The organism is Deltaproteobacteria bacterium (assembly GCA_016874735.1).
Classification (GTDB): domain Bacteria; phylum Bdellovibrionota_B; class Oligoflexia; order Oligoflexales; family CAIYRB01; genus CAIYRB01.
In genome coordinates, this window is the sequence record VGTI01000024.1 from 1 (window position 1) to 53460 (window position 53460).

The 53460-nt window shown below is 54.7% G+C and carries 37 protein-coding genes; 16 read left to right on the forward strand and 21 right to left on the reverse strand.

All coding sequences use genetic code 11. The features are described 5' to 3' along the window. Positions 1-166 precede the first annotated feature (166 nt). On the reverse strand, positions 167-1303 hold the full coding sequence (locus FJ146_10950; protein ID MBM4252479.1) for a S1 family peptidase: 1137 nt from the start codon (positions 1301-1303) through the stop codon (positions 167-169). A gap of 5 nt (positions 1304-1308) precedes the next feature. Then, complete coding sequence (locus FJ146_10955; protein ID MBM4252480.1) at positions 1309-2166, reverse strand: class I SAM-dependent methyltransferase; 858 nt, start codon at positions 2164-2166, stop codon at positions 1309-1311. Positions 2167-2322: 156 nt separating this feature from the next. On the opposite strand from FJ146_10955, the gene FJ146_10960 reads away from it, so the two are divergent. Then, positions 2323-5307 (forward strand): hypothetical protein, encoded by a 2985-nt coding sequence (locus FJ146_10960; GenBank protein MBM4252481.1) that lies wholly within the window; start codon positions 2323-2325, stop codon positions 5305-5307. A 6-nt stretch (positions 5308-5313) separates the two neighbouring features. Next, entirely contained in the window at positions 5314-8802 is a 3489-nt protein-coding gene (locus FJ146_10965; GenBank protein MBM4252482.1) for a hypothetical protein, read from the forward strand. A 17-nt stretch (positions 8803-8819) separates the two neighbouring features. Here FJ146_10965 and FJ146_10970 read toward each other — a convergent pair whose 3' ends face one another. The 3 genes from FJ146_10970 to FJ146_10980 all read right to left on the reverse strand — a co-directional run bounded on the left by FJ146_10970 (position 8820) and on the right by FJ146_10980 (position 12383). Next, positions 8820-9953, reverse strand: coding sequence for a hypothetical protein (locus FJ146_10970; protein MBM4252483.1), 1134 nt, complete (start codon positions 9951-9953; stop codon positions 8820-8822). Positions 9954-10137: 184 nt separating this feature from the next. After that, complete coding sequence (dusB, locus tag FJ146_10975) at positions 10138-11286, reverse strand: tRNA dihydrouridine synthase DusB (protein ID MBM4252484.1); 1149 nt, start codon at positions 11284-11286, stop codon at positions 10138-10140. Between the two features lie 62 nt (positions 11287-11348). After that, positions 11349-12383 (reverse strand): CPBP family intramembrane metalloprotease, encoded by a 1035-nt coding sequence (locus FJ146_10980; GenBank protein ID MBM4252485.1) that lies wholly within the window; start codon positions 12381-12383, stop codon positions 11349-11351. 137 nt (positions 12384-12520) lie between these two features. On the opposite strand from FJ146_10980, the gene serS reads away from it, so the two are divergent. Both serS and FJ146_10990 read left to right on the forward strand, forming a co-directional pair. After that, a complete protein-coding gene (serS, locus tag FJ146_10985) occupies positions 12521-13792 on the forward strand; it encodes a serine--tRNA ligase (GenBank protein MBM4252486.1) in 1272 nt (423 codons plus the stop codon). A gap of 141 nt (positions 13793-13933) precedes the next feature. After that, entirely contained in the window at positions 13934-14155 is a 222-nt protein-coding gene (locus FJ146_10990) for a hypothetical protein (GenBank protein MBM4252487.1), read from the forward strand. A gap of 8 nt (positions 14156-14163) precedes the next feature. Here the strand turns inward: FJ146_10990 and FJ146_10995 are convergent, their stop codons facing one another. After that, entirely contained in the window at positions 14164-14424 is a 261-nt protein-coding gene (locus FJ146_10995) for a hypothetical protein (protein ID MBM4252488.1), read from the reverse strand. 293 nt (positions 14425-14717) lie between these two features. On the opposite strand from FJ146_10995, the gene FJ146_11000 reads away from it, so the two are divergent. Continuing rightward, a complete protein-coding gene (locus FJ146_11000) occupies positions 14718-15446 on the forward strand; it encodes a hypothetical protein (GenBank protein MBM4252489.1) in 729 nt (242 codons plus the stop codon). A 37-nt stretch (positions 15447-15483) separates the two neighbouring features. Here the strand turns inward: FJ146_11000 and nspC are convergent, their stop codons facing one another. Then, positions 15484-16641 (reverse strand): carboxynorspermidine decarboxylase, encoded by a 1158-nt coding sequence (gene nspC, locus FJ146_11005; protein MBM4252490.1) that lies wholly within the window; start codon positions 16639-16641, stop codon positions 15484-15486. Positions 16642-16681: 40 nt separating this feature from the next. Continuing rightward, the gene (locus FJ146_11010; GenBank protein ID MBM4252491.1) at positions 16682-17869 is read right to left on the reverse strand and encodes a saccharopine dehydrogenase family protein; all 1188 of its coding nucleotides are present in this window, start codon (positions 17867-17869) and stop codon (positions 16682-16684) included. A 169-nt stretch (positions 17870-18038) separates the two neighbouring features. Here FJ146_11010 and FJ146_11015 point away from each other — a divergent pair, with 169 nt between their 5' ends. Further along, the gene (locus FJ146_11015; GenBank protein MBM4252492.1) at positions 18039-18707 is read left to right on the forward strand and encodes a hypothetical protein; all 669 of its coding nucleotides are present in this window, start codon (positions 18039-18041) and stop codon (positions 18705-18707) included. Positions 18708-18773: 66 nt separating this feature from the next. Then, positions 18774-19085, forward strand: a complete 312-nt coding sequence (locus tag FJ146_11020) for a hypothetical protein (protein MBM4252493.1) — start codon at positions 18774-18776, stop codon at positions 19083-19085. A 33-nt stretch (positions 19086-19118) separates the two neighbouring features. Here the strand turns inward: FJ146_11020 and FJ146_11025 are convergent, their stop codons facing one another. The 5 genes from FJ146_11025 to FJ146_11045 all read right to left on the reverse strand — a co-directional run bounded on the left by FJ146_11025 (position 19119) and on the right by FJ146_11045 (position 24600). Beyond that, positions 19119-19703 carry a hypothetical protein gene (locus FJ146_11025; protein MBM4252494.1) on the reverse strand — a complete coding sequence of 195 codons (585 nt, stop codon included), beginning with the start codon at positions 19701-19703 and terminating at the stop codon, positions 19119-19121. Between the two features lie 175 nt (positions 19704-19878). Then, a complete protein-coding gene (locus FJ146_11030) occupies positions 19879-21240 on the reverse strand; it encodes an adenosylhomocysteinase (protein ID MBM4252495.1) in 1362 nt (453 codons plus the stop codon). Next, positions 21227-22267 carry a metalloregulator ArsR/SmtB family transcription factor gene (locus tag FJ146_11035; GenBank protein ID MBM4252496.1) on the reverse strand — a complete coding sequence of 347 codons (1041 nt, stop codon included), beginning with the start codon at positions 22265-22267 and terminating at the stop codon, positions 21227-21229. Before FJ146_11035 ends, FJ146_11030 begins: the two co-directional genes overlap by 14 nt. A 167-nt stretch (positions 22268-22434) precedes the next feature. After that, a complete protein-coding gene (locus FJ146_11040) occupies positions 22435-23490 on the reverse strand; it encodes a hypothetical protein (GenBank protein MBM4252497.1) in 1056 nt (351 codons plus the stop codon). Between the two features lie 33 nt (positions 23491-23523). Then, positions 23524-24600, reverse strand: a complete 1077-nt coding sequence (locus tag FJ146_11045) for a diiron oxygenase (GenBank protein ID MBM4252498.1) — start codon at positions 24598-24600, stop codon at positions 23524-23526. A gap of 119 nt (positions 24601-24719) precedes the next feature. Here FJ146_11045 and FJ146_11050 point away from each other — a divergent pair, with 119 nt between their 5' ends. Then, a complete protein-coding gene (locus FJ146_11050; GenBank protein ID MBM4252499.1) occupies positions 24720-26138 on the forward strand; it encodes a hypothetical protein in 1419 nt (472 codons plus the stop codon). A 76-nt stretch (positions 26139-26214) separates the two neighbouring features. Further along, entirely contained in the window at positions 26215-28374 is a 2160-nt protein-coding gene (locus FJ146_11055; protein ID MBM4252500.1) for a hypothetical protein, read from the forward strand. On the opposite strand, the gene FJ146_11060 is transcribed toward FJ146_11055, so the two are convergent. Both FJ146_11060 and FJ146_11065 read right to left on the reverse strand, forming a co-directional pair. Beyond that, complete coding sequence (locus FJ146_11060; protein ID MBM4252501.1) at positions 28346-31135, reverse strand: hypothetical protein; 2790 nt, start codon at positions 31133-31135, stop codon at positions 28346-28348. The genes FJ146_11055 and FJ146_11060 overlap by 29 nt on opposite strands. Positions 31136-31179: 44 nt before the next feature. After that, a complete protein-coding gene (locus FJ146_11065) occupies positions 31180-33441 on the reverse strand; it encodes an AMP-binding protein (protein ID MBM4252502.1) in 2262 nt (753 codons plus the stop codon). Positions 33442-33531: 90 nt separating this feature from the next. Here FJ146_11065 and FJ146_11070 point away from each other — a divergent pair, with 90 nt between their 5' ends. Together FJ146_11070 and FJ146_11075 are read left to right on the forward strand one after the other, a co-directional pair. Next, positions 33532-34680 carry a GNAT family N-acetyltransferase gene (locus tag FJ146_11070; protein MBM4252503.1) on the forward strand — a complete coding sequence of 383 codons (1149 nt, stop codon included), beginning with the start codon at positions 33532-33534 and terminating at the stop codon, positions 34678-34680. 33 nt (positions 34681-34713) lie between these two features. Then, a complete protein-coding gene (locus tag FJ146_11075) occupies positions 34714-37551 on the forward strand; it encodes a 3-hydroxyacyl-ACP dehydratase (GenBank protein MBM4252504.1) in 2838 nt (945 codons plus the stop codon). 176 nt (positions 37552-37727) lie between these two features. Here FJ146_11075 and FJ146_11080 read toward each other — a convergent pair whose 3' ends face one another. Next, positions 37728-39929: a hypothetical protein gene (locus tag FJ146_11080; protein ID MBM4252505.1), complete on the reverse strand. Its 2202-nt coding sequence runs from the start codon at positions 39927-39929 to the stop codon at positions 37728-37730. A 345-nt stretch (positions 39930-40274) separates the two neighbouring features. Here FJ146_11080 and FJ146_11085 point away from each other — a divergent pair, with 345 nt between their 5' ends. Together FJ146_11085 and FJ146_11090 are read left to right on the forward strand one after the other, a co-directional pair. Then, positions 40275-43172, forward strand: a complete 2898-nt coding sequence (locus FJ146_11085; protein MBM4252506.1) for a hypothetical protein — start codon at positions 40275-40277, stop codon at positions 43170-43172. A gap of 170 nt (positions 43173-43342) precedes the next feature. Further along, the gene (locus tag FJ146_11090) at positions 43343-47152 is read left to right on the forward strand and encodes a tail fiber domain-containing protein (protein MBM4252507.1); all 3810 of its coding nucleotides are present in this window, start codon (positions 43343-43345) and stop codon (positions 47150-47152) included. A 5-nt stretch (positions 47153-47157) separates the two neighbouring features. Here the strand turns inward: FJ146_11090 and FJ146_11095 are convergent, their stop codons facing one another. Then, positions 47158-48582 (reverse strand): hypothetical protein, encoded by a 1425-nt coding sequence (locus FJ146_11095; protein MBM4252508.1) that lies wholly within the window; start codon positions 48580-48582, stop codon positions 47158-47160. A gap of 207 nt (positions 48583-48789) precedes the next feature. Here FJ146_11095 and FJ146_11100 point away from each other — a divergent pair, with 207 nt between their 5' ends. Then, positions 48790-49560 (forward strand): hypothetical protein, encoded by a 771-nt coding sequence (locus FJ146_11100; protein ID MBM4252509.1) that lies wholly within the window; start codon positions 48790-48792, stop codon positions 49558-49560. Here FJ146_11100 and FJ146_11105 read toward each other — a convergent pair. After that, the gene (locus FJ146_11105; protein MBM4252510.1) at positions 49541-50653 is read right to left on the reverse strand and encodes a hypothetical protein; all 1113 of its coding nucleotides are present in this window, start codon (positions 50651-50653) and stop codon (positions 49541-49543) included. The genes FJ146_11100 and FJ146_11105 overlap by 20 nt on opposite strands. A 190-nt stretch (positions 50654-50843) precedes the next feature. Between FJ146_11105 and FJ146_11110 the strand changes: the two genes are divergently transcribed. Then, positions 50844-51074, forward strand: a complete 231-nt coding sequence (locus FJ146_11110; protein MBM4252511.1) for a hypothetical protein — start codon at positions 50844-50846, stop codon at positions 51072-51074. 234 nt (positions 51075-51308) lie between these two features. Continuing rightward, positions 51309-52682, forward strand: coding sequence for a serine/threonine-protein phosphatase (locus FJ146_11115; protein ID MBM4252512.1), 1374 nt, complete (start codon positions 51309-51311; stop codon positions 52680-52682). A 20-nt stretch (positions 52683-52702) separates the two neighbouring features. Here the strand turns inward: FJ146_11115 and FJ146_11120 are convergent, their stop codons facing one another. From FJ146_11120 to FJ146_11130, 3 genes are all read right to left on the reverse strand, one after another. Beyond that, entirely contained in the window at positions 52703-53089 is a 387-nt protein-coding gene (locus FJ146_11120) for a nucleotidyltransferase (GenBank protein ID MBM4252513.1), read from the reverse strand. Then, positions 53079-53327 (reverse strand): nucleotidyltransferase domain-containing protein, encoded by a 249-nt coding sequence (locus tag FJ146_11125; GenBank protein MBM4252514.1) that lies wholly within the window; start codon positions 53325-53327, stop codon positions 53079-53081. The genes FJ146_11120 and FJ146_11125 overlap by 11 nt, the downstream gene beginning before the upstream one ends. A gap of 45 nt (positions 53328-53372) precedes the next feature. Beyond that, positions 53373-53460 (reverse strand): IS3 family transposase (locus tag FJ146_11130; GenBank protein MBM4252515.1); only part of this gene is annotated, 88 nt, incomplete at its 5' end.

Sequence of the window (53460 nt, forward strand, 5' to 3'; positions counted from 1 at the left end):
GTCTAGCGCGCAGAACCTGGTGCACCACGAAGAAGATCGACCGGCTCAACTGCCTTCTCAACATTTATGCGTGGTGGCACAACCAGTTAGTAACAAGAACGAAAAGACCGTTTCGCATGGGCTAGAGCTGCCTGATTTTCACCAACAATTAAGTGGACCAGTTTAATCAGGTTACAAAGTCGAGCAACACACACTCCCGCTTTTCCTCGCGGTCGCTCTTGGCACACCGTTGACCGCTACAGGTGAAAATGGGGCCGAAGCCACGGCCCACATTTTTGCTGCAGAAGTCGCGACCCTCGAGTGTGGGCCAGACAAGGCACGATTCTTTTAGATCGGCCGCCTTTTTTGCACACTTGCGCGTACCGCAGGCCACCATGGGGCCGTAGCCGAAGCCGCTATTGTCGATGCAGCGGCCAACCGCACCACTTGAGTCCACGAGAGCCGCTTGCGACTTTGCCTGCCTAATGTCCAGGACTTGATTTTGACCTGCAAATTCAGCCTTCACATAGCGCGCAATACTTGGCACCTGAAGGTCAATGAAACGCGTATCCCAGTGGCCTTTATCCTCAAGGAAGCGGCCGCTCTGGCCAGTGCCCACCAGTTCGCCCCGGTTGTTGTAAAGCGGCCCGCCCGAATCGCCTTCGTTGATGGCAGCATTGTCACTCGGGTTGACTGGCTGTTCCGTCGTCACCTTGATCATCCGGTAAGGGCCACCGTACCAAAATCCAGCGACCTGATTTTTACCAATACGTCTGACACCGAGTAGATCCCACTTCCAGCTCGGCTCAGATCCACCGTATCCAACCATCGTCACGGGCAGGTCCGACCAGTCTTCCTCAACAGCTATGTTCGCTATCATGTCCGCTGTTGCGGTGCCACGCGGGAGATGGAGAAATGCCACATCGGTCGGACGCGGCGAGGGTTCTTCGATAGAAAAATCAGGATGCACCGTATAGAGGCTAGTCGATGGCCGCTGTCCCTGCCCCTGCCAATGCGGCGCTTTGCCGAATAGTACAAACTTCGCGGTCCCCGGTGCCGCCGTGCAATGCGCTGCCGTTACGAGCAGGTCGTCTCTGACAAAGGTACCTGTGCAGTATATCAATAGATCATCGTTAGCATTGACCGCGGCCAGGGCGACGGTAGCGGGAAAACTGCTCTCATCCTTAGTGCCACCAACCACTTTCAAGCCATTGCGGCTGCCCGTAGATTTGCACCCCGCTGTCGCGATGAAAAAACTCAAAGAGACAACACTAGCCAACAACATTTTTTGTTTGGTTATCATTTCAGGGGCGGGGCTCCACATGATGTTTAGGAGACAGTGAATAAAAAACAGTCCGAATAGAAATAAATTTCGCGCTTGCTCGTTGCACCGAGCGGCACGCCCATGTAGTGCCACCAAGCGAGGCGCATAATGAGCCGCGACATACTGCCTATGGGATAAGCGTTAAACCCCTCGTGATGCGCTTTGAGACTAAGGCCTAAGGTTTTTGCCTGAGCAGTGAGCCCAGCATAGGCTGGCCCCATGATCTCCTTGTTAACCATGAGCACAATGGTGGACTCGGGGCGCGCCAGTTTAACGGCAAGCCGCAGGAAACTGTTGGCTCCGTCCAAGGTGTAAGGAGGATCAAGCACCACCAAATCAGCCTTGATCCCAAGATCTGGGAGTTCGCGAAAGTCGGCAGCGATGATCCGCGGCGGCGCCGGTGCTTTGGCCGTCTCACGCCGGATCGTTGCCAACAAATCTTGATCACAGTCCGCCACGGTCACGTGCTGATAGCCAAGGCGGCAGAGTTCGACACTGAGAAGGTCGTCATCACCGAGTAGCAGTACGGATGCCGTTTGTGGGTCTAACCCAGAGAGGAGTGCTGCCCGCTTGACGCGCGTGCTCACGGTGCAGGGAAGCTGATTGAAGCGGCGAAAGAGACCTGCCAGTTGCCGGGGCTCGTAGACAGAATCTGACCCAGCGACGTTAGCAGGCGCGCTGTTACCGCCCTGGTTGTGCTTCCACAAAGCCTCCAGATATCCAGTCTGCTCGGCCCGACTAAGGCTTAGGACCTGCCTCGTAGTGGCATTGAGCGGGAGCGCGCGCAGCAGCGGTCCGATGACCGCGTCCTGGCTAGCATAAAGTCCCAAAAGATGGCGAATCACGCCCTGACCATTCAGCATTGATACTCCACAGCGGACTTCACTGAGTAGGCGTCGCTAGCCGTTCGATTTTGCAATGATGGCTTTCTTATTTTGTACCTCAGTTGTAGGGTCGAAGGCTAGTTGTGGACCATCGCGGAACAACTGGAGAACGACAGGACGACAGGACGATCATTCATGACTACCAGTCCGGACCAAACTGCCGCCGGCCTCACGCTATGGCCGGCCGCGACATGCCTGATCACGGAACTTGCCAACGAGCTGGCCAGACTGCCGGGTAACGATCTTGGCTCGCTTCACGTCGTCCTACCGACCAAACGCCTGGTGCCGTGGCTACACGCGATGCTGGCACGGACGCGACCGGCTTTCATTCCGCCGCGCACTTACACTCTAGACGACTTTGTCCGCTCCCATGCCGCGGCCATGCAGATTGGACCGACGGTTCCCGCCGTCGGTGATTTGGGCCAAGAGCTGCTGCTAGCTGCTCTCCTCAAGGAGGCTAGCTACAAGCACCTGCTTCCCGGCCATGAGCACGAGATCAAGCAGTTCCTGGCCGAGCTCACCGACTGGCAATTGCCACTGGAGCAGATTGACTACCTGGCTGGCGAAGTGAAGCGGAGCAGCTTTCTCTCTGAAGGTGGCATCGACACTTTGGGCGAACGCTTTGCTGAGCTTAGGGCCTTGGCCGATAAGTTTTATAACGCCACTGCCACTTGGCTAGGTGCCATGCCGGAGGAGCGTCATCTGGCTGCCCAGAGTCAGGCCTTAGCCGCCACATGGTCAGAACACGCCCCACCGTGGCAACGCCTCTACATCGTCGGAGTCACCAGTGCCCAGAGTATGCACGCGCCGCTTCTCAGCACGCTGGCGAGACGCGCGGATGTGCACTTCTGGATGAGTGCGCCGCCACAACTTAGCGGCACTCATAATCCGATTGAGCTGCTCATCAAGATGCTCGAGGCGGACGACCCAGCCTCGCTTCCACGTTCCAGCGTGGTCCCGGCGACAGACCAGGCAACCACCGCCAGATGGCTACAGGTCGTAAAGTGCGACTCGCTCATGAGCGAGGTGGCCGAGGCCCTGCAGCTGGCAGAAGCGGCCACTGGCCAGGGTCTCGCGCCCTCTTCGATTGCGCTTCTCGTTACCAACGATGCTATCTACGGCAAGCCGCTCCGGGCGCTACTCAAAGACTCCAAGCTCAAACCTAACCTGGCTCTGGGCACGCCGCTCGCGCAGACGGAGATTGGTACCTGGCTGATTGCGCTCTTTGACGTGCTGGATGGCCGCCCAAACTCAGCGCAACTCTTGGCGCTGCTGGCGCATCCTTTGACCCTGGCCTGGGCTGCGGCGGGTGACGGCAGTTTGGCCTTAGAGCTCACAACGGCGCTGACCTCGGTGGAAAAGCCTCCGACGCTCGCGGACCTGCGTGAGCTCCTGCCGCCCGCTTCGCGTGCCGTGGCTCTTGAACTTACCCAACGTCTTGGCCCCCTACTTGGTGGCTCTACCGCACCGAATCAAGTCATCAGCCAGTGGACCGAGCAGCTTAGCTGGGTGCTACGCGACGTCATGGCCGCAAGTGATCACAGCACTTTAGCTGCCGACGGAGATGTGAGCCTAACGATCTCGGCAGTGACGGCGATTGAAGATTTTCTCTCCCAGATGGCCACGGCTGCCGCAGGTTTGCCGACCAGGTTTAGCCAACGCGAGTTCTTGGGCCTCATACGTGATCGCCTCTTGGCCCTCGATGTGCGTAGCGTTGGCGATCCGCTTTCTGGTCTCCAGGTCCTGAGTGTAGCTGAGGCGCGCTACGTTCCCTTTGATTTGGTGATCGTACTGGGCTGCAGCGAAGGTGACTTCCCGCGGGCACTGCCGCGCGATCACCTCGTTGACCACTACCTAAAAACAAAAATAGGTTTGCCTGGGTGGCACCTCCTCGAGGCGATAGAAGACACCACCTTTCACCTGTTACGTTCCAGGCTTCCTGCCATGGTCCTGATGTATCCTGAAAGTCGCGGGAGCGACACGGTAGTACGGTCACGGTTTATCGAGACGGCAGTGGCTCTAGGCGAGGCGACTGAAATAGAAGGACACGCCGACCTCGGCCGCATCGCCCCAGCAACCTCAGACACCCTCGCTCAGCGTGACACTCATCACACGGCGCGGACAGGCCTGCGTGGTGCGACGTCCAAGGCCCTGGCAGCGCAGCTAATCACGAAGCAATCGGCGACATCGCTAGAATATCTGCTAGCCTGTCCGTATCGGTTCTTAGCCTATAAACTCGGCATACGCCGGGCAGAGCTGCCTGAGCGACGTGAGCATAGGCACGAGGGCGACTGGCTACATAAAGTGCTTGAGGGTTTCTTCAGTGGCCGCTGCGCCGATGAGACTGTCTTGCCGCCGCTGCGCGAGATCTTGAAGACGGCATCTGTCGCCAGCGATGAAACCTTGCAGATGTTCTTGGGGCGTCTGTCCTTCCTCACAACCAAGCTCATGCCTGCCGAACAGCACGAGAGTCCTCTTGCCCTTCATCTCTCGCGTCATGCCTGGCCCGCATTCGCGTGTCATGTGCAGCGACTCTTCGTAGATATCCCGCTTCAAAGCCTAGAGGAATCGAGCCTCCAAGATGCCGATGGCTCTCCCATCACCGTCGAGGTTGGCGGTATAGCCGTCGAGCTTAGAGGCGTGATCGATAGTGTGATCCGGTGGGGAGACTGGCATCTTATCACTGACTATAAACGTAGGGGGGCGCCGGACCGCGGTGCCATGACGCGCGCTGAGTCCCCACAGCTCTTGCTCTATGCCTGGGCCTTAGCCACGGCACACGGCGAGCTCCCGCTGACGCAAGCAGTGACCGGGTATTGGAGTATCCTCAATGGTGCTTGGACTGAAGGGCTCGCTGGACATCGCGCAATCCCCGCAGCAAAAGCCTCTGGCTTAATCACCAGCCGCACGCCCGAGGATCTGGGTGCAGCAGTGCAGAATCTCGAGGAGCAGTGGACGCTGCGCCATCAAGAGGTTCTGGCCAACGGAAACTTTAGCCCGGATGCTAGGCGCTGCGGCTACTGTGAGCTTAGCGGCGTCTGCCGCCGTGACGACCCGGCCCTGACGTTGACGCGTGGCGATTTAATTAATCCACAACCAGATGCCACTGAGGGCGACTGAGACACCATGCACATGACTGCCGCAAATCCTCAGAACCCGTACGCTAGTTTTCTCGTTGCCGCGTCCGCTGGCAGCGGCAAGACTTTTCAGCTAAGTCAGCGATTCCTGCACTTGGTCAGTGCTGGTGCCAGTCCAGCCTCCGTGCTGACGGTGACCTTTACCAAAAAAGCGGCGGGCGAGATGCGTGCTCGCATATTGGCTGAAGCGGCAGACCTACTGGCTAAACCAGAAAAGCAGCGCTCGTTTGACGAAAGGATGCGGCAGTTTTACGACGCCAGCAGTGGGGGGAAGCGGCGACCGCCGCCCATCCCGGCAGCGGAGCTCGCTCCGCGCCTTTTGGCGTCGTCGCAGTTGCTACGGATTTCTACGATCGACAGTCTCTTTCTCGAGTGGGTGAGTAAGTTCCCCTTTGAGGCGCGTCCTGATGCTAGCCCTGATGAGCGCAGCGGCGGGCCCACCACGCTACTTGATCCGGACAGCTCGCAGAAACTAGACGCCCAGGCCTGGCGCGCCACCGGCGAGCTGCTCATGCGCGCTCTGACCAAAGGCGAGCCATGGGCTGACGACTTACTCAGCTCAGTGCCTGACGGCGGGGTTTTGGCCCTTCAGCGTTATCTCGGAGCGCTGGACCGCCAAGATACCTACGTATGGTACAGCGAGCGCCTTGCGGCGGCGCGGGGCGGCGCTTTCATACCCTGGATTGACACGGTTGCTGATCCTTCCGAGGCTCAGCTGATGGCTACCATTACCGATGCTATGCGGGCTGTTGCCTTGAGCATAAGCAACGAGGTACGGCGCCAGGCGGTGCTGGAGGCTCTGGCTGCAGCTGATTTTGGTGCCTTGCTGGCAACCGAGTTACTGACCAAGGCGGATCTTAAAATCAGTGCGCGCTACATTAAGGGCGCGAAACGTGACGCCCTGCTGCAGCCCATCAGCGTGGTGGAAACTGCGGTAAGGCAGCACGTCGACGAGCGCCAACTCATCCACCTGACGCGGATAGGTACCAGTCACTATCAGCTTTACCGCATCTATAGGGCGCTGCGTGAAAACTTGAAGCACCAGTCGGGGGCCTTGGAGTTTCGCGATTTAGTCAAAGGTGGCTTTGAGCTTTTGCATGGGGCTGCCAGCGCCGGTGCACGCTTTCTTCTGGCGCACACCATTCAGCACGTGCTGCTCGACGAATTTCAGGATACCAGCCGCCTGCAGTGGGCTGTATTTGACGAGCTCATCACCCCTATGCTCGCCGGCGAGGGAATCGACAGCACGAACGGTCTCGCGCCCTCGGTCTTCATCGTTGGCGACAGTAAGCAGTCGATTTATGGATTCCGCGAGGCCGATCCAGCTGTGATGGACGATGCGCGGACCAAGCTTTCTGCGAGCCTGAGGGACGCCCCGCTGACGGCTAGCTTCCGCACGGCCCAGGTGGTGCTCGACTATGTCAATGCTGTATTTCGGCAGGATGAAAGCTTTCCACCGCATCACACTGCCGCGGTCGATGACAAGCTCTGGGTGCCGGACGACGGATGCGTCTTAGTGCTACCACTCGTAACGGTCGCCAAGGATAGTGACTTGGAACCTGCCATGGTCGAGGCGGACATGCTGGCGGCGACATTGGCAGAAATTTTGGCCACTGGCCACGAGTATCCCGTATTTGACAAAGCCAGTGGTGGCTACCGCCCGCTAGTAGCCAGTGACTGCTGCATCCTCTATCGCTCGTCAACTCATGCTGCCATTGTCGAGGCGGCGCTGCGGCGCCGCTCGGTGGCGTGCCAGAGGGAGGAAGAACGTGGGTTTTTCGCGCGTACCGAGGTCCGTGACCTTGCGGCGTTACTGAGATTCCTGGCGCTCCCTACAGATCTCGTTGCCCTAGCTACCGTGCTACGAAGTCCCATCGGCGGTGTAAGTGACGCAGCGATGCTACCACTGATTGCTCAGTTTAAAGGCCAAGAGCTTGCCGGTGACCGCATCACCGCACAGCTCGAGGCCCAGGGATTTGCCGTCGCTACGACGCTGAAAAAACTCCGGCGTCTCGCGGGTCGCATGTTACCACATGAGCTACTCTTGGAGGCGCTACGTCAGCTAGGTGCCTTTGCCGCTTACAGTCACCCGTCCCTGTACCAAGATGAAGATGCTGATCTGGCGCGGCGCAATCTCGTGCGGCTCGTCGAGCTCGTCATGATGCTCGAAGACCAAGATTTGGTAAACCTAGTACCTTTAGTCGAGAGGCTAGAGGACATGGCTCAAAGCGACGACTTTGGCAACGCAGCGGGACGTCGCTGCGGCGTGACGCTCATGACGATTCACAAGGCCAAGGGACTTGAGTTCCCGCTGGTCGCCGTCATGGACACTGGGCGTCCATGGGGGCAACGCGATAGCTACTGGGCTCAAGGAGTCGATGATGAGCAGAGTCCAGGTCTCTATTATGTCGGGACGAGCACCGAACAGCCACAGGCTGATGCCCAGTTTAGGCAAGTGCTCGAGGCAACAGAGACGAGCGTCGGTGCTGAGTGCGAGCGTTTACTCTACGTAGCGTTGACGCGCGCCAGGCAGTATCTTCTGATCAGTGGTCACGCACCCGCACGCATCAAGGGACTAGCAAGCACCGTGGTCTATCCACGCTTGGCTGAGGCGATCCATCACGGGCCCGACAGTAGGACAACCAGGCCCTACCGTTGGCGGCAGGCAAATCAGACGAGCGCAGCATCAGGCGCTGCTGCCGCTGCTGCTGCTGAATTACTCAGCTATCAGGAAACCTCACACTGGAGCAGTGTCGCCGCTGCCTTGACTCTTGCTGGCCCAGACGTGAGGCGCAGCAACTCCGACAGACTGACGTCCACCTTGGATCAGCTAGTCGCGCGTACCGATGTACCGCGCGAAGTGACGATCGTCGCCCCGTCACGCCACGAGGCGGATCGCGGTGCATCTGCCACCACGCGCCTACCGCTGCGTCTTGAGGCCCAGATGGAGCCTAAGATGGCGGCCCTCGTCGGGACGCTTACGCACCGCGCACTCGAGGCTTACATGAACGGAAGTCAGTTCGACAGCATGGCAGCCTGGCAAACGCTACTCGGCCATGTAAAAACTTGGGCCAAATGGCGTGATGCGATTCTGAGCGAGGTCGCAGCCATTACAGAAGACCCTTGGATTACGGCATTGCGGTCAAGTACCGTGAGGTTAGCGACTGAGCTCCCAGTCGTCTACAAGCGTGGCGCAGAACTAGTCACAGGATCGCTCGACCTTTTAGCTGAGACCACACCTGGTAGGTTCCTGGTTGTCGACTACAAAACAACTAGGTTTGCGACCCCTGGCGACAGCGCTAGCCTCACCGATACAGTTCTCGAAGCATTTTGCTCCGAGCGCGGCTACCTGGAGCAGGTGCGGACATACGGCACGGCGGTCCGTGCGCTCTATCCTGAGGCTGCTGAAATAAGGGCCTGCATCTACTTTACGCAGATTCGCAGGCCCCTAGCCGTAAATTTAGAATTTAGAATTTAGAATTTAGAATTTAGAATTTAGAATAAGGTAACCATCAGGCTCAGCCTATTCTCCCACGACACCTTACCGACCTGATCGGCCTCGTCGGGATGATTCGTGTTGATACCGTACTGGTAGAACCCACCGACGTAATGACGCGTTTGGTTCACAATACTCACGCGGTCGTTGACCCTGTAGCTAAGCTGCAGGCGGTTAAAGGTCAGTGCCTTATTAGAGTAGTGGTCGAGCTCAGTGGTAAGCGAGCCGTCCATGTCCCGCACCGAGTACTGCGGTTTCCAAATTTGCACCACGTCCCAGCCGCCCTGAACCGTCAGACCTTTAACGAGACTGGGCATGTAACTCAAGGCCAGACCGTAGTAGGCAATAACCACGGGATGCGTCGGTTGCACGGTGACATTGCCAGCGGCATCTGTGGTCAAATCAGCGAGGGCCAGCTCGCTCTTAGTGCGGGTGCCAATGTCGGCCTCTACCAGAGACGCTTTTTGACGATTTTGTTTTGAATACTCTTGGCTGTAAAATTCACCCACCGGGTTGCCGTAGACTCTGACCGCACCGTCACCACCAGGAATTGCCGTCTGGTAGTTGGCCTCGCCGTAAAAGCCGAGGTCCGTGTAGGAGAAGTTGGCACCACTGACGCTCCCGGTCATGAAACTCGTGAACGCCGATGGCCCAAAAGTCCATGGACTCTTGTCGTTAAATTTACCGCTAAGAGCACTCCACTGAGTGTTGTTAAAGATGTCAGTTTTGAGGATGCGGTTGTCACCGATACTGTTTTGAAACTGATAAGTAAACGAAGTGTCTAGACTCTTGTCAAAGAGCTGCACACCCACCGTCGGCCTGACGAGCATAGCTGGCTTGTCATTTACAACTTGATCGCTGTCGAGAATACGCCGGCCGAACTTGAGGCGACCAGGGCCGTGGTCCTGCAGGAGTTCACGCTGCGCCCGATGACGCAACTCCAAGTTGCCGTAGAACGAGGCCGCAGCCGGCGCCAATGGTGCGGCGGGCTTTTCCAGCTTAAGCTCTTCCCTGTGCTCCTCTTCAGGACTTAGCGCCTCTTCCACAGCGTAGGCATTACCCGCACTCAGCAGCAAAGCCAAACTCTGGACCACCGGCAAAAGCCCCGAGTTGTAAGCCGTACGAACACTCATCTGCATACCCTCTTGATATCATGAGTTAACTGGGGGGGAAACGACTCGCTAACAATGTCGAAGATTTTGGTAAAAACCGATGCTTTATTATAAAATACTGAGAGTACAGTCAATGAAATTATCTTCATTTCATTGAAGTACGTCTTTATGACATAGCAACAAACCTAATTTGTTTATCTTAACGTCAAACTGGCGTTAATTGATCATCGCCGACACCGCGATCGAGCTGTCGGTCCATGTCGTATTTGGGGTCCCAAAGGAAGCGCTGCGCGCTGTCGCTCTCTTGGGTGAGCGGCAACCGTTCACTGTAGCCTTCCCCGGCCAGTGATGCGGCAAAAAGCCCAATCAGTCGGCCAGCTTCAGCTAAAGTATCGACGTGCGACAACTCTTCACGCAGGCGCTTGGCTCCAGGCCAACCCTTGACGTACCAGAGTAGGTGCTTGCGCATACACACAGCGGCAAAGCCTTTTTCGCCGTACGCGGCGAGCTGCCAGCTCAGGTGTGCCTGCACGGCATCCTGCCACTCAGCCAGAGTCACCGGTCTCTCGCCCTCCGTTAAGTCACGGAATAACCAGGGGTTACCTAGTGCCCCGCGACTGACCATGACGGCATCGACGCCGGTGTGCTCCTGCATCCAGATGGCGTCGGCTCGCGAAAAGATATTGCCGTTGCCCACTACTGGGATCGAGAGCTGCTTTTTGATCTCCGCTATGCGCTCGAGATCAACCGGCACGGCATAGTCGTCGCAGCGCAGCCGCCCGTGCACTGTAAGCCAAGCGGCACCGCCTCGTGCGGCAGCATCGGCCACTTCACGGTAGGTGTAACTGCTGCGGTCCCAGCCGAGCCGAATCTTAACGGAAAGAGGTTTGCCCGTTGCTTGAACCGCTAACCGCACGGTCTCATAAACACGCTCAGGGTCTCTGAGAATGGCGCTTCCACAGCCACTCTTGACCACCTTGCTAACGGGGCACCCCATATTGATGTCGATGGTCTCAAAAGGATGCTTGTCCAGCACCTCTACTGCACGCGCCACTTCATCGGCCGTCTTGCCGGTGATTTGGACGCCAAGGCGCCGCTCCTCGGGATGACGTCGCATCATCTCCAGCGTGCGGCGGCTCTCGTAAAGGAGCGCTGTCGCCGACAGCATCTCCACATAAGTCAGCGTCGCCCCCTGCGCACTCGCGATGCGGCGAAAGGGCGCATCCGACACGCCGGCAAGGGGCGCTAGGAACACAGGCCTAGCCCCGAGTCCAAGCTGCTCCCATACGGCAGGCGCCCTCAGGGAGGCCTCGTCGCTAAACTTATTGTTGTTGGTTGGTTGCGTCGTATTCACGGTAGCAGCTGCGCTAAAGTTACCTTAGATTTCTCGAGATATCTCGCGCAGGTAGCCAGAGGCTAGAAGACCCACTCGAGCGGCGGCAACCATAGCACTGCCGGTGCCGCACTCGCAACAGGGCTTTTTGCATATTTGGAGTTGTATTGAAACTGCGTCCAGAAGGCGATGATGTCCCACCATGTGTGGATGAAGACCGCCTCGCCCATTTCCCAACCATTGCGCTGTGTCACGTTGCCGAGGTGGAGTCCCAGGAGGAACTGCGGCAACGGCACTGATACGGTCGAAAGGTGGGCCAGAGCAAAAATCACGCCTTGACCAACATTGGACCAGCCGTCGCTACCAGTGTACTCGCGCAGAACCGGCATCACCCACCCGCGGAACATCGCCTCCTCGTGAGTACCGGCGTTACCTGAAAAGCTCGTCGTGAAAAAGGCATCTGCCGTGGTGAATGGCGAGCGCTCGCTCGTGTCACCCGGCGGTAGCGACAGTTTGAGACCGGCCAAGGCGCCGCCGATGGCGAGCGGTATCCAAGTACTGCTTCGTTTTAGGTACTTAAAATCCACCGTGGATTTTAGGATATCCATCGGCGTCTCGTCCCGCCCGAGGAACTGATACTGGCCCGTAGCCTGACGCGTCGTGGCCGAGAGGCGGAACGCCTGGTAAGCACTGAAGCCACCTGAACCCTGATAGACTAGCCCCGCCAGCATGACTTTGCGCGCGGCGACGTCCTTTTGGTCTCGGACTTCTTCAAGCTTGAGGCCATAAGTTTCCGCCCGGCGCTCCGCAAAGAGTTTAGCCCGCGCGAGATCATTGGCCCGAGCTGTGGCATTCGAGTACACCACAGAACCCAGGGCGAGCCCCGCGTAGACACTACCGCTCAGGTATTCACCGTTGATAAACTGGCCAAATCCCGGCAGGATAAAGCTCACAGCGGGGACGAGTAGATCACTGCGGGGATAGTCGGGATCGATGGGCGGTGTAAACCAGCTGTCATTGGTCTGTAGTTTTGATGCAGATCCTGAGCCTACGGCTAGTAGAGGGGACGAGACCATTGCTGCTGCGAGAAGCGCACTGATGTTTTTAATCGTCAACATTATCCGCCGGACCTCACCACGTGATCAGTTGCTACTTTGAGTTTGCTGGTCTTTGCTAGAGTATCAGATTCGCGTTACGCTGACCCATAGGGAATTGCAGTAGCCACCACCAAAGCTAGATAGGGATCCTGGGCACCATGCTGGACATCAAGTACATTCGTGAGCAGACTGAAGCAGTGCGTCGCGGCGCCATTGATAAGCGCATCAAATTCGATCTCGATCGCTTACTAGAACTCGATAGCGCTATCCGGCCGCTGCAGGTGCAGTGGGAGACCCTGCAGGCAGAGCGCAACACGCTTTCAAAAACCATCGGCCAGAGCCAGCCGTCCGAGCGCGAGGCGCTAAAGCTCAGAGTGGGTGCGATCAAGACGCAGTGCGAGGCCCTAGACACCGAGCTCAAAACCAAGCGCGCAGAATTTGATCAGCTGATGCTACTCGTGCCGCAGCCGGCGCGTGCGGATGTACCTGTTGGTCGGGACGATACAGAAAATGTCGAAGTCAAACGCTGGGGCACGCCGCCACAGTTTGATTTCAAGCCCAAGGGTCACATGGAGCTCGGCGAAAGCCTCGGTATTATCGACGTCGCGCGCGGTGTCAAGCTAGCGGGCAGTCGTTCTTACGTCTTAAGCGGCGACGGTGCACGCTTAGAACAAGCCGTACTGCGGTTTACTTTTGACTTGCTGATCAAGCGCGGGTTTACCCCGCTGTCGATCCCCGTGCTTGTGAGTGAAGAGGCGATGACTGGTACCGGCTACTTCCCAACCGGGCGCGAGCAGGCCTATCTGTGTGAGCGCGACAACATGGCGCTCGTGGGAACGGCCGAGGTTTCGCTTACCAGTTATCATGCCAACGAGATCCTGCCGGAAGCGTCATTGCCCGTTAAAGTCATGGCCTGGAGCAACTGTTTCAGGCGTGAGGCTGGCACCTACGGTAAAGATACCCACGGACTCTACCGTGTGCACCAGTTTCAAAAGATCGAGCAAGTGATCATTGGTCCAGCTGACGAGGCCACATCAGCCAAATTTCATGACGAGCTTCTCGGCAACGCTGAGGCGGTATTACAGGCACTTGAGCTGCCGTACCGCGTCGTTTATGTATGCACCGGAGATTTGGGCCAAGGTCAGGTCCGTAAACACGATATCGAGACCTGGATGCCATCGCGTACGGCCTATAGCGAAACCCACAGCTGCTCGACCTTCCATGAATTCCAAGCGCGACGGCTTCAGCTGCGCTACAAAGACAAGAGTGGGCAAAATCGCATCTGCCATACGCTAAACAATACGGCGATTGCTTCGCCGCGCGTGTTGATCCCACTCCTCGAGAACCACCAACGCGCCGACGGCAGTGTTTATATCCCGCAAGCTCTCAGACCGTACCTCGATGGCCGGGACCGGATTGTCGCCAAGTAAATATTATTTTGTAACTATTTTGCGTAGTTTGCTGATTTCCCTAAAGTTCGTGACCAGCTAGCCGAAACCCCCCATGGGCCGTCAGTGCGGCCCGGGAACGGCCCACATCCCTGATTGCTGGCCATAGAGGGAGAAGAGACTATGTTCACGCACGGAATCCGGCGCAAAGCCCTAGGTATCGCTGCAATCCTTTTACTCGTAGCCTGCGCAACCCCTCAGCGTAGCACTCATGCTAAACGCTCTAGGGCACGCTCCAGCCAACAGAGCAATAATTTCAGCCTGTATAGTAATAAATCACTGGATAAAAAGATTCTCAACCGTGGGAAAAAGAACCTCGGTTCTGTCGCGATGGAAACTTACTGAGCACTTTTTTAACTGGCGCGGAACCGTGTAATCGCAGCCACGTCGCCATCTTGAACGGCGCTGAGAGTTAGCTCTTGGGCCTTCTCGGTGACCGACGTCCCGTAAACGCGCGCCATTTCGCTCTCATCTTTCTTGATCACTGGTCTCGGTGGGTACCAGCTGCTCTTACTGTCGATGGTATTGAGCGGCTCACCGTTGCGCATCCGCCGAATTAAGTCGGAGTTGTGCTGTTTGCGGAGGTTGAAGTGTTTGTTTTTATTGCCGCTCATGAACATGGCCCCCAAGGCGAGAATTTAGACCACCTTCTATCGGCATCTCGAAGTAAAACTTTAAGAGAAAATTTCGGGGTGTTTAACCAGTTAAAAACACCTATAATTCCATCGTTTTGTAGGGTTATCTAAAGTTACTTGGCGGTTTTGCCGATAAGGACGCGAGTTCTATGTAAACATGTTCTTTTTAGAGGTGGCCGGGTGTCAGCCCGGGGAGATGAACAATGTGTCCATCATACCATAGAGGAAGCACGCCCAAGTGGAGGCTCCACGCCACCGTTGTAGTTTGTCTAGTGACCATTGGCCTCACGGCCTGTGGCTCAGGTAGCGGCTCCGGAAGCAGCAGCTTTAGCGGTGATGGCGCCCCTGATCCCGTCGCCGATAAGATTGTCGATCAAAACTTCGAAGCCGAAGGCCCCACCAAAGGTCTACCAAAGCTACAAGCAAAAGAAATGATCAGCGAGTTCGTCGATATGAAACTCGACCAGCTGTACGAATTTCTACGCAAAGTCTCCGGCAATGAAACCGTCAATGCAGGTGGCACTAAAATCACCCGTATCAACGATACCCTCAAAAAATACCGCGGTCATTTTTTCAAGATCAGAAAAGACTTCCACCGCGTCGAAGACTTCTGGGATTTCATGAAGGTCAATCCGAAAACCGTCACTCCAAACGAGTTTAAAGGCAGTCTCCGCGAGATGGGCATATTTGTGACCCGCGTCGCTCTACCAGCATTGATCAAGAAACCAAGCGACGACAAGAGCCCTCTTAATGACACCAAAATCCGCAACAAAGGCCGCGCCTGTGTCATTGGAACGCCGCTGCTACTCAATAGCTGCGTCAACATGCGTAACCGCGAAGCCTGCAATCTACTGACAGGATCCATGATTTGCGTCGTCCACTATATGTTCAAGGCCAAAGAAAAATCGCCGGAGGCGAAAAAAGAAGGCTTCGACAACGAGGCTGCCGAAGGACCTGATGGCGCCGAGGGAGGCGAAGGCGGCGGCGAAGGCGGCGAGTGAAAAGCCGCCACCGCACGCGACCCCCTTAAAAAGACTTTTAGCTAAGGCGATCGCGATAACTTTCGTAGCCAAACTTCTTGACCAGCTCGTAGCTACCGTCTTTGTGACGAAGAACAATGGACGGTAGACGCACACCGTTAAAGTTACTGGTTTTGACCATCGTGTAGTGCGACATATCGAGCAGCACTATCCGCTGGCCAATCTCCAGCGGCTTATCAAAAGAATAGGCGCCGATCATATCACCAGCTAGACAAGTAAGTCCGCCAAGACGGTAATCAAAGGCCTTCTCCCCGGGCTTGCCGGCACCAACTACCTCGGGACGATAGGGCATCTCGAGGACATCAGGCATATGGGCCGTGGCACTCGTGTCGAGAATGGCAATCGGGCCACCGTTATCAACGATATCGAGCACGGTAGCAACGAGGACGCCGGTGCGAATTGCCACCGCCTCACCAGGTTCCAAGTAAACATCAAGATTGTAGCGCTCGCGCACATCACGGACCAATCGCACCAAACGGTCGATATCATAGCCCGGACGCGTGATATGATGGCCGCCACCAAAATTTAGCCACTTGAGTTTCGGTAAAAACGCGCCAAACTTCTCCTCGACGACTTTGAGCGTGCGCTCAAGTGCGTCCGAGTCTAGTTCGCAGAGGGTGTGAAAGTGCAGACCCTCGAGGCCATCAAGTAGTTCAGGATTCAAGGCCTCACGGGTGACGCCAAGCCGGGACCCTGGAGCACACGGATCGTATAGAGCCACAGCCACTTCCCGGTGCTCAGGATTGATCCTGAGGCCACACGAGATGCGACGCGTCGGGTTAGCAACGTTGTGCGCCTCGATCCGTGGTTTAAAGCGCTGCCACTGGGCGAGCGAGTTAAACACTAGGTGGTCACAAATGGGTAGCAACTCTTCGATATCGCTATCGCTATACGCTGGGGCGTAGGCATGCACCTCACCACCGAGCTTTTCATGTGCTAGCCTGGCCTCATGCGGCGCACTGGCCGTCGCACCGCTCAAGTAACGACGCACCAGTGGGAATGTGCTCCACGTCGCAAAGCCTTTAAGCGCAATCAAGATCTTGCAGCCAGCACGCTCCTGGACGCTCGCCAGAGTGCGGAGATTATCCTCGAGCGCCGCCAGGTCGATCACCCAACTTGGGCTATCCGGCACCTTAGCCGCGTCGACTGCGTACATCCCCGTCTTGACTCCAGAGGTCGTGCTGACGTCGCTCATCTCAAAGATCCTTTACATGCCATGGCAGGCCGTGCTGACCCAGTTTTTCTAGGAACGGATCAGGATTCATTTGTTCCATATGCATGACGCCAGCCTTCTTCCAGGCGCCAGTCATCATCATCATCGCACCGATCATCGCCGGGACACCGGTAGTGTAGCTGACGGCCTGAGCGTGCACTTCTTTGTAGCACTCTGCATGGTCACAGATGTTGTAGAGGAAAACCTTGCGCGGTTTACCGTCCTTGATGCCCTCGATGATACAGCCGATCGAAGTCTTGCCCGTGTATCCCTCGGCCAAGCTAGCTGGATCTGGCAGGAGGCACTTGAGGAATTCCATCGGCACGACTGGGGTGCCTTTGTACATGACGGGATCGATACGAGTCATGCCGACGTTTTGCAGCACGCGCATATGCGTCAGGTACTCGTCGCCAAAGGTCATCCAGAAGCGAATCTTTTTGAGTCCCTTAATGTGCAAGACGAGCGACTCGAGCTCTTCGTGGTAAATCAAATATGCTTTACGCGGGCCGACGCCTGGGAAATCGAAGGTCTCCGCCATCGACATCGACTTCACATCGACCCACTTACCGTTCTCCCAGTACTTGCCGTCCTGGGTCACTTCGCGCAGGTTAATCTCGGGGTTGAAGTTGGTGGCGAAGGCCTTACCGTGGCTACCGGCATTGCAGTCGACAATGTCCACCGTGTGGATCTCGTCAAACAGATGCTTCTGCGCATAGGCGCAAAAGACGTTGGTCACACCGGGGTCGAAGCCCGAGCCGAGGAGGGCCATGAGGCCAGCCTTCTCAAACTTGTCCTTGTAAGCCCACTGCCACTTATACTCAAACTTGGCGACGTCTTTGGGCTCGTAGTTGGCGGTGTCTAGGTAGTTCACGCCAGCCTCAAGGCAGGCATCCATAAGCGTTAGGTCTTGGTAAGGCAGCGCCACATTCAAGACGAGGTCGGGCTTTACTTTACGAATCAGGGCCACGGTCTCAGGCACGTTGTCGGCATCGACCTTGGCCACGTCGATCTTCCGGCCAGTCAGGGCCAAGACGTCGTCCCGAATCTTTTCGCAGCGGCTCAGAGTCCGGCTAGCCAACGTAATATGTTCAAAAACTTCAGGTACTTGCGCACACTTGTGAGCAACCACGCCGCCGACGCCTCCAGCGCCGATGATCAGTACACGACCCATCGCTATCCCCTATCTAAGTGGCTTCCTAATCGCTACGGCTGTGTAGCGCGCTTAGTCCCCGATCGCAACAGCTTTTTCGGCCCGGCTGACATCTGTGCAAGACACCGATCGGACCTTGCAACTGGCTGCAGCTTTGGCACCATAATGACTCTTAATCCTGGAGGTCTCCATGCGCCGATCACTACGCGCCATCGCCGTGCTCTTGCTACTCGCTGTCGTTTCGATCCCGGCTTGGGCACGCCGTGCCAAGCACAAAGCCCGCCCCCAGCCGGTGAGCGACGGCGAGCTGGCCCAGACGGCTGAGCCCCAGGCCTTTGAGGTCTGCTTTTCGCCGGATGAGCCCTGCGGCACCAAACTAGTCAAATTTGTTCTGGGGGCCAAAAAGAGTTTAGATCTGGCCGTCTATGACATTAATTTAGATCAGTTGGTGCACCACGTTGCCCTCGCCGCCAAGCGCATGCCCGTACGGGTCCTGGTTGACCTGCGCCAGAGCAAGGGCGAGCACTCGCTCGTCACAACCTTGATCAAAGCCGGCGTAGACGTCCGCTACGGGCGCCAGCGTGGCGTCATGCACAACAAGTTCATTATCCGCGACGGCACGATGCTCGAGACGGGAAGCTTCAACTTCACCAATCACGCGACGATGGCAAATAATGAAAATCAGATTTATCTCGACAAGCCCGAAGTGGTGGCTCGGTATCAAAAAAGATTTGAGGAAATCTGGGTAAAAGCTAAGCCAGCTACCAGCTCCCCTATGGTGCAGGAATTACCGCCGATGGGGCAGACCTCACCCCAAGCGGTACCGGTTACGTCGGATCTGGACGGAGGTGAGGAGTAGCCAAACTAGCTGCGATATAGTACTGGGAGGGCGGGCATCAGGCCGCTTTAGAAAGGCAATCAAGTCATGAACCATCGCACCGTGTTCGCTATCATTGGTTTAGTTAGTATGACCGTCTCGTCCCCTGGACTCGCGGGAGCCGGAGCTCCTCCGTACGGCGCAATTTTAGCTGGTGCTAAACGAGCGAGACACAACGAGGGAACCGGTAACGGACGCTGTGATTACTCAGATGCCCAAAACCATGGCGGCTGGGGATGGAATGCCGCCACTGGAGGCTCCTGCCCACCAGCTAACGATCAAGGTTACTGCGATTTTAGTCATGCAGACAGCAATGACGGCTGGGGATGGAACCCGGTCACCAATCAAAGCTGTCGCTAGAGCTGGCGCATTTGCCGCGAATCTGGCAGCGCCTTAGTGGATGGTCCAGACGCCTTCCACTTTGCCGTCCTTGTAGGCTTCGACATAGGCCGCCTGCGGGTTCTGCTGCCAAGGGGATCTCGTTTGATCGGGACCCCAGCTCTGCGCGTCCCCAAGGCCTAAGCCAAAGTAGAGTGAGTCCATCAAGTCGAGGTGTCTGCGACCGCGACCGCACGGATTCCACTGGCCTTTGGCCGAATTGTTCGGGTGATCCCAAGGGCAAATGCCCGTAAGCCAGCCGCGCTTGACGTTACCGTTGTAGATAATCTTATAAATCGTGCCGCAGAGTTTCTTCTCCTGCAGTACTTTGGTGCAATCAGGCAGGCCGCTTGACCAGCCACTGCATGTGGCACCGTCGATAAGTGGATCGCCTTCGACCACGGCCACTCCGTCACTAAAATTAAAGCCAGGAGGCGTCTTGCATTCAACTGGCATCGATCCCGGTGTGTAGTAGCTAACTGAGTAGCCGCCGCTGCCAGCAGATGCGACTGTAGACGAGGCTGTTTTTGGCGCGCTAGTAGTCTTGCACGCAGATCCGACAAGTACGGTGGCTAAAACCAAGGACATCGTTGAACGCATGATCAACTCCCGATGACTACAACTAATGGGCTCTTATCTCAGTCTGGGGGTAAGAAGATTTTATTTGATTACGTCGTTCGGTCCAAGCGAACTCATCACTTCCAACTCAACTAAACTGATACTAAAACGCCTCCAGCAAGATCCTGCCGGAGGCGCTCGGTCAAACTGACTAAACTTAGTACTTGTAGCTGTCGAGCTTGTAAGGACCTTCAACCTTGACGTTGATGTACTTAGCCTGCTCGGAGGTCAGCTTGGTGATGACGCCACCAAAACCTTCGACCATGTTGCGGGCCACTTCTTCGTCGAGTTTTTTGGGTAGAACTTTGACGAACAGCGGCTCGTCTTTTTTGTCGGCCCATTTCTTCTCGTAGAGGTACATCTGCGCCAGCACTTGGTTGGCAAAGGAGCCATCCATAATGCGCGATGGGTGACCGGTGGCGTTGCCGAGGTTGACGAGACGACCTTCGGAGAGAAGGAGGATGAAGTTTTCTTCGTCCTTAGGATTGCGGAAGATCTTGTGCACTTGCGGCTTAACTTCTTGCCACTTGTAGTTGTCACGCAAGAACTTGGTATCAATCTCGCTATCGAAGTGGCCAATATTACAGACCACCGCACCAGATTTAACTGCCTGAAGCATGAAGCGATCACACACGTCGACGTTACCCGTGGTGGTACAGATCAGGTCGATCTGGCCCAGGAGATCCTTGTCGACGCCGTCAGCCGTGCCAGTGTTGACGCCGTTTTTGTAGGGCGACACGACTTCGTAGCCGTCCATACAAGCCTGCATCGCACAGATCGGGTCGATCTCGGTGATTTTAACAATCATGCCCTCTTGGCGTAGACTTTGTGCCGAGCCCTTGCCCACGTCACCGTAGCCAATAACGAGTGCCTTCTTGCCGGCAAGCAGCATGTCGGTACCGCGTTTAACGGCGTCGTTAAGACTGTGGCGACAGCCATATTTGTTGTCATTCTTCGCCTTGGTGACGGAGTCATTAACGTTGATGGCTGGGACTTTGAGTAGGCCTTTTTCCAGCATTTCCATCAAGCGGTGAACGCCCGTGGTGGTCTCCTCGGTGATGCCGTGGATTTTGGCGAGCATCTGTGGGTATTTGGTGTGGATCATGCCGGTGAGGTCGCCACCGTCGTCGAGGATCATGTTACAGTCCCAAGGCTTACCGTCTTTGAGGATGGTTTGCTCAATGCACCAGTCACCCTCTTCGACCGTCTGGCCCTTCCAGGCGTAGACGGCGATGCCACGGGCAGCGATAGCAGCGGCAGCGTGATCTTGCGTCGAGAAGATGTTGCACGAAGACCAGCGCACTTCAGCGCCCAGCTCGACCAGAGTCTCGATCAAAACGGCCGTCTGGATGGTCATGTGAATGCAACCGATAATCTTGGCGCCTTTGAGCGGCTGCACTTTGTGGTACTGACGGCGCAGTGCCATTAGTGCAGGCATCTCACGCTCGGCGAGTTTGATCTCGCGACGGCCGAAATCGGCCAGACTCATGTCGGCAACTTTGTAATCAGGCTTCGTCATATTGTCTTCCTTTCGATGAATGAAATGCAGCCTCATGGCTTGCACGAAACGACTGAATTTGAATTTGAAAACCATTTTTGAGCCCCAAGTAAAGCGACTGTGGTTCACTAAAACCAGCGCCCAAGGCCCAATCTCTTAGCTCTTGCGGATCGAATCCTAACCAAACATCACCGCATGATTCGCGCACCCACTCCTGATCGTGAGGTCCTAGATCTGCAAGCAGCAGCCGGCCTCCAGGCCGCAGGAGCTCGCGTATCCTGTTAAATGCCTGCCGCGGTGACGGAAGATGATGCAGCACCATGTTCAAGACGACGCAGTCTAGGCTGCCATCCTTGCCGTCGAAGTCCTCAAGTGAGGCGTTGACGAACGTGACACGGTCACGCAGCACGCTGCCTATGCTCTTGCGCGTGATACTCAGCATCTCCTCAGAGTTGTCGAGCGCGATCACTTGCTCGTACCGGCGCGCTAGCTCGCGCAGAAGATCACCGGCTCCCGGACCAACCTCCAGCACTGTGCTTGCAGCAGAGAGCTCCATCATGTCGAGGAGCTCGCGCAAGTTTGGCAGGTAATGGTCGAGGTCACACAGCTGGGCCTGGTTCTCACTAAACTTGTTGGCGTTACGCGCAAAGAAAGCACGCGACTGCTCCGCCCTTTCAGCATGCACTAACGCAATCTTGGCCCTAACCTCGTCCCTAAGCGGCAAGGCGTCAGCCGTCTCGTAAAGGCTTGCCAGAAAACCGGCGAGCTCGTCATCACTGCGCTGGAGCGCGCGGCGATAAAAAATGCTGTTACCCTGGCGCCGCGTCTGCACTAGCTCCGACCGGGCTAGGATCTTGAGATGGTGGCTCATCCCCGGCTGCGGCATATCGAAGATTCGTGCCAGCTCTTGCACCCCAAAGGTGTCGTTACCGAGGACCTGAACCACCTCAAATCTCAGAGGCTCGGCGACCGCCTTGCAAGCGCCTACCAGCCGGGTAGCCGAAGCTAACCCTGCGGGTTTGAGTTTGTCCGTTGCCTTGGTTGCCATGGGATAGGTCCCGAGAAGTTGTGATTCCCTGATCCTAGCCCCTTATCGGCAGAAAGGCAAAAGTATATTAATAATTTTTTATATAAAGACTTTTTAATGCTTTTAACTATCTGTAAATACTGTTTTTATCTTTGTTTATGGAAGAGAGTCACATACATGACAGCGACTCAATCTAGACTACGGACAAAGGCGCTGGCCTTTTCCAGCGAAGCTTCGATGGCATAGACCGACTCACTGGCACCTTGCCCGGCCCCGACTGGCACGATCACAATCGCTGCCTCGCTAAAATTCCTGAGTTTAGTCAGGCGTCCCTCGTGCCCGATAATCTCGGAGCGCAGGTAGTCGGTCACAGGGGCGGCCTCAAGCCACGAAACCTGCCTCGATTTAGTAAAGGACTTACCGCTAGTAACGCTCAACTCGCCCAAACGCTGCTGGTAGGGAGCCACCGTGTCTTTATAGACAGGCATCGACGCAACGTCGTTCTTCAGGGCCGTCAGCGGGGGAACGATGCGGCGCGCGAGTATCTGTTTATCTTCAAAATATTTGGCGCCCACTACGTTAGCTTCCATCGCCTCAAGTCCACGGTAGAACTGGTCGAGGCCAGCAAAGCTTGGGTCCGACGGCTTGCAGGGCGTAAACCCATCGACCTGGTTGAACTGGCACCCTTGGCTGATCACCGCACCGACAAGAGCCTTGTCCGTATCGGGGATCGCCGCGTCTAAGAGGCTCTCTGGATAAACAAATTTTACGGGATAAACAGGAATTCTCGTCTGGTCGGTTTTGGCCTTGTAGTAACCGGTCTCGGGGTCGGCCAGAAAGATCACCTCGGCCGTGATGCGGCCGGTGTCTTTATCAACCTTGGCCACCTGCAGCGTGCTGATCACCATACTACCGCTCGGAAAAGACTTGCAGTTGCGGGGTTGCACCCTGAGCGTCGCACCATCGAAGCGCTGGACGTTGTCGCTGGTACCCACCGTGGTCCCAGCAACCGCTACGAACGTATACAGGAGGTCGTATTCCGGCACGCCGACGGAGGCAAAATCAAACAAGAGCTCGGGACAGGCCCGATCGACAGCGTCGAGGGGCAGCAGGTTTAGACTAGGCTTTTCTACCTCAGGGTCCCTGGGGTTGTCACAGCCACTGCTCAAGGCCAGCAGGGGAGCCAGCAGAGCTGTCGCGCACCGGATCAGTGGGTTCACTAATGTATTCATTGACATAGACATAAAAACACTCATCAAACGGGTAAACAGAAAAGCCTACATTGTCTCGCGCGGAGCCTCACCTGAGTACACAGCCGCGGCCCGAATGGGCAAGCTTATTTTCTCAGGTTCAAGCAGGGCAACAACTGAACGCAGCTCGGGAAATGTGGCAAGCCAGGCGTAAGTCCGCGGCAGCACGCGCCGCGTGAAGTTGAGGCGCCGGAAACTTAGATTAGCTCCTGGTTCCCTCATGTACTGTGCCACTTCACTCCGCCAAGACGTTAGTCGTGGATGCAGTTCGACTAAAGCGTCGAGTACGGTACGGGGCGATATCCTAGGATTGACATACCAACCGAAGAGTTTGTGAATGAGACGCGCTTGCAGGCGGCGCAGCCACGGAGGCAGTTTAGTGTAGATCGCAGCGATCAGGATTTCGTCCAAGGCTACATGTTGCTGCTCCTCGGTCATGTGCAGCTCAAAGACCTGCTTAAAGAGGGGGCTGACGTTTGCTGCCCGATTAAAGCGGCGCGCGAGAAAAACTGTTCGCTCTTCCAAAAGGAGACTCAACCAGACCCATAGCGGCATCATCACGGGCCACCGCGAGAGCGCCTCACGGAGCCACCACTTGGATTTCACGCGGGCAAATGCAAAGCGCCGCGACAGATAGCGCTCTGGTGCTGCCGCCTCGAGTGTCCGCCAAAACATCTCGCTGTGCCTATGTTCCTCGGAGACAAACTGGTGGAGATACTGCTCCATACCGGCACTACAGCGGACGTTACGGCTACGGAGCAGACGTTCGACGGTCGGTACGAGCAGGTAATCCTCGAGAAATATGAATTGCTCGGCCAGGGCCAAAGCCGTCAGCCTATTGTAGTCACGACGCTCGCGTGGCGAGAGCGCCCCGTAGTGGGGCGTGTGATAAACGTGCGTCAGCTCCTCAGGCATAAAGTAATGCGACTCGTCGAACCCTTGTGCGAAATTAATTTCCGCCAAGTCAAATTGCGGCGGATTGATCTCAAATCCCTCGGGTAACTCAAGTGGAATCGGTTTACGCTTGAATAGGCGCTTCAACATAGAGATCCCTGTCGGTGAGTGATGGAAAATAAGGAGGGGTGACTCATAAAAATGTAACATATTTAGTCAGCATTCTAGTAGACTAAATCATTATCAGTTAGACTAATGCGAAACGCATGCGAGTCATGAGTCAAGGCGTGACACTCGTTGATTCCTGTGCTTATAGCGAAGGAGTTTCTATGAAGGTGCCTAAGTCAGTCTTGATGCTCTGCGTTTCCATGATGGCGGCCGGGCCCATGGCCTGCAAATCATCGCCTAAGTCTACTACTGAAAGTGCGGGCAAAAGCGGCGGACGCGTTGGCAATGCTTCTGAAGACCAAGAATCGCCAGAGATGAAAAAGTTTATTGCGCAATTTGTCGCCATACAGTCTCCCGACGATTTTGCTGCACTTTTGACGCAAATAGATCAAGGTTACGCCAGCTATCCAGCCGATCTTCGTTTTGTCGCAGCACAGCTCATTCCCCTCAAGGGTCTGCGCGGCGTGGGTCACCTCGTTCATGACCTCGCTAAACAGTCTAAGGTTGCCGATTCAGTACTCGTGTCATCGCTCATGGCTACGGCCGCCGGCATCAATCTATTCTCACCACCACCGAGCAACGGTGGCAGCGGGACAGGTGCATGGCTCGCAATTTTCGATTATCTGATGCTGCCATACCAAGGCATCAATAAGCGCTTTGACTCGGTCACTGAACTACAGGGCTTCCTCTTCAGCCAACTCGTCGGTAACCAAGCGCTAGACACAGCCATCAGCCGCTTGGAGAGCCTAGCCATCACCAGCGCCAACCCCATCGTGTGGGATAACCGCATCGTCTACGGCGCAGCGGGGTTCAGCGATAGTCAGGACCGTTTTGTCACGATCACCGACGTCGAAAAGAATGTCGCGCTGTCGGGCCTCCACAGTATTTACCACAATACTTTGGTGTTCTTGTCGTTTAACAATGACGATATCGTTGCTGCCAGTGAGAAGCTAGGCAACAAAATGGGCATCAACATTGTGTTCTCACGCACCCCGCAAGGTCTCTCGGCGATGGACCGCGTGGAAGTGGTGAAAAAGTACCCTAATCTCTTTGCGCGGCTACCAAATGCAACCCAGTATATGCCAGTTGCCTACAATCACCTGAAATCCGCTGTTGATACGATTGCCCTTGCCTGGACAGCTACAAAGGCTCGGGGCAATAACGATGTGAACGACTTTCAGCTTCTAAATCCTGCGCGCTTACTCCCTTGGCAGCGCATCAATGACGCATCACTCAGTAACATTCAGGCCATGGTCGCCGGCAAACCAGTGCGTAGTGCAGTTACCGGCGAAACCGTGACCATCAACATCCCGGCTTTCTACAGTAATCCACCGGCGAATTTGCAGGCGTTTATGCCGACGGCGTTCAAACCAGGTAACGAATCCATTATGGTGGCCGGCATGGAGTCTCGTAACTTCCATTACGGTGAAGCCACCCAGTGGGATCCTGCTGCCTACAAGCCTTACGCCCCTGATGTGAATTCACCGACCGACGTAGCGCGTGTTCTGCGCGTCCTCGGCCAAGTGTGGGGTGGATGGTTTGCTACCACACCGGGCGTGGCTATTGCCTTTGCAATCTAAGCGTACTACCGCTCAAAGACCGGGACAGCACGGACATAGGATCTTAATTCAGGTCCCCGGGCTAGTCCTGGCCCACATGTTAAGGTTTGTGACGAGGCATCCGCGCCTCGTCCTAGCCGTGGCCTTAGCGATGTTTCTGCTCCTGCTGCCCGGGGCTGGTAAGTTGCGCGTACTCGTATCGATAGCAGACATGCTCGATGCTGCGTCGCCGCAAGCCGCACTGCAAACATTGGTGAGGGATGCCTTTCCCGGCGAACATGAGCTCACCGTGTTGTTTAAGCGGCGCGACGGCGCCGCACTGAACAGTGCCGATCTTTGCGCCATACGCACATGGTCGCGACGCATCGACTTCAGTAGCCAAAATATTGACTGGTTGCAGTCTCCCTTTGGCTTTCGCGTCGGCAAAGAAGATGACCAAACGCTTAGGTACCCAGAACTTGTACCTCTTGATTGCGAGCCTGGCTCACAAGTTGCAGCGGCGTCGCCGCTAGCGCCACTGAACAACTCACCACTCGCTGGTATCGTTGCTAGTCCGAGAGGCGACGCAGTGATTGTTGATCTGTTCCTGCGCGGCGCAACCGAAGACGGAACTTACGGCAATTTCGATCCGGCCTTGGTGACTCCACTCAAGGCGGACCTTGAGCAAACGTTTACTCCAGACGGACCGCTTCGTGCCAGTATTGGCGGCAGCGCTGCCTGTAAATGGTATTTTGTTGAGAGTTTAATCAAGGATCAAGGTCTCAATCTACTCGTGATGCTAATAGTTTGCGTGAGCGTGCGCCTCATCTTTGGGACGTGGCGCGGCGGCATCATCATGGCCCTAAGCCTAGTTTTTACAACTACCATCTTGTTTGCCCTGATGGGACTTAGCGGCACACCTGTGGACATCCTATCAAATAGCCTTTTCACTATCGTGGCCTTGGCTACCACAGAGGATTTCATTTATGTATCGCAGGCCGCTCAGGATGCCCACCCCCACCAAGGATGGCGTACTCCGTTTAGGCGCCAGCTGCTACCGTGCTTTTACACTTCCATTTCAACTGTGATCGGCTTTGGGTCTTTGTGCCTCTCTGACCTTGCTCCGGTGAGGCGCCTTGGATTTTGGGCTGCTGCCGGCTCGCTTCTGGAATTCGCCGTGATGTTCTTCCTGGTACCGGCAACCATGGCCATCTGGCCGAAATTGCGCCTCTACACCGCGAGTCAACTCACACGAACCAGCCGCGGATTACGCGGCATGAGTCGCGTGCAACTACCGCGACCACTGTTCCATGGACTCATGATTTTATTTGGCCTTTCGTTTTTTGGTGCTTTGCGAATAGACGTCCAGGATTCGATCGAAAATTTGTGGGACGCCAAACACCCCTTTAACCGCAGCATCCAGGATCTGCGCGAGCACTTCGGCTTCAGCGGCTCCATCGACTTGGTACTAAGGACGTCAACTAGCACGGCCGATCAGCGCCAAATTCTAGAGACCGTGAAAAAAATCCCTGGCGTCGTGAAGGTAGAGGACCCCTACGCCGTGCTCGATTTTGCGTCGCAGGATCTCTCGCCGCTCAGGCGTGACATACTCCACCGTGAATTTGCCCTAGCCAAATCGTATGAGCGCTGGTTTAGCTCCAAAGAGCCTTTAGTGCGGGCCACCATCTTTGTCGCCAACGACGATATACGATCGCTAAGACCCATACGCGCCCAATTGGACTCGATTTGTAGCGGCGACAAATGCTCGGTAACGGGAGACTTACTATCGTTTGCTGTATTTTCCGACAGTGTTATCAGGACGCTGATCGAAAGCTTCGCCGTGAGCATGGTGCTGGTCATCGCCTTACTGATGGCACTGTCACGTGCACTCGGCAAATCTGGTATAGGCGTCGTCATAGTATCGTCAATCTGGGGCCCTTGCGTGCTCCTCGGGATGCTGCCGCTGGTCATTGGTAGTGTCAACTTCGTGACTTGTCTCTTTGCCGCGGTGCTAGTCGGCCTGGCGGGTGACAGTGCCGTCCAGTATTTATTCGCGCATCGCCGCGGCAGTCTCACCGACGGGTTAAATCAGCGAGGGCTTGGATCGCTCCAGATGACTGTGGTGGCCGTGCTCGCCTCATTTGCCTACCTAACGTCATCTTTCGCGCAACCGCGCGTACTCGGTATCCTCTTTGCCTCTGGTTATATCGGCATGCTGATCGGTGACCTTTGGATACTCAAAGGCTGCCTCAGGTCACGCCGTGACCTGACAATTTAATCGTTCCACGCGCTGCATCGACCTCGATTTGATCACCGTTTTGCAAGGCATCCGTAATACCCGAAACACCGACGATCGTCGGAATGCCGAGTTCACGAGCGACGACGGCCGAGTGCGAAAGCAGACTACCTCGCTCGATCACCAATGCACTGCACCTGGGGAAGAGCACGACCCAGCCTGGATCCGTACTGCGCGCGACGAGCACCTCACCCTGGACTTCTGCAGCGTCTTTAAAGGTTTTTGCCACCAGGGCTTTACCCGTGACCATGCCGGGGTAGCAGGGGGTACCTTGCCAACTCGCCCCCTGAGGCAGGGGGGAGTTTAATGCCGCGCCGGAAGCCACTGTTACGCGCGGCATCGTCGCTGCTGGGATCCCTTGCGTCACGAAACGCTCAGGCGGTGTGGGCTCCGAGGCGTAGCCGACATATTCCTGCCGGCGCAACTTGGCCACGCTGGCTAGGTCGGCTGAGGCACCGCGGCCGTGGACGGCATCGCCGAGCTCCTCCACTGTGAGATAGAAGACATCATGAACCTCCGCTATGAGATGATTCGCGGCAAGTTTAGCGCCCATCGCTCTGAAGATTCTGCGCGCAACGGAAAATGTACGGCCGCGGACAAGGCGCAAGCGCTCGCGATCAGCGATCGCCTTGGCCGTATGCGTGATGAGGAACTTCAAAATGTGACGTTTCATGAATGGCAGATGACTCAGACCATCCTGATGGTCACGATGATGACTCTGTACCTCTGGCATGGGAGAAGGCCGTTGACTGCCGTCTTGGCGCCGCAACTGATCGACATAGGCACGCAGCGTCTGCATGACCGGCGTCGGGTCTATGTAAAGATCATCGGCCTCAAGTTTTAACTCTTCGGGGCAGCGGAAGCCAAATGCGGCAAGGTAGGCCTCGACCTCTAAACGTAGCGGCACTAGGTCTGCCGTGGTCCGTAGCTGGTGCATAGCTTGATTCAGTGATACTTGGCTCAGCCAGGTGAGACCTGGCAGATCTCCATTGTAAATGCGATGCGCCACGTCTCGCAGACGCTCTACAGGCTCAGCAGAGCCCAAAGTACCGTGTCCCCTCACCACTTGATTTACGTCAAAAGACGCACCCAACCATTTAGCACCCAGGCGGCGGAGCGACCCAAAAAGTAGCATGCATCGCATATCGTTGATGATGGGCGCCTGCCAGTTGGAGAGAAATTCCTGAGAGAGATCCTCGTACGCAGCCAATTGAGCACCGACACTCAGCGCCATGTAGTCAGTAGCCATCGCCTGGTCGCAGGCAGCATTTACGCGTGCCTCAAATTGCGTCATGCGCTTCTTTAAAGTGAATAACCGCAGCATTGCGATTGAGGCCAAGTACATCTTACGGAGAGGTCTGGGTCTATAGGGAGACCGCACGCCAGCAAAAAAAGCTTCCGCCGACTCAGCGCCTAGCTCTTCCTTAACGCCCATCATAGTTTCCATGAAACCGGCACTACGTTCGGCATTAGGAAACAAACTGAGCAGTCGGTACCAATTGAGCAAATTGTAGTACACATGCCCCCGCAGTAGCCCGAGCATATTGCCAAATAACTCACGCTCCGCGTTGATGATGGATTCAGGTACGCCCATGACGCGGGCGAATTCCTCGTACACACGCCGGTAAGCACGACGTGCGTGCGTGAAGGTTAGTGGCGCGACTAGACCCGAGTAACTCTCAACGATGTTGGCATTGTCCCAGAGAAGTTTTGCTCCGTCGGTGGCAGGTATGCCTGCGGTCACCGAGGCAGTTGCGGCTTCAGGCCCGTGTGCCCGCGCCATCAAGGGAGCGACTGCGGTCACCGGACGTGCCTGGAGGACGTAAAGCTGTCGGTTATGGTAACACCACTCCATGTCGATCGCCTGAGATGGGCCTTGAACGAGTGCAGCCGCGGCAAAATCAAGCTCGATATCAAGAGCCGTTTGACTGACGTCACTTAGAAGCACTGGCGTCAATGCCGTCGCCATGTGCTGATAGACGGGCAGCGCGGCGACGGAGGTACCACTACCATCGTTGCATCGATGTGCTGCTTCTTTTTTTGCGGTGACGACCTTCTGGACGTTAGTGTTACTGCGATCCACCCAGCCGCGATCGGCACACAGGTCTCCACCGACCAAACCTTCGCCAAGTCCAAAAACTGCCTCTACCAGAACGTGATGAGATTCCGTGCCGGTTGGATCCAAGCTGAATGCGACCCCCGAAATAGAGGCGTCTATCATCTCTTGGATGACTATAGCCATGCGCGGGCGCTCAGTGATACCGAGCGTCCTCCTGTACGCCTCGACGGCGACGGAGCTTGCAGACGCATGCACACTTTTTATGGCAGCGCCAAGTTCTTTGGCACCACGCACATTGAGACAGGAACTAAACATACCGGCAAAACTTTGCTCCCGCCCGTCTTCGCAAGTAGCACTGGAACGCACGGCGAGAGACGCTTCCCCCATGCCACGCTGATCGCAGGCTTGACGCACCGACGCCAGAAGACGCGTAGGATCAATAGCACCGCGCTCCAAGGCCTCCTGTACCTCGACAGGAATGACGAAGAAACGGGGCACGCGGTAGCCAAGCAATGCCAGTCGGGCAAGGGAAACGGCTTTACCACCAAATCGCTCGGGCGATGCAACGATCTGCGTATAGTCTGTCACTACTAAATCACGCGCGTCCACGGCAGTGACGCCTGCAGTCGCGGTGGTAGCAGTTAAGTCCGGGTGCTGCAAATCGGCAATTTCGCGTTCAGTCACGTTTTGACTCCTCCTGTAGACTCCTAAAGTCTTGGAGCTTGGGTTTAGACGAAAAACAACATCCAAAGCTGCCCCAAGCTGAGCAGCGCAGCAGAACCTTCGACAGCTTGAAATTTTGCAGGAGCTTTAAACCATGCCGCAAGCGAGACAAAAAATAGGGCGCTAAGCGGGATTATCGTGGCCCAAGTACCAAGCATCACATGCGTCGCGATGATGACCGCAGCACAGATCAGCAGCATTGTCAGGGTCCGCCGGCGGCCGTAGATCTGGAGATAAGTGTCTTTGCCCTCGGGACTGCGAGGATCCAGTTTGCGTGCGATTTCGTAGGCCATGGAGCCGGCGAAGTTGGCGACGATAAAAGCGACAGCTACGGGCGAGGGCAAGCGCGCGGCAGCAACTGCCGTGGCTATGGGCACTAGGTACATGGGGACCAAAAGTGCCTGATGGGACAGAGCACTGGCGAGCGGCCACCTTTTGAGGACGTCACCGAGATAAAACTCGCGCTCCATCATGAGCAGATAACCAACAGCCAGCAGTGCCGCAAGTCCCCCGTAGAACCCCCCGGTCACTCCCGTGATAAACCCCAAAGCGACCAACGCAAATAAAAGCGCATCGACGGCACTGCGCATCTCCAGCTTAGTTATGAGGCCGCGAGGCAAAGGGCGGGCGGGCTCTAGGGCTAGATCCTTGAGTAGATCTTTGCGCTCATCCATGAGCCTCACCGTGATGAGGAGTAGGAAAATGATGGCAAAATGTAGCACTACTAAATAGCTCGGTGTAGCTGTGCTTGCGGCCAGGGCAGCACCTAACGACGGCCCCGCCGCAACGAAGGCAAGGACGGGCAGCGGCGCCCGCTCTTTGAAGAACTGATGCCAACGCCGCACCATAGAGTGCGGACGCAGCGACGCTGCGCGGTTGATGCGGGAGCGATGACGACGTTCAAAGATAACGGGGATAGACGCACCATCGGCAATTTCTGGACAGGCAGCGCGGATCGATGGTAGCGCCGCCTTCACCCCCTCACCGAGGGCAATAAGGGAGCCATTGATCGCGCGCGTGACAAAAGCTCGCGAATGACCGAGTACGCGGTACAGGCGTTGCTCAAGAGCGAACTCATCGACGGGCTGGTTCGTACGTCCCAGAAAATACCAACCCTCAGGCTGGACATCGATGCGATCGGCAGTCCAGTGCCATCTTTTGCCAGCGGCATCTGTGCGCTTGTGACGGGCATCGGCAGCGGATGCCTTAATATAAGAGCCATTAACATTAGGGCCGCTGACCCATAGGCCGTCATCGCTACTGGCGTGATCGATAAACTGAAAAGGACTACCAATGTAGCGAACTTGAATTTCATCACGCTCACGCGCAAAGTGGAGCGCATCAACCATGTCGGCCATAGCAATGGGCTCGGCCTCACTGCCGCCATAAATATTTGTCATCTTAGCCATAGGCCAACGGGCCAGCGCCTCCTGCACGAGGCTCCGGTCTGGCGAGGCACCACCAACGTAGATGTGCCTGAGGCTATCAAAACCCGTCGTCGCCTTGGTCGCGGTGAGCAGGGCGCGGAGGAAAGCCGGATTAGTCGACAGCGTCCGTGGCTGATAAGCGCCAATCCTGTCGCCAAGGGAGCGGAGTGTCCGCTGGCGCCAATCGTTGCCGACCATGATAGCGCCGCGACCCGACATGAGATGCAAGATGGTGATGCCGGGTAGTACCGCCAAGTCAGGCTCGGGATATGGATCACGGCGTCCATCTTCGGTCAGAAGACGCACCATGTCGGTCGAAAACTTATGACTGCGCACAATGCCCTTGGGCTTACCGGTGGACCCTGAACTAAACACAACGATCGCAGGATCATCGGGCGCGCAAGCTTCAACCACCAAAGTCTTGGGGCTCGCAGCCCGCAAAACCTGCCCTTCGACAACTACTGACTTGATGGAGCGAAGCGCACGGAAACGGCGACTCCACCACCAGCCTACCCGGTCGACCAGCAAAAAAGCCGGACTTTGTTCCCGAATGATAGCGGCTACGTCGGTGGCGTCTAGCCAGGGTTCGACCAGCATAACCCGGCCACCAAGGCCAATCACGGCCGTCATCGCCGCGTAAAGAGGGGGCCTCGGGAGGGCGACAAGAATAGCACAGTCGCCGGCCTTAAAGCCCTTCTGGATTAAGTCTTGCTGCACGGTGGCAGCCCCTGTGCCCAGTGCACCAAAGCTTACCGGTCCCGAGTTTTGCTCCCAAAGGGCAAGCTTTGCGGGCAGATTCCTGCTCCATGACGCAATGGCTTCGATACAGTTCACTGCCATCTCCTTGCCTAGGCCTTGGAGCTAATCGGTACAACCGCGAATAATCGTACTAATGTCGGAAAAGTTTATGATAATCTCACAAGCAAAGACATGCAATCGACGAAGGTGGGTAAACCCGATATGAATATCGAGAGCCTAAGCGCGGCTATGGATCCTAGTCGCTTTCGCTTCGCCTTCACATCGATCCGTGACCAAAGTAGCTGCGATTTATATCTGAAAGACCATGCAGCCTACCTTGAGCTGGCCATGGATCCCTGCTGGCACCCCATGGAATACTGGTTAGCCTGTGATGGAGAACAACCTATCGGCCGCGTCGGGGCCCGCATATCGTCCGTCGATCCAACACGAGGCTACATAGGATTACTCGCTTGTGACGTCGAAGCACCGCGTAGCGAGCGCCTAGCCAAATATGTCGCGTTACTGGAGACAGCACTTAGGTGGCTGGGAGCGCAAGGCGTGACCGCAGTGTTTGCTCCTGTCGACTGCAACACTTGGCTACGTTACCGCGTCATCTCTGGTGTCGCCCCTCAGGATGGCGCCGACGGAATCGAGGCGCCATTCGGGTGGGAGCCGCCCTTCGATCCTGATTTGGAGGCAGCACTTAAAGCGACGGGATTTGGCGCACCGGAAACCATCTTTGGTGATAAGTCGATGCAGGGACGCTACCATACGCGAGTTTTTCGCAGCGTTTTTCGTCAAGCCATGCGCGTCCTGGAACCACATCATAAAAGAGCTCTGCGCGACGGATATACGTTCCGGTCCTTTGGCGCAGATGGACGCTCGTTTGACGATGAATTGGCGCTACTGCACGGTATTGCTATCCCGAGCTTTAGCCGGCAATTTTTATTTGAACCCATAGATTTAGGCCTTTTTAAGCGCATTTATAGGAGTGGGGCCGGTCAACTGGACTTGTCACCGTCGGCTTTTATCCTTCCGCCAGAGGACGGTAGCGGTGCCGTCATTCCCGTCGGATTTCTGTTCGGTTTTGTCGATCGCGGTTACGTCGTCGTGAAGACTGTCGCGGTACAGCCCGATCTAGTGAGCCGGACTAAAGGCCGCAAATGGTCAGCAGCAAGCGCCCTCCTTTACCACGCACTGCAATACGGAGATGAGCAAAATTTGCGCGGCGGCATTGCGGCCCTTGTTCACGACGACGGTAGCGCCAATACCATCGAAAAGTGGCTGGCCTGGGCCAGCGACTGGACGCGGCACTATGAGTTATTTGCACGCGCGATTTAGTCTTGAAATTTTAATTGGCGACGGAGAGTCAAGATGCGAGCTACCCAAGACCGACGCTCTAAAACTAGAATCGAAGCGCGCCCAGATCTTGGCTGGAAGGTCGTATTCCATCATGATGAAGTCAGGGTGGAGCTAGCTATAGTCGATATCGCGGAATCTGGCCTACGCCTCGTCACCCGCGAGCCACTCAGCGCCTGGCAAAAGAGCAAGCTACTCGAGTTGCAGCAAGCGACTTTGTGGAAGGCGGACTATGCCGCGCACCGGCTGGCACTCACCGTTATCGCCTGCCGCGAAGCCCGCGAAAGCAAGGGTGCGAGTACAGGTATCGATACGGAAACGGGCACATGGGTGCACTGCCACTGTCCCGACAGGTCAAGTCAAAATATACTCTGGCAAATCTTGCTCGAAAATCGTCACCCCGAACTTGGACGACGCGGCGCAGACACCCTAGCTCTTGGGCCTGACGACCGTATCCCTGAGCGCGGAATCTATACTGAGGCCGCCCGCGTCAACAGGCTTTCCTTTATCGAGAACAAAATAGGCTCTAGTTTAGAGACGATTCGCAAATCAGCTCTGGACGCACACCAATTAGTTGGTAATATCGAGAATCATATTGGCAGCGTAGAGGTGCCGATCGGCTTAGTTGGCCCTCTACTATTTAACGGCCAGCATGCGAGGGGAGAAATCTATGCTCCCTTTGCCACCTCCGAGGGAGCCTTGGTCGCCTCAGCCTCGCGCGGGGCTTTGCTGCTTAGCCTCGCCGGCGGCGTCAAAACCAGAACCATCAATCAGCGGATGACGCGCGTCCCGATGTTTGTCATGGACTCCCTCGGTAGTGCTGTGGTCTTCAGCGAGTGGCTCAAAGATCACATTACGGGTTTGCAAGAGGCCGTCGCCCAGGTGTCCACGCACGCGGCACTAACCAGTATCGACATCACACTGTCTGGTCGGTCTATTCACGCAAGCTTTGTCTACGCCACAGCCGATGCTGCTGGCCAGAACATGACGACCGCCGCCACGTGGCACGCGTGCCAGTGGGCCCTCGCTGAGGCAAGCAAGCTTTCGGACATTACGGTGGAAAAATTTGTCATCGACTCCGGCCTTAGCGGTGACAAAAAGGTCAACTTCAAATCCTACCTGGAGGGACGCGGCACACGCGTGATCGCTGAAGCGTTTATTCCCGGCGATATCCTCGAAAAAGTGATGAAAGTGAGTCCAGACACGTTGGCTGGTTATTTCAATTCCGGTATGGTTGCGCTGGCTCAAGCTGGTGCCATTGGCGCCAACATCAATGTCTCCAACGCCGTCGCCGCCATGTTCGTGGCGACGGGTCAAGATATCGCCTGCGTGCACGAGTCATCTCTGGCAAATTTTTACGTAGAGAGAACCGACGACGGCATTTACACTTCGATGCACCTACCGACCCTGATTGTTGGTACCGTAGGCGGTGGGACCTCATTACCCAGCCAATCTGAATGCCTGAAAATCATGGACTGCCTTGGATCCGACAAAGCCGCCCGCTTTGCCGAAATTATCGCCGGCTACTGTTTAGCACTCGATCTATCGACGTCGTCTGCCCTTGTCGGCGGGACCTTCGTCCGGGCGCATGAGCGTCTTGGGCGGAATCGACCGGTCAAGTGGCTCACATCTCAAGACCTCGACCGCAATTTGATTCAGCAAGTGGTACAAAATCACAATCAAGATCAGTATCGGGACATGATCATCGCAGATGTCAGGCCGGGGGACCCCGTCGATACGGGTGATGCAATTATCTCGGAGCTCGCTGCGCGTAATGCCAAAAAATTGATCGGCATCCTACCTTATGAGCTGACCTGTCACGACACCGCTGGCGCCGCGCATAAACTCGAAGTCGTTGTTAAATCGAAAGCAACCGACAAAGAGGTAATCCTCATTGCGAGCAAAATGGCTGGTATGTGCAACGCCACACTGGGACGTATCTACGACGATTTCAGGTACCGTAGTGAGTCCCATCTCTGTCACTTGAAGGAGCTTGCTATCTACGGTCAGTCCGATAGCCGCTTTAAAGATCATACGCCGCAAGTGTTTGGCATCCATCAAGACGACAGGCGTGAAGCCTATCTGGTCATCATGGAGCGCCTGCAAAATCTCCAGTTAATGGGTACCGTGGCACGCCCCTATGCTTGGCGCGAGGAGCATATAGAGGCTGCTATATCAGGCCTGGCTGCGCTGCATAGCGTTTGGCTGGGACGCGAGGCTGCATTGATGCAGACACCTTGGATAGGCCACACGGCCTCGGCAGCCGATATGACGGAGCGACGCGCCCTATTCCGAGAGATGTTACAGCACGGTCATGTGGAGTTTCCGCGTCTTATGACGAGCGACCGTTTAACCTGCAATCTCGACCTACTCAATAACGTTGATCGGTGGTGGGACGAAATCGAACGCATGCCGCGCACACTCATACACAATGACTTTAACCCCCGTAATATCGGACTGCGGGAGGATCAGGGCAAGTTCCGGCTATGCGCATTTGACTGGGAACTAGCTACCTTGCATCTACCGCAGCGAGACCTGGCTGAGTTCCTAGCCTTCGTCACTACAGAGGAGACGACGCCACAGCAAATTGAGGCTTTTGTCGAACTCCATCGCACAAAGCTCGAGGAATATAGTGGCACGACACTGCCGCGTCCCGCATGGCGCCGTGGCTACGAGCTTTCGCTTTTTGACTTTGGCATTAATCGCCTGGCCTATTATGTGATGGCTCATACGTTTAGGCAGTACGAATTTTTGGAACACCTGGTGACCAATCATCAGAGGTTGATGGATTTGGCTGCAGCTGGGCAAAAGCGTGTGGCCGTTGAGACTATGGCTGGGAGATTGACCTGGTAAATGTGAAAGGCGTCAAAAGGCTGGTCAAGTTGGGTCGGTTGGCCTATCATAAATTAGTCGCGACTTTTTTATGATAGGCAACACACTTTGCTAACTAACCGATATTTAACAAATTTTATTGCCAAAGATCTGGACAAAAAGATCGTGCTGCTGTCTGGACCGCGCCAAATAGGAGTTTACTTCCTAACGGAGTACCCACTGGTCAACGTCGACGTCCCAGCGTTAACTTTAGCCGGTGACACACCAAGCACCCACCCCTGGAACCCACTGCTCACCTGAGCACCGGTGCCGAAGTTGGATAGCATTAGGCCCTGCTGGTAGTAGGCATGACCGCCAGCGCCTGGCTGCGCGGCGATGGGCGCCACACCGATGGTGAGCAGCGTCGCAAGGCCGCTGTTGTTCGGTCGGATCGTGTAGATCGTCGGCGGTGTTACCGCACTTGGTGTACCCGAGATACGGCAGCTAGTCGCAATATCCAGACCTGTTGGTAGCGATGGACTAACAGTGCAATCCGTGAATTTACCCGATACCGTCGGAACCAGTGGCTCCATCGTATTGCCAATAGTTAAGCTCACCGCGGCAACGGCGTAAGTAACGCTTGGCGGGGTGGCCGTAACCACGCTTTCCGTGATGCTTGCGATTTCTGTAGATGACAAAGTGCTTGCCACCTTCAGATCGGAAACTTTATCCGTCGCTGACTGCGAAGCAGCGCTGATGGCGGCCACAGCTTCGTTGGCGGTGGTTTTCCCCTCGCTTTTTAGCGTATCAACTCCAGAGGCTACACCTGTCATCACGCTACTCACGAGACCGCCGAGATTGGTACCAGAACTCACCTTGAGACTATCGATACCCTTGACCAAGGATCCGACCACTGCTTCAGACACCACAGTCGCCAGCTGCTGGCCCGTGAATCCACTGGATGCCAGGGCAGCTGTCGCGCTTGTCGATACCGCTTTAAGTGTGGTTGCTGTGTCCTCAGCCGTTTTCGCTACACCGAGGGCATCTAGACTCTCCATCGTCTTACCTATGACAGAGCTAATTACATTGGTTTTACCGGTGGCCGACCCAAGGGCCGACACCTCGGCCACGGACTTACTCACCACATCGACGACGATGTTTACTTTTTCATTAGCGGCCAATTTGCTGCTTTCGGCGAGGGCCGTCATGGAGCCCCCGACGATGGAGCTGGCTGCAGAGCTGGCAAGCGTTGTATTCGACTCTGACACCAATGTGCTGAGTCCAGAAATCGCACCCGAAGTGATTGCGGAGACACCCGCCTTCATGACGTCACGGTTCACTGCCCCCGATTCCGTCACCGCCAGCACCGCATTCGTACTGGCTGAGGAGATGGAATTGACGGCGCTGAGCATGGTGTCCTCATTAACTTTCGCCTCTTTAAGAGCGCTTACCGCACTGGTCGAAATCTGCTTCATCGCCGCGACTAGGGACTCGTCACCAACATTTTTCAGGGCAACCAGTGCCACCACTGAAGCGGCGGTTAAGCTACCGGCAAGCTGAGCAGTACCGCTGGCATCGAGCCCGGTATCTTTAATGGCTGCGACGGCGCCCTCAGTCACACCACCGACGGCGGCGGCGACCTTTTCTGGTGGTAGATTGATTGTGCTTAGTTGAGCAACGGAGCCAGATACGACCACCTTGGCGACGTTTGAAATTTCTGAAGCTGGGATGCCAGCCTCTTTAAGGCTGGCAATACCCCCGCTAGTAACTGCCTTGGTAGCTCCGGCGACGGTATCTGGCGTGTATCCTGCTTCAGTTAATTTCGATACGGCACCTCCGGCGATGTTGATAGCCATGTTCTCAACTGCCTGCGGGGGCAGCGCATTGACGCGCCCACGCATGTTTTTAAAGCCAGTGCCAACCACTGTTTTCACCGCGTCATTTTTGAGCGTAAGTGCTGAGGGCTGAGTGCCTATCGCAGAGAGACCAATCACTGCGCCACGCATGACCGCCGGTACTGCATACTCAATCGGTGTGCCGACCATGTCCACAGTTAAGGACATAGACCCCGTTTGTATCGCCACGACGCTGGCCTGCACCTCTCGCCGCGCTGAATCTTCGACCGCTTGCAGTTGCTGCTCCGTGAGACCAAGCTCTTTCAGTGAAATCTTCAAAGACGAAATGATGTCCTCAGTGATTGCAAGCGTACCAGCAATGGTTGCCTGATCGCTGTCGCTCGCACCGGCAAATTCTTTGGCGATACGATTTGCTCTGCCACTTGCGGTACGCAGAAAGCCTGGTAGCTCGAGACATCCGGTAAGGCCGATACTGAGTGCTACCGCGAGAGCGGCTTGAGCCAAGTGAAGCTCGTCGGGCCTCGATGGCCATCGGCTTTTTTGTATTTTGATAGTTTTGTTCATGTGTATCACCTTCATACTCAGGACTTCGCACCCCAGTTATCGGCGGCGCTGAGGCAAAATATAACGGTTCGCCTAAAAAAACATTTTAGAAACAATATTTACCGGGACTTACGTTCCGCTTGAATTGACATGTTTTGACTGAAGGACGAAGGACTAGTCACAGCGCGGAAGATGCGTGAATCAAAAAAGCACTATCTAAAATTTAGACACGCCAACATCTCGTCCGCTTTAATGCATCGTAAACACTCATTTTGACGAATGCTTTATTAAATCCCTAAAGCCCAAAGTGCACTAATCCGATGACCAACCGACGGGCGTTTAGGCCGGACCGGTGAGAGGTGGACTATGGGCAAGTTTGTACTACGGATAAAAAACGGAGCGATCGCCGGAACGATCGTAGGCATAGTCTCAGCGACGTCCTTAGCGACGCAGTCTAAAGCTGGAGCCCGCGACCTATCCTACGGTGGCCGCCTAACTGATAATAACGGCTCAGCGCTCAGTGGACCTGTGGATCTTCGTATCCAGTTTTATACTGCTGCCTCTGGTGGCACAGCATTACTTGGCGCACCCCTTCCGTATGATGCGACACTTCTTGATGACGGGGTCTTTCAAATTAACATCCCAGCAAGCGCTGTAAGCTCCGCGACTTTTATGGACGGCACCAGTGAGACTTGGATCGAGGTCAAAGACGCGACCAACAATGTCACCTATCCCCGGCAGCAGCTGAATGCCGCGCCACTTGCATTGAAGGTGCCAGTTGATACCAATGCCCTATTCTTCGATACAAACGGTAAATTGACTATAAACCCAGCATTCGGAACGAGCAAAATAGCTGGATTCGACGTGACACCTGCCGCGCCAAGCCCAGGCCAGGTGCTTGCGTGGGACGGGGTTAGTTCATCTTGGAAGCCTGCAAACGTCTCAGCTAGTGTGTCGGGGACGATTACCGGAAATCTAGTCGTCCAGGGGAACAACAGTACCGCAAATCGCTTGATCTTGAATGACAAGGGCAGTTCAAACTCCGTAGCGATCAAAGCGCCTGACGATCTAGCCGCAAGTGTGGTCATGACCCTACCAGGGGACTCTGGCGCCTCGGGTCAAGTGATGGCAACTGACGGCGCGGGTAACCTGCATTGGATGTCTGGCGTAGCACCGACGGGAAATGCTGGTGGGGATTTAACAGGAAGTTTCCCGAATCCGATGCTGACAGTGACCGGTGTGGTATCGGGCACCTACGCCAAGGTGAGTGTGGACAATAAAGGTAGAGTATACGGGGGACATAGTCTGGCAGTGCCTGATATCCCGCCCCTTCCTGCGTCTCAGATCGCCGCTGGGACATTCGCTGTCTATAACGGTGGGACCGGTTCTAGTAGCTTCACCAACAACGGTGTCATCCTGGGTAACGGAGCCGGCAATCTCTTCAGCACGGCAGCTGGTCAAGCCTACCAATCGCTGGTAGTGCCGAGTAACGGCGGGACACCACAATTTGGCGCAGTCAACCTGGCGCAAATGAACGCCGTAACGGGTATTCTGCCAAAAAACCACGGGGGAACAGGAATAATTTCCAATGCTATTTATCCAATAACCGGGATGATCACTACCGATGTGAGTGCTGCAACGTTAACTAATAAGACGTTAGCGTCGCCGATTATCACTAGTGCAACCATTAGCGGGGCTACGTTGATTACGGGTGCAACTGCGATCGAAACGAACGGAACTTTAACTTCCGGAAGTATAACGGCTAACGGGAACGTTAGCATTCGCGGTAACGGAACCACAGCTCATAGACTCGTGTTCAATGATAAAGGCACTACCCACCATATATCGCTTAGGGCGCCTGACACGCTAACCTCGTCGGTATCCTATATTTTGCCCTCGTACGACGGAACCCCCGGACAAAATCTTGTGACAGACGGATCCGGAAGTCTGTATTGGGTTAACGGGGCAGCTCCCACTGGACCAGCTGGCGGCGATTTGACGGGTTTCTTTCCGAATCCTTTGCTGACAAGCACAGGCGTTACATCTGGCACCTACACAAAAATTGCCATAGATTTGAAAGGCCGCGCTTTTGCCGGTTTTCCTTTATCTCCATCCGATATACCTCCACTACCCGCGTCCGTGATTAGCCACGGGCAGTTACCAGTCGCCGTGGGTGGTACGGGTACGTCTAGCTTCACAAACAACGGGGTCATTATCGGCAACGGCACGGGAAACCTCTTTTCAACACCATCCGGCACTGCTTATCAGAGCCTTACCGTGCCACCGTGGGGTGGGCCCCCACAATTCGGACCTGTGGTTCTGTCTCAGGCATCCGCGGTATCGGGCGTCCTGCCAACCAGCGCCGGTGGCACGGGACTAGCGTCGGTTGCTATATTCCCAACGAGCGGTACCGTTGTGACCCTTGATGCGCAAGAGACGTTAACAAACAAGACTCTCACATCATCGCTGATTATGGGTGGTACGATCACTCAGACGAAGATCGATGCTCCTGGAATACGTATTTCGAATCTAGATTCCACCATGGCTAGTGCCTTGAGTTACGAGGGGGGAGGTGACGCAAAGAAATGGGCCGTTGGAGTAGGTGGAGCGATGGATAACTTCTCGCAGATCCAGAATAGTTATTTCGTGATGGACAAGGACACAAACAATGTCCGCTTGTTAATCGATTCTAGTGGCAACACTGGCATCGGGACCACCTTTGCTCCGCAAAAACTCACTGTAGCTGGGGGTGCCTATTTATCTGGGAATGTTGGGATTGGGACTACTATGCCCATGGCAACGTTGTCGCTTGGTAACAGCGTAGTGAACAACAAATTGGCAATATATGAAGACAGCACCAACTACTACGGATTCGGCGTACAATCCGGCCGCATGGTAATCAACGCCAACAGCTCGGAGAAAATGACAATCGTCGGTACCAGTGGCAACGTCGGTATCGGCATCAGCAATCCTGTAGCAAGCCTAGACGTCGGAGGAACCATAAAACTAGGGTCGGTTGGGGTACCGTTCAATTCCATGGGTGCATGCACAACAACTAGTGTAGCTTTCTCGCAGTCAGCCACATCGACAAACTGCATGGGCATTCCCGGTGGTGCGGCTGTGTTCTGCTCAGCACCAGCGATTTACCTTGGTGCGGGTAATGGTCTTTATTGCCGCGCGCCTAGCGCAAACACAATAGAGTGCAACACATTCAATGCAGCTGCATCTCAGTCAACGTATAAATGTCTGTGGATCGTGCCGTGAATACAAACATATTGCATTGCTCAAATTTTTTACATAGTCAACTTTAAGACTATATAAGTATAGGTAAACACCTGATCTCCCGGTAATATTTATTATCTCCTAAAGCCCTGTGTGCACATATCCGATGACCTCATGCCAGACACGACGGTCTGGTGGTAAAGGGGTATGCCATGGGCAAATTCACTAAACATATCAGACTTGGATTCTTGGCAATCCTATCTGCCAGCATGGCCTCAACAACGTCCATCGCCGGCGCCCGCGACCTATCCTACGGTGGCCGGCTCACCGACAATAACGGTTCTGCCGTCAGTGGACCGGTGGATCTCCGCGTGCAATTTTTCACCGCTGCGTCCGGTGGCACTGCACTGCTTGGGAGCCCCCTAACCTTCGACGCGACCCTACTCGATGACGGCGTCTTTCAAATCAGCATCCCTGCCAGTGCTGTAAGCTCCGCGACTTTTATGGACGGCACCAGTGAGACTTGGGTGGAGATTAAGGACGCAACTAATAACGTCACTTACCCACGCCAGCAACTAAACGCCGCACCATTAGCATTGAAAGTACCGGTCGACCCAAATGCTCTTTTATTCGATGCGAGTGGTAAATTGACGATCAATCCAGCATTTGGTGTGAACAAGATCGCCGGTAATGAGGTCGCTACGGAATTACCAAGCCCAGGGCAAGTACTCACTTGGGACGGGGTGACCTCGTCGTGGAAGCCGACTCATGTGACTGCAAATATTTCTGGCAACGTCACGGGTAACCTAATTGTCCAAGGTAACAACAGCACGGCCAACAGACTCATCCTCAACGACAAAGGCAGCGTGAATTCCGTGGCGCTGAAAGCGCCTGATAACCTCTCTGGCAGTGTAACGCTGACGCTCCCGCCAAGCGAGGGGCTAGCGGGACAACTAATGACCACTGACGGCTCAGGTCATCTACAATGGATTTCCGGATCGTCACCCACTGGTGTGGCTTCAGGAGATTTAACCGGTAGCTATCCCAATCCTGTGCTCGCGAGTACAGGCATCTCCGCTGGCACCTACAGTAAGTTTGCTGTCGATACCAAGGGACGTGCCACTTTTGGCACAACCCTGTCACCTTCTGACATCCCCATGCTTCCCGCCTCAATTATCGGCTACGGAGTACTCAACGTCATAAATGGAGGCACCGGCTCAACAAACTTCACCAGTAACGGGGTCATTCTAGGGAATGGCCCAGGCAACCTATACTCGACGGCCGCAGGGGCACCGTTTCAGAGCTTAGTGGTACCTGCCTCCGGTGGTGTCCCAAGCTTTGGCGCCGTGAATCTATCGCAGTCCCTTGCTGTTACCGGCGTCCTGCCTGCAGCAGCTGGTGGTACGGGTGTCGCATCCTCAGCCGTATTCCCAACTTCTGGCACTGTAGCTACAAGAGAGAGTGTGGAGACTTTGCTAAATAAAACGCTGTCATCGTCCGTTTTTAGCAGCGGCTCTATTGTTCAAGCAGAAGTCGATGCTCAGGCGTTACGCATTTCGAACCCAAGCTCTACGGTTGCTAGTACTTTGAATTACGAAGGCACAGGTGCTAGAAAATGGGCGGCAGGAGTCGGAGTAAGTGGGGATACAAGTACTGGGCTGGCAAACAATTACTTCATCATGGACAAGGACGCGAATAGTGTGAGGATGAGGATTGATAGCAACGGTAATGTTGGTATTGGCTCAATAGGTACATCAGCACCTACAACCCTCTTAAATGTTATTGGTTCCACTCACATCGACCCCTACGGAACAGGCATCGTCAGCAATGCACAAGGAGCCTGGACACGCTGGGTCGCTGGAGCCGGTAAAGGCTACACCAATTTTGTAAACCACAGAGGGCTCGGCCTGGGTGGCTTCCGTCTTTCAGACACTGCAGATGGCTCAACGATCACTGACCTGCTTACGATTCAAGGAAACGGAAATACGGGAATAGGTACGAGCGTGCCCTCCACCAAACTAGAGGTATCGGGTTCATCTAACGGACAAGTCGTCACGTCTATAAGAAATTTCAGCGCGGGATCGAGCGCCTACTCGGGCGTGGTGATCGGCAACGATACGGCGGCGAACAAGTTGGCATTGTTTACGAACAGTTCAACACGTACCGCGGACGGTGGAGCAGGAAACTCAACCATAAGAACAGATTCAGGGGATCTTCACCTGAGTGCCGGCGGTGGTCAAAAGCTCACCATCAATGCGATAAGCGGCAACGTTGGGATCGGGACGACAAGCCCGGCTAATCTATTGCAGGTCTATAACCCCACGTCAGCTTCGATTGCTGTCACCGGCCAGGGAGGCACTCAGGGGCTTTACATGGGAGCGGGTGCAAACCAACCGTGGATTGGATCTTCGACGAACAGTGATTTAAGACTGATAACGAACTCGACAGAAAAGGTAAGGGTCACATCTGCCGGCAATGTCGGCATCGGCACCACCAGCCCTTGGGGCCGCCTCGTTGTTGCAGCTCCAGACGGGTCTTTAGCTTCTCAAGGTACTGCATCGACCGGATGGTCAGGTATCAATCTTTACAACAACACTGGAGCGCACACTGGTAGTTTTGCCTACGGAAACAGTTCCGCCGCAATCTGGGCTGATCAAGTTGCCATAGCAGCACGTAATAATACCGCTCCAATCGTCTTCAGCACGGGCTCAAGTCCCGTGGAGAGGATGAGACTCACCCAAGGCGGATATCTTGGAATCGGCACCACAGCTCCGGGCACCATGCTCGATGTGAACGGCACCGTCCGCTCAAGATCTGGCGGCTTTCAGTTCCCCGATGGTACGATCCTTACAACCGCTCCCGGCTCAGGTACTGTCACTAATCAGACTAGTACTTCAAATATAAATTTTGCATCTGATACAGCTAACAGCGGTAACGCAGCTTACAATATATCGTTTAGCACAAACGGCACTCAGCGTATGGTTGTCGCCAACTCTGGTGGTGTGGGTATAGGCACCGCGTCCCCGGAATCAGCGCTAGATGTGGTCGGTGGTGTATCGATAGGTGGGTACTCCGGTGTTAGTCCTGCTCCTACAAACGGGCTTATTGTGAGTGGTAATGTGGGGATTGGTACCGCGAACCCCACCAGCAAACTCGAAGTTGCTGGCACCATTAGTTCAACTATCGGAGGTTTTGTATTTCCTGACGGCACAATACAAGCAACATCAGCGACTAGCGGCTCCAACAATTCAATGGTAAGTGGATGGCCCGATGCGATTAAGTGCAGCGTAACGAACCCGGCTCACGGGACCAACATTTTCTACCCAGAATTTGTTCCCTATGTAGGAAACGGCCTCTATTATTACCGCTTGAAAGTGCCAGGTACGTTACCCCTGTCACTAGTTTTCAACACGAACGGTACCTTTAATAGCTACGAAAACATTTCTGCATCTGACTGCAATGTGAGTATCACCAACCTCTACACCAGCGGCAAAGCCTTCAACATGACGAAAGGACCCGCCGCTCAATGGCTGCAGAGCAATAACGCTGCCTACTACAACGCCGGAAACGTCGGCATTGGCACTTCCGTTCCAGCGTATACATTTCACGTAAATGGATCCATAGCCGGTGTTGGCAGCTACAATGCACTCTCAGACATTCGCTACAAAAAGGAGGTCTTATCCCTAGTAGACAGTCTTGACAAGATACTCGCTGTACGTGGCGTCAGTTACAAATGGATCGACGAATCTCAATTTGGTGGCGAAAAACAAATAGGTGTGATTGCCCAGGAACTGGAATCGGTCATCCCCGAAGTGGTAACTACTGGCGATGACGGCGTGAAACGAGTGAAGTACAACGACCTCATCCCGGTTCTAATCGAAGCTTTTAAAACTGAGCGAAGTCAAAAAAACGCAGAATTGATGCGGCTCACAAAAGAAAATAATGAACTAAGGCGAGAAACGCAAGAAATGAGATCTGGACTTTGCGACGCGATGCCGCATTTAGTATTCTGTGACCAGTAACACCCTCACCTGACAGGAAGAATCGACACCGGCTCCGTACTCAGCCTCACATTCTTCTGCGTCATACTACCGAGCGTGATTGTGCCCAGAATATTGGCGCGGTCAGCAAGCCTCACGGCAACAAAACTGATGTCGCCATTTACCGCCACTGACATCGACCGGATGAAGTAATCGTCTGCTGCCAGGACTGTGGTTGCAGTATTGGTCGTTGTATCAAAGTGTTCAATGCCACTCTTAGTGCCATCTAGCGTCGCTCCTAGGATGACAACTCCGTTCGGATACTGCTGTAAATCCTTCTTGACGGGAAAACGTTGGTCCAAAGCATAGTGAAGGATGGGCGATGCAATACTGGGATATTCCATAAGTACAGAATTTCCTGGAAACGTAGGATTACTGGGTACGAAGTAGTTAAGTCCAAATACGCGCTCACCACTGTGAACTATGCGCGTGCAGCTAGATCCAAGCACTCCGGACCCCTCGGGTTCTTTGTAAAGGGTTGTAGGGGTGAACGATCCATCGGCGCCGCGTATGAGCTCGATATAGTGGAAGCTTGAGTCACTCGGATCCAGATCCACATAATAAAAGCTGGATGACTTTGATCCGCTCCCAACAAATGCACACGAAATGCGGTTGATTTGATTACTACCGGGAATCGTATAGGTCTGACCCTCGGATCCAAAAATTTTGGTGATGATATTCGTAGCCGAGCCACCGACGTTAATAGTCGTCATCACATCGTTTTTATCGTTTACAATCGGAAAGGACGCATCACCTTGGCTATCATGTGTAAAAATAACGGTCTCTTTGGGCTGACTAGGATCTCGCAGATCAATTTTTTGTAGACCTCCGTCACCGAGTACCAAAAATAAAGTGTCACCCTGGGGATTAATTTTGATCTGAGAACGATAGTCACCGACGTTGCATATGTTTACGTCATCACATCGGGGATTGGCGGTGATGCAGCTCAGTGTGCCATCGGATTTACGAACACCCACCAATACACACTGTTTGCCGGGAGCGTTACCCGGACCCGATTGATAGAGATCACGATAGCGAAAAAAAGCGAAGGTGCTAGTATCAAAAGCCAAGTCACTCGAAGCGGGATCATTGACGTTTCCAGAAATCTTCTCAGCCAGAAGTGCCTCGGATATTTCGCCATGGCTATTGAGGGAATACACGCGGTTTTTAAGCGCTGGAATCTCGTCAGCTAAAAATCGTTTTTGGTTAATGAAGGTTTCTGGCGTATGATCGACATCAAGCACATTGAGCTGTGCTGCATTGAGCCCAGACGGCGCCAGTAACAAATTTTTTACATCTTGAAGATTTAGCTTTTTAGCCATATCCTCAGACGTCGACTTTTTTGCTGCGCTGCACGCTAGCAACACCATGAGAGGCACGATGCTAGCGATCCTGGCTTGCCGCCTAAACATTGCAAAATCTCCCTCAGTCTGTCACAGGCCTTTAAGAACCCAATAGCTTATTATAGTCTAACTTATGCCACTCGGAAGTTTTTGGCTCTGGACTAAGTCATTAACATCCATAAACCAATTATTCTGTAACAAATGCCTCAAAATCCCGCCTCATCAATACCACTCCACTTGCCGATAAGACTTTTATAACGACTAGAGAGGTTGACAATGCGCAACATTGTAAAAAGAAACTCACAGGCCATTTTACTGTTGGCTTCGTTGTCAGTGACTTGTTTAACCCCATTAAATGCATATGCTGACCCTTTAAGGCAACGCGCCCAAAATCCTCACCCAAGTAGGAATCTCGCCCAGCTCAGCAAATCTGGCGGAGGAGGCTTCATTGAGGATTTGGAGCACGAGTTCGGTCTCAAAAACACTCTCCGCGAGCGCCGCAGCAAGACGCTGGAACTCCTGGGTGGCGCTGATTCTTCAGCGACTCCGTCGGTCTTAGCTGGTGGCACTGGTGTGATCGGTTACTACTATACTCCCGATCTAGTCATTGACGTTGGGCTACGCATGGCTCTAGGGATCAGGCCATTTAATTTCTCAAATCTTTTTGACGGCCAGGCAGCCTATGAGGGCACCGCCGCCATACGCTACTTCATGGGCAGGACGCTGTACGGTGCTTTTGGCGGCGGCATTGGTCTTTACGAGGCCACCCACAAAGAAACTAAATCAAAAGAGTTTACAAGCTGGAAAGAGAGCGCCATGATTTGGCGTCCCTACGTCGGGATCGGCAACCAGTGGCACTGGCGCACCTGGACCATCCAGGTAGAGTGGATCGATATCGGCTATCACGTCGGCCTAAGTCCGGTAAAAAATACATTAACCACTACTGCAGACGGTAGCCGCCCTGAAACGTCGGAAGCCGCATCCATCACCAAGATACCTGGGTCGGTTTACGTCGGTTCTAAATTGCTCATGGGTTTTGCGTTTTGACCGCTGACCGGTAAAACTGCGCTAGTAGTTGCCAATCACCACTTAGATTTGCTGGCGGCTGCACCCACATAAAGTCCGGACGACCGTCACCTAGCCACCGCCCCCCAATAATACGACCAGCGTTGTCTAGCTCCACGGTGTACTGATAGTTTCTCTCGTCATAGCCGCGACCTCCACTGGTATCCTGGGCACTCCAGCTTGGATCGACAGATACGCTATAACGCACTTGCATCGAGATGACCTTCTCCTCCACGGTACCAGGAGCTGCACCTAACCGCGGAGGCGTAGATCTGCCGATGGCAGCTCGGTAGGAATATATAGGTTGATTCCATACTTGGAGGTCACGCGCAAGATCCGTAATGACAGCGACCTTTCTGATACCAACCCGGTTGGTGATCACTAGGTGAAATGCTCCCGCATTTACATCCTCGCAGGCAGGGTTTTGTGATCGGTCGGGATAGCGCGACAGATCGTCGTTGCACCGTTGCCCCAGCACGCGCGGCGCCACGTTAGCCATCAGGGCCTGATTGTAAACAAGTAATGCTTTGATATCGGAGGCCCCAAACGGGATCTCGATTCCTCGCGCGTTCTTGACCACTGTAGGCTGCGGTTCTCTTATGGCCATCGAGAGCGGAGCCAGTCCATGACAGATCCCGCGCCAGAGTGCGGACTCTGGATTAGTCCTGCGCCTTTCAGACCCAACTAAGGGGAAGTCGTAGCGCCCGCGTAAGAGGTCGAATTTCTCGGCTGGTGAAAGCAGCGCTAATTGCTCTTGATTTAACTTGGCGGGATCGTTGTAGGTCTTATAACTAAAAGTATCCTCGCTCGTTTGCCATCTGTCGGCAATACCGCCGTATTGATCCGGCCAATAGGTGTCGGGCCAGGGGATATGTGACGTTTGACCGCTTAGAGGGAGAGCGCTGAGCCTATACTCGTACCCTGGCTCGAAAATCGCCGGGTTATTGGATGGATCCCAGCCAGCGGCAAGATGCGATGGCGATTGCTGGACAGCGCCACAACCGCCCAAAACGACGAGCTTTATCACTAGAAGCGGTACTCTCAATCGGCTGCATATTCCAGTCACCGGTCGCATGCTTGAGGTCTCCCAAATTTAAAAAATAAAAAAAATTTGTTTGCTATAACTACTAAGATCCTATATTAGCCTCTGCGTACGAAGCTGTAGCTACATACGTCGACCATACTGAAACCGCCTGCGCTGAGAATTTTACTCTAAAGTTACCCTGGTTAGACCGTTAGCTTAAACACATCACTGGAGATTCAACATGAAACTACTCGCAAAAATCGCTCTCGCAACAACCCTCGCTTCCATCACCTCAGCTGCATTGGCTGACGTCACCTGCACCGCTGACGCTGGTTCAGAAGGCGGCCCTTACTACACCGTGACAGCACCCACCCGTGAAGAGGCCTATAGTCAAGCATACGACCAAGCCCTCACTTTCGTGAACATTTCTGACCGTAATCCAATGTACATCTCAGTTAGCTGTAACCAGTAATTCTGGTTGCTTAGAGATACTAACGACCCCTTTTGGGGAGCCTTTTGGGGCTCCCTTTTTCTTTTTACCAAACGCTAAAATAAGACCTAACTTCCACTACAGGCTCAGGCCCGCCTAGCATCCCTTCAAGATCTCCTGTAAGTCGCCGATACCCATGATGCGGCAATGACTCCCTATAATTTAGATTTACGGGGTCTAAAGCCGAAACTAAAGACAGGAAGCTAAACACCACCCGTGGATGCACCTAAGCCAAAACGCACTGGACGATACGAAAAGGTTTTTGCCTACGTTAAGGGCAAACTGCAACCAGATCGCCAGGCCTTTGTCCGTGATTGGCTCGTCCGATCTGCGGAGTCGTCGCGCGGTGGACTCGTTTATGTCATTTTTCATTTTGTCTCACTGGTTGTCGATCCTATCATCATGGATCGCGCTAGTAGTTACGAGTCACTTCGTTATTTTCACGTTGCCGGAATCATCAGTTACTTTGCTATTAGGTTTAGGTTTGAGAAATCCATCAATACATCGGTGTGGATTGGCACCTTCTTACAAGTCCTCAACTTAAGTGGTTACACCTACCTACTGCGCAGTTACGCGATCGAGGAAAATGGCATCGGTCTCCTGACCCTCAAGGCTTGGACCGGCGTCGTAGTGGTCGGGATTATTCAAGTCATACTCTGGCCCGGACACGTGATCAGGAATCGGCTGCTCATGGCAGTAGCTTCGGCCATAGTGATTATACTGTCGCTTCAGGGAACCCCCTTTGTCCGCGGCATGCTACCTCTTGGGATTTTCGCTCTCTTTTTTGCTGCCCTGGGCAACATCGATGCCACCGCACGCACCATTAATGAGGCCCTTCGCGAATATGAGTTCGCACAGTTGCGTCGGGCCCATGAAAATGCGCGCTACACCTTTGAGATGGACATGGCTAGGTCGATTCAACACTCGATGGCTCTGCCTAAAGAAGCTCGCATCGGTGATTTTCAAATCTACTGCTACCAATCCATGCACGACGAGGTAGGTGGCGATTGGGCCGGCGCACGAGAGGATCGCGAGGGCAACTTGTATGTCGCTGTCGCCGATGCCGCCGGTAAAGGACTGCAAGCGGCCTTGGTTGTGCATAGTGTGCAGTGCTTATGGGCTGAACATTTAAATGCGCCCGAGTTTGATCCAGTCGCCTGGATCGAGAGTCTCAACCGCACGCTTTACGAGCTAGGCCGCGACGAAATCCATATGGTCACTGTCGGGATCACAAAAATTTCCCGCGAAAGAATCGATTATTGGGGTGCAGGCCATTTGCCGCTCTATGTCGCAGTGGACAGTGCAGATGAACAGACACAGTCTAAATTGGTGACGTTGGCATCGACAGCAAATCCAGTAGGAATTTTGCCTACGATCGAGGTCGGCTGCACATCGTACGAGCCGCAACCCGGAGAGACCTTCGAAATCATAAACCATACAGACGGCGTGATTGTCGAAGGTAAGCGACGCTCGAAACGCGCCATCATGAAACTATACGCAGATCTGAGAACTCGCGGCGAAGACATACTGGACACACTACCAGCGAGCGATGATCGGACCATCATGTGGATCCGGCAAGATGTGGCTTAGTGGTGTGGAAGCTGGTAGCGCTAGGCATCAAAGGTCTTATCGACCAGGCCTAAATATTGGGATCTAATGCGATCGACTAAGACGCGCGCAGCCGCCTCGTCATAAACATGTGCCGCGTTGTTACGATCCTGGATCATGCCCAGCCATGCGGCCTCGTTGTCGATGTACCCGAGCTGAAACGCCTTCGTCAAAACATCTTTGGGTCCGGTAGTGTCGACGCCATCTGCCAACAAGACCTTTTTAATGACCTTCCAGCTAAGCTCGTACACCATCTCAAAATCTCTGATGATCCCGGACAGATCGCGTGGCTCCGCCACAGGAGTTGCCAGCGATCGCCGCAAATTAGCAATGGCTTTTCTGAGATTAACGAAACTCGACGAGCCCTCGAGTTTAATTTTATTTTTCATATACTATAAGTCCCGTCTTCAAGATCGCATCACGGAGCGAGGGAGAGGTATCAGCGTCAAGCTTGATAAGATCCAGTCCGCACAAGGTTGGAACTGCCTCTTGCAACTCCTGCGCAAACTGCGCCCACTCAAGATGGTCCATCTTGTCCGCCTGGACCGCAATATCGAAATCAGACCGTGGCCTGTGACTCCTCGTTGCGCGCGATCCAAAGAGGATAACCCGAGTGATTGCGGTCATCCGCGCAGCGGCAGCTGACGTTCCCCAGATTTTGTCGACACTGAGTTAAGCGCCTATGGTTTGACGTTCATACTCGTCAGGGCTTAAATTGCCAAGCGACGAGTGCAAGCGTTCACGATTGTACCAGCCCTCG

What these genes read in the sequence shown, in the direction of transcription:
- FJ146_10950 (MBM4252479.1), bottom strand. Translation starts at nt 1,303, where the DNA reads ATGTGGAGCCCCGCCCCTGAAATGATAACCAAACAAAAAATGTTGTTG.
- FJ146_10955 (MBM4252480.1), bottom strand. Translation starts at nt 2,166, where the DNA reads ATGCTGAATGGTCAGGGCGTGATTCGCCATCTTTTGGGACTTTATGCT.
- FJ146_10960 (MBM4252481.1), top strand. Translation starts at nt 2,323, where the DNA reads ATGACTACCAGTCCGGACCAAACTGCCGCCGGCCTCACGCTATGGCCG.
- FJ146_10965 (MBM4252482.1), top strand. Translation starts at nt 5,314, where the DNA reads ATGCACATGACTGCCGCAAATCCTCAGAACCCGTACGCTAGTTTTCTC.
- FJ146_10970 (MBM4252483.1), bottom strand. Translation starts at nt 9,953, where the DNA reads ATGAGTGTTCGTACGGCTTACAACTCGGGGCTTTTGCCGGTGGTCCAG.
- FJ146_10980 (MBM4252485.1), bottom strand. Translation starts at nt 12,383, where the DNA reads ATGTTGACGATTAAAAACATCAGTGCGCTTCTCGCAGCAGCAATGGTC.
- serS (MBM4252486.1), top strand. Translation starts at nt 12,521, where the DNA reads ATGCTGGACATCAAGTACATTCGTGAGCAGACTGAAGCAGTGCGTCGC.
- FJ146_10990 (MBM4252487.1), top strand. Translation starts at nt 13,934, where the DNA reads ATGTTCACGCACGGAATCCGGCGCAAAGCCCTAGGTATCGCTGCAATC.
- FJ146_10995 (MBM4252488.1), bottom strand. Translation starts at nt 14,424, where the DNA reads ATGAGCGGCAATAAAAACAAACACTTCAACCTCCGCAAACAGCACAAC.
- nspC (MBM4252490.1), bottom strand. Translation starts at nt 16,641, where the DNA reads ATGTACGCAGTCGACGCGGCTAAGGTGCCGGATAGCCCAAGTTGGGTG.
- FJ146_11010 (MBM4252491.1), bottom strand. Translation starts at nt 17,869, where the DNA reads ATGGGTCGTGTACTGATCATCGGCGCTGGAGGCGTCGGCGGCGTGGTT.
- FJ146_11015 (MBM4252492.1), top strand. Translation starts at nt 18,039, where the DNA reads ATGCGCCGATCACTACGCGCCATCGCCGTGCTCTTGCTACTCGCTGTC.
- FJ146_11020 (MBM4252493.1), top strand. Translation starts at nt 18,774, where the DNA reads ATGAACCATCGCACCGTGTTCGCTATCATTGGTTTAGTTAGTATGACC.
- FJ146_11025 (MBM4252494.1), bottom strand. Translation starts at nt 19,703, where the DNA reads ATGCGTTCAACGATGTCCTTGGTTTTAGCCACCGTACTTGTCGGATCT.
- FJ146_11030 (MBM4252495.1), bottom strand. Translation starts at nt 21,240, where the DNA reads ATGACGAAGCCTGATTACAAAGTTGCCGACATGAGTCTGGCCGATTTC.
- FJ146_11035 (MBM4252496.1), bottom strand. Translation starts at nt 22,267, where the DNA reads ATGGCAACCAAGGCAACGGACAAACTCAAACCCGCAGGGTTAGCTTCG.
- FJ146_11040 (MBM4252497.1), bottom strand. Translation starts at nt 23,490, where the DNA reads ATGTCTATGTCAATGAATACATTAGTGAACCCACTGATCCGGTGCGCG.
- FJ146_11045 (MBM4252498.1), bottom strand. Translation starts at nt 24,600, where the DNA reads ATGTTACATTTTTATGAGTCACCCCTCCTTATTTTCCATCACTCACCG.
- FJ146_11050 (MBM4252499.1), top strand. Translation starts at nt 24,720, where the DNA reads ATGAAGGTGCCTAAGTCAGTCTTGATGCTCTGCGTTTCCATGATGGCG.
- FJ146_11055 (MBM4252500.1), top strand. Translation starts at nt 26,215, where the DNA reads ATGTTAAGGTTTGTGACGAGGCATCCGCGCCTCGTCCTAGCCGTGGCC.
- FJ146_11065 (MBM4252502.1), bottom strand. Translation starts at nt 33,441, where the DNA reads ATGGCAGTGAACTGTATCGAAGCCATTGCGTCATGGAGCAGGAATCTG.
- FJ146_11070 (MBM4252503.1), top strand. Translation starts at nt 33,532, where the DNA reads ATGCAATCGACGAAGGTGGGTAAACCCGATATGAATATCGAGAGCCTA.
- FJ146_11075 (MBM4252504.1), top strand. Translation starts at nt 34,714, where the DNA reads ATGCGAGCTACCCAAGACCGACGCTCTAAAACTAGAATCGAAGCGCGC.
- FJ146_11080 (MBM4252505.1), bottom strand. Translation starts at nt 39,929, where the DNA reads ATGAACAAAACTATCAAAATACAAAAAAGCCGATGGCCATCGAGGCCC.
- FJ146_11085 (MBM4252506.1), top strand. Translation starts at nt 40,275, where the DNA reads ATGGGCAAGTTTGTACTACGGATAAAAAACGGAGCGATCGCCGGAACG.
- FJ146_11090 (MBM4252507.1), top strand. Translation starts at nt 43,343, where the DNA reads ATGGGCAAATTCACTAAACATATCAGACTTGGATTCTTGGCAATCCTA.
- FJ146_11095 (MBM4252508.1), bottom strand. Translation starts at nt 48,582, where the DNA reads ATGTTTAGGCGGCAAGCCAGGATCGCTAGCATCGTGCCTCTCATGGTG.
- FJ146_11100 (MBM4252509.1), top strand. Translation starts at nt 48,790, where the DNA reads ATGCGCAACATTGTAAAAAGAAACTCACAGGCCATTTTACTGTTGGCT.
- FJ146_11105 (MBM4252510.1), bottom strand. Translation starts at nt 50,653, where the DNA reads ATGCGACCGGTGACTGGAATATGCAGCCGATTGAGAGTACCGCTTCTA.
- FJ146_11110 (MBM4252511.1), top strand. Translation starts at nt 50,844, where the DNA reads ATGAAACTACTCGCAAAAATCGCTCTCGCAACAACCCTCGCTTCCATC.
- FJ146_11120 (MBM4252513.1), bottom strand. Translation starts at nt 53,089, where the DNA reads ATGAAAAATAAAATTAAACTCGAGGGCTCGTCGAGTTTCGTTAATCTC.
- FJ146_11125 (MBM4252514.1), bottom strand. Translation starts at nt 53,327, where the DNA reads ATGACCGCAATCACTCGGGTTATCCTCTTTGGATCGCGCGCAACGAGG.